This is a genomic window from Pseudomonas syringae group sp. J254-4, from assembly GCF_032586855.1.
GTDB lineage: Bacteria > Pseudomonadota > Gammaproteobacteria > Pseudomonadales > Pseudomonadaceae > Aquipseudomonas > Aquipseudomonas amygdali.
Window position 1 is genome coordinate 1 of record NZ_JAWHOO010000016.1, and the last position, 57,671, is coordinate 57,671.

Here is a 57,671-nt window from a genome sequence, read left to right on the forward strand (position 1 = left end):
CGCCGCACCATCACATTCAAGACCGGACGCAGAGCGTCCAGAACGGCATGCGACGCGGAGCGTCGCACGATGATCAAGACATGCCTAAGCGGAGCGTCGCACGATAGTTGAGATTATCGTTCCGCACGCTCCAGCGTGGAAATGCAGTGCGTGACGCTCCGCGTCACAGATCTGCGCCGCGCCATCACACTCAAGACCGGACGCAGAGCGTCCAGAACGGCATGCGACGCGGAGCGTCGCACGATGATCAAGACATGCCTAAGCAGAGCATCGCACGGTAGTTGGAATTATCGTTCCGCACGCTCCAGCGTGGGAATGCCGTGCGTGACGCTCCGCGTCACAGATCTGCGCCGCACCATCACATTCAAGACCGGACGCAGAGCGTCCAGAACGGCATGCGACGCGGAGCGCCGCACGATGATCAAGACATGCCTAAGCGGAGCGTTGCACGGTAGTTGGGATTATCGTTCCGCACGCTCCAGCGTGGAAATGCAGTGCGTGACGCTCCGCGTCACAGATCTACGCCGCACCATCACATTCAAGATCGGACGCAGAGCGTCCAGAACGGCATGCGACGCGGAGCGTCGCACGATAATCAAGACATGCCTAAGCAGAGCGTCGCACGGTAGTTGGGATTATCGTTCCGCACGCTCCAGCGTGGGAACGCCGTGCGTGACGCTCTGCGTCACAATCTACGCCGCGCCATCACATTCAGGATAGGACGCAGAGCGTCCAGAACGGCATGCGACGCGGAGCGTCGCACGATGATCAAGACATGCCTAAGCAGAGCGTCGCACGATAATCAGGGAATGCGGAGCGTAGGCCTGCCTCAGTCAACCGCCACGCCCAGTTCGGTCAGGCGTTTTAGCAGCGCATCTTCGTCCAGTACGGTCAGCCCCAGCTCGTTGGCCTTGGTCAGTTTCGAGCCTGCACCTGGGCCTGCAACCACGGTGTGGGTCTTGGCCGAGACCGAGCCGGAGACTTTGGCACCAAGGCTTTCGAGTTTTTCCTTGGCGACGTCACGACTCATGCGCTCCAGCGAGCCCGTCAGTACCCAGGTCTGCCCGGCCAGCGGCAGGCCTTCGACGGTTTTTTTCTCGCTGCGCCAGTGCATGCCGAAGTCCTTGAGCTGGGCTTCTATGGCGCGGGCACGCTCGGCGTTTGCGCTGTCGTCGAAGAAATCGCGGACCGACTTGGCCTGTTTCTCCGGCAGCGTCTGACGCATGTCCAGCCAATCGGCGCTGATGACGGCCTCCAGCGTGCCGAACCTGTCAGCCAGTTTCTGTGCAGCGCCCGGCCCTACCGACGGAATGTGCAGTTTGTCGATCAGCCCTTCGAGCGTAGTGCTGGCCGCAAACTCGGCACCCAGCTCGCCCTGGTCCTGCAATTGCAGTCCGCATTCGCCCAACAGCGCATCAATGACGTTACGGTTGTGCTCATCCTCGAAGAAACTGTGAATTTCGTAGGCAACTTCCAGACCGACATCCGGCAGGTAAGTCAACACCTCCGGCAAGGCCTGTTTGACGCGCTCCAGAGACGCCAGCGAGCGCGCCAGCACCTTGGCCGTCTCCTCGCCCACATCGGGAATGCCCAAGGCATAGATAAAGCGCGCAAGAGTCGGCTGCCGGCTGTCGGCAATCGCCTTGAGCAGCTTGTTGCTGGAAATTTCGGCAAAGCCTTCCAGGTCGATGATCTGCTCGTATTTCAGCTTGTACAGGTCGGCAGGCGAGCCGATGAGTTTTTCATCGACCAGTTGCTCGATGGTCTTGTCGCCAAGCCCTTCGATGTCCATCGCACGACGTGACACATAGTGGATGATCGCCTGTTTGAGTTGCGCACCGCAGGCCAGACGCCCGACGCAGCGATACACCGCACCTTCGGTGACGGTTTCCTTGCCCTTGCTGCGTTTGATCAACTGCGTGCGCTCGACATGCGAGCCGCACACCGGGCAGGTCTGTGGAACCTGCACCGCCCTGGCATTCTCGGGGCGGCGCTCGGCAACCACCTGCACCACCTGAGGAATCACGTCACCGGCGCGGCGGATGATCACCGTGTCGCCAATCATCAGGCCGAGCCGCGCCACTTCATCCATGTTGTGCAGCGTGGCGTTGGCGACCATGACGCCAGCCACCTTGACCGGCTTGAGGCGCGCGACCGGCGTCACTGCGCCGGTACGCCCCACCTGGAATTCGACATCCAGCAGCTCGGTCAGCTCTTCCATAGCCGGGAATTTGTGGGCAATTGCCCAGCGCGGCTCGCGGGCGCGAAAACCCAGTTCGCGCTGCGCAGCCAGGTTGTTGACCTTGAACACCACGCCGTCGATCTCGTAAGTCAGTGCCAGACGCCGCTCACCAATATCGTGGTAATAGGCCAGACACTCCTCGACGCCATTCGCCAGCTTCAGCTCGCGACTGACCGGCATGCCCCACTTTTTCAACGTTTCAAGCACGCCGATGTGAGTGTCGGCGATTTCCGCCGAAGTCTGCCCCAGGCCATAGCAGCAGAATTCCAGCGGACGATTGGCAGTGATTTTCGAGTCCAGCTGGCGCAGGCTGCCCGCCGCCGCATTGCGCGGGTTGGCGAAGGTCTTGCCGCCGATTTCCAGCTGGCTGGCGTTGAGCCGCTCGAAACCTGCCTTGGACATGAACACTTCGCCGCGCACTTCCAGCACATCCGGCCAGCCCTTGCCTTTCAGCTTGAGCGGGATGTTGCGCACGGTGCGCACATTGACGCTGATGTCCTCGCCGGTGGTCCCGTCCCCACGCGTCGCACCGCGTACCAGCGCACCGTCGCGATACAGCAGGCTGACTGCCAGACCGTCCAGCTTGGGCTCGCAGCTGTACTGCACCTTGCTGCCCGCACCAAACAGGTCCCCGGCAGGCAAATCCAGCCCTTCGGTTACGCGCCGGTCAAACTCGAGCATGTCGTTTTCTTCGAAAGCGTTGCCCAGGCTGAGCATCGGCATTTCGTGCCGCACCTGGGTGAACGCCGACAAAGCGGCGCTGCCAACCCGTTGCGTCGGCGAATCCGGCGTGACCAGATGCGGGTTTTCTGCCTCAAGGGCCTTGAGTTCGTGAAACAGGCGGTCGTACTCGACATCCGGGATGCTGGGCTCATCCAGAACGTGATAGCGGTAGTTGTGCTCATCCAGCTCTGCACGCAGTTCCAGGATTCGGGTTTCGACGGCCTTCATACGGTGTTCTCTCAAAAAGCAAAAGAGCAGCCGAGGCTGCTCAATCTGTTGGCTCTGTTCTGTTCAAGCCCAATCCCCGAAAAAGCGCGCCGGAGCATGCTCTTGATCGGGAAGTGGACAAGGATTCGCTTAACCGCGACGCTGGGTCAACGCACGGCGCTCGAATTCAACGATGCGCTGACGGTAATGCTCGATGGTTTGCGCGGTCATGACACTGCGCTGGTCATCTTTCAGCTCGCCATCCAGTTCATGGGCCAGCTTGCGGGCTGCGGCAACCATGACGTCGAAGGCCTGCTTGGGATGACGCGGGCCTGGCAAACCAAGGAAGAAGCTCACGGCACGGGTGCTGAAATGGTCGATATCGTCCAGATCGAACACGCCGGGCTTGACCGCATTGGCCATCGAGAACAGCACTTCGCCGTTACCTGCCATGCTTTCGTGACGATGGAAAATATCCATCTCGCCAAAACGCAGGCCGCTTTCCAGGATGTTCTGCAACAACGCAGGGCCCTTGAAGCCGCCTTCACTGCGCGAAATCACGCTGATGACCAGCACTTCCTCAACCGGAGGCAGGTCCTTGTCCTCAGTGATGCGCTGGGCAGGCTTGTCGTCCGGGAAGTCATCGTCACGCCCGGTGAACAGGCTCGGGCCGTCCAGATCCAGATTCAGGTCACCCTGCTGCGGTTCGTCCTTGCGCTTCTTGTCGCTGTTGCCACGCTTGTCACTGTTGCTGCGCTTGCCCTCACGCGGGCTGGCGCTCATCGACGGCAAGTCATGCTCATCGAGCTGCGGCTCCTTGTGGGTGTCCAGCACACGGGGCGGCCCGAGCACTTCGGCCGACGTGGTTTCCTCCTCATCCGGAAGATTGGAGAAGCTTCGATCCAGCCTGAATTTCAATTTACCTTTGCTGCCGCGCATACGGCGCCAGCCATCAAAAAGAATACCGGCAATGACTATTATGCCGATGACGATCAGCCACTCGCGCAGACCGATTTCCATGTAATCCAGTGCCTCTAATGAAGAAATCTGAAAATAAGGGCCTAAACCCCTTTAATACGTGGTGCCAAGTCTATGTTCTGACTGGCAATTTGCCCACGCGAAAATAAAAAGTGGTCACTAAACTAGCACGACCAAAGGTAACTTTACACCGTCTGTTACGTCTCTTCGCCGCCCAAAGTGCCATCTATCACACAAACGTCAAATTTTCAGGCCCTTGCGCAACGATTTCCCGACTGAATCAAGCCAGAACTCAGGCATCCACAAGCGCCATCGCCTGCTCTACATCCACCGCTACCAGCCGCGAACAGCCTGGTTCATGCATCGTCACCCCCATCAATTGGTCAGCCATTTCCATGGCGATCTTGTTGTGGGTGATGTAGATGAACTGAACAGTTTGTGACATTTCTTTCACCAACCGCGCATAGCGACCCACGTTGGCGTCATCCAGCGGCGCATCCACCTCATCAAGCATGCAAAACGGCGCAGGATTGAGTTTGAAAATGGCAAAAACCAGCGCCAGGGCAGTCAAGGCTTTTTCCCCACCCGACAGCAGATGAATAGTGCTGTTCTTCTTGCCGGGAGGGCGCGCCATGATTGTCACCCCTGTATCGAGTAAATCTTCGCCCGTCAGTTCCAAATAAGCGGAGCCACCACCGAAAACTTTTGGGAAAAGTGCCTGAATTCCGCTATTTATCTGATCGAAGGTATCTTTGAAGCGGTTTCGGGTTTCTTTATCGATCTTGCGGATGACGTTTTCCAGCGTGTCGAGTGCTTCCACCAGATCAGCATCCTGCGCATCCAGATAACGCTTGCGTTCGGATTGCTGCTGGTACTCGTCGATGGCGGCGAGGTTGATCGCTCCCAGACGCTGAATACGCCCGGCGATGCTCTCCAGTTGCTGCTCGGCGGCCTGCTCGCTGGCCTCGGGGGTCAACGTGGCGAGCACGCCGTGCAGGTCGTAGCCGTCCTCGTGCAATTGGTCCTGCAACGCCGTGCGGCGCACCGTCAGCGACTGCCATTCCAGGCGTTGCTGCTCAAGCTGGCCGCGCAACAGCTGCGATTGCTGCTCAGCCTGGGTCCGGCGCTTTTCGGCTTCACGCAATTCGCGGTCAGCGTCTTCGAGGGCGTTCTTGGCGATGCGCATTTCATCATCGACCACCATGCGCCGCTCCAGCAGCTCTTCAAGCTTGAGGCGCAGTTCTTCAAGCGGTGCCTCGCCCTCCTCCAGATTCAGACTCAGTTGCTCGCGTTTTTCGGTCAGCCTTTCGGACTGCATGCGCAGGCGCTCCAGCGCCTGACGCGTCGAATCGTACTGCGCCTTGAGCGAGCCCAGACGCACCGCCAGTTGATGACTGTGATCCTTATGCTGCCGCGCATCCTGACGAATCCTATCCAGACGCTCGCGCAGCGCATCACGCTGCGCCTGAAGCACTTCGCGCTGTTCGGTATCCTGCGCCATGCTGTCCAGTGCATCCTGCAATTGCAGGCGCGATTCGCCGAGGTGCTCGTGCTCGACAGCGCGTTGCTCGCCCAGCTCGGCCAGTTCTTCGTCCAGACGAGTACGACGCAGGGTCAACTGCTCGACCTTCACCCTGACCGCCGACAGTTGCGCTTTAAGTTCGCTTTGCTGACGGGTTTCGTCCTGCACGCGGCGGCGCAGTTGCTCGCGGGCTTCTTCCTCCTGCGACTGTTGCTCGCGCAGCACCAGCAATTGCTCTTCAAGCGTAGCCAGCGTCGCTTCGCGCTCATCACGCTCCAGGCCCAGCCGTTGTAATTCCTGCCCCCGCGCCAGCACGCCACTCTGCGCCTCGCTGGCACGTCGCACACGTAAAAAGTGCCGCCCGACCCAATAGCCGTCACGGCTGATCAGGCTTTGTCCGGCGCTGAGTTGCGCACGTCGCGCCAGCGCTTCGTCCAGATCCTCGACCGGAATCACCTGGCCCAGCCAGGCGGACAGATCAACCGTACTGTCCACTTTCTCCAGCAGGCTGCCAGGCACCCGCACCGTATCAGCACCGGTGCTGAGCAAGCGCAGATCACCCTGCTTGAAGTTCGCCAGATCAAGCGCATCGAAGTCATCCACCAGCACCGCCTGCAAATCCGCGCCGAGCACGGTCTCCACCGCCAGCTCCCAGCCCGCCTCGACACTCAGCCCCTCGGCCAGACGCGGGCGCTCGGCCAGTTGCTGATCGCGCAGCCATTCGGCGGTGCCGGTGTCCGGGTCAAGTGCGGCCTGCTGCAGCGCTTCCAGGGAAGCCAAACGCCCGTTGAGACGTTGCAGCTCGCCCTGCGCCTGCTGTTGCGCCTGGCTGGCCTGCTGCAGAGCTTCACGCAATTGCTCAAGACGCTCGACCGCCTGCTCCTCGCCTGCGTGCAGCTCTTCAAGGGTCATGTCACGGGTGGCGAGGTCTTCGCTCAGTTCCAGAATGGCCGCATCTTCAGGATCGGCGGCCAGCAACTGACGCTCTTCGGCCAGACGCCGCTGGCGTTCGGCCAGGCGTTCGATGCTTTGTTCAAGTTGCTGAATGCGCGACTGCTGGACCTGCGCCTGGCGCTGTGGCTCGGCGGATTGCTGATTGAAGACGTCCCACTTCTCCTGCCAGCCCTGCATGGCCGCTTCGGCGTCCTCCAGGGCAATGGCCGACTCTTCGGCGGCCGCGCTGGTCATTTCCTGCTCGGGCTCAAGCATCTCCAGCTCTTCGCCCAGGGTGGCAAGCAAGGTGGTGTCGTGGCCAAGATGGGATTCGGTTTCCTGGCGGGCGCGTTCGGCTTCGCGCAGGTCGTCCTGCAATTGGCGCAGCCGCTGCTGACCGTGCTGGATGCTCTGCTCGACGCGGGCGATGTCGCCACCGACCGAATAAAAACGGCCCTGCACCAGGTTGAAGCGTTCGGACAGATCATGATGGCCGTCGCGCAGCCTTTCGATGCTGGCATCGGCGCTGCGCTGATCAGCCACCAGTGCTTCAAAACCGATCTCCTGATTGCCGATCACTGCCTCGCGCTGCCCCACCAGATCATTCAACGCCTGCCAGCGCAGAGCCGACAATTGCGCCTTCAACTGGCGTTCTTCGGCCTTGTATTCCTGATACTTCTCGGCGGCCTGAGCCTGCCGGTGCAGACGCTCCAACTGACGCTCGAGTTCTTCCCGAAGGTCAGTCAGGCGCGCCAGGTTCTCGTGGGTGCGGCGAATACGGTTTTCGGTTTCCCGACGTCGCTCCTTGTATTTGGAGATCCCGGCGGCTTCTTCAATAAAGTTGCGCAGGTCTTCAGGCTTGGCTTCGATCAGCTTGGAGATCATGCCCTGCTCGATGATCGAATAGCTGCGTGGCCCCAGGCCGGTGCCAAGGAAGATGTCGGTAATGTCGCGACGACGGCATTTGGTGCCGTTGAGGTAGTAGCTGTTCTGGCTGTCGCGCGTCACTTTGCGGCGAATGGAGATTTCCGCATACGCCGCGTACTCGCCAACCAGCGTGCCGTCGGAGTTATCGAATACCAGCTCGATACTCGCCTGGCTGACCGGTTTACGGCTGGTTGAGCCGTTGAAGATGACGTCGGTCATCGACTCGCCGCGCAGGTTCTTGGCCGAGCTTTCGCCCATGACCCAGCGCACGGCGTCGATGATGTTGGATTTGCCACAGCCATTGGGGCCGACAACGGCCGCCATGTTACTGGGGAAGTTCACCGTGGTGGGATCGACGAACGACTTGAACCCTGCCAGCTTGATGCACTTCAGGCGCATGGCGTCAGTCCGCTGCCAGGGCGGCCAGCACCAGCTGGCAGCTGCGCTGACAGTAGGCGATCAGCACTACACGAATTTTCGGCAGATCCCGCGCGATCACCGCGCCAAGCAACTCGTCGAACAACGCCAGGTAGTCGCCCATATCGGCCTTGCGTTGCTCGAGCGCGAGGAAATAGCTGCGGCTCATTGAAGGCTGCAGGTTCTCGACCGTTTCTTCGAGGTACGGGTTGCTGGCGAACGGATAGGCCGCGCGCATGACATTGAAGCTCTCTTCGACAAATGCCTTGACGTCCTGCTGCTCGAAACTGACCTGCAGGCGCTGTTGTATCTGCACGAACGGCGCAAGATCATCCTCGGTGCGCCAGCGCTCGACCACCGCATTGGCCAGCAGAATGTACAACTCGCTCATCAGGCCACACAGGCTGGTCACGTTGTGCGCGTTGAGCACCGTAACCTGTGCCCCACGACGCGGCAGGATCACCACCAGATGGCGGCGCTCCAGAATCAATAATGCTTCGCGCACAGAACCACGGCTGACGTTCAACGCCTGCGTGACTTTCTGTTCCTGAATACGCTCTCCAGGCTTGAGCTCACCGCGAATGATCCGCTCGGCAAGATGATGAGCAATTTGCTCAGCGAGGCTGTCCGGGGCCTTGAACGTCATGACTATCCTTCAAAAAAACCAGTTCTGCATGCAAGCCGCGAAGTGTAGCGCAACCGGTACGGATGGCGCAGGGCCATAGAAGCGGAAACTGGCACGAAATACGCAAAACCTTGAATACAACCCAATGGGCGATTCAAGAACCAGAGAGTCTTTGATCGGCAGAATGCTGAAAAACTCAATTTCCTGACTCTTAAGTCAGAAACAAATTGACCCAATAAGCAGAGCTGATAGATTCATCGACATGTCTGATGACAATAAATGTGAGGGCTTTGCGCCGTGATTCAGTTCCTTTTGAACCAAGAGCTAAAAACCGAGCGCAGCCTGAATCCGAACATGACCGTGCTGACCTACCTGCGTGAGCAGGCACACAAGCCCGGTACCAAGGAAGGTTGCGCCAGTGGCGACTGCGGTGCCTGCACCGTCGTGGTTGGCGAGTTGCACAGTGACGCCGACGGCAAGCAAACGCTGCGTTATCGCAGCCTCAATTCGTGCCTGACGTTCATGGCGTCGCTGCACGGCAAACAATTGATCAGCGTCGAGGACCTCAAGCACCAGGGTCAGTTGCACAGCGTGCAACAAGCGATGGTCGAGTGTCACGGCTCGCAATGCGGCTTTTGTACCCCGGGCTTTGTGATGTCGCTGTTTGCCCTGCAAAAGAACAGCAGCGACGCCAACGCGCACCAGGCCCACGAAGCGCTGGCAGGCAATTTGTGCCGCTGCACCGGTTATCGCCCTATTCTGGCCGCCGCCGAGCAGTCTTGCAGCCAGCGCCAGCCGGACCAGTTCGATCAGCGCCAGGCTCAGACTGTCGAGCGCCTGCGAGCAATCACGCCAGGCCAGACCGAAGCACTGAGCGACGGCGAAAAAAGCTGCTTCATTCCGCTGACCGTGGCGGACCTGGCTGACCTTTATGGAAGCCATCCGCAGGCGCGCCTGCTGGCCGGCGGCACCGATCTGGCCCTGGAAGTCACGCAGTTTCACAAACAATTGCCGGTGATGATTTACGTCGGACACATCGACGAGATGAAGGGCGTGAAGCGTTTCGAAGACCGCCTGGAGATCGGCGCAGCCACTCCGCTGACCGATTGTTATGCAGCACTCAAGGCCGAATACCCGGACTTTGGCGAGTTACTACAACGCTTCGCCTCGTTGCAGATCCGCAATCAGGGCACGCTGGGCGGCAATATCGGCAATGCCTCGCCCATCGGCGACTCACCGCCCCTGCTGATCGCCCTTGGTGCGCAGATCGTGCTGCGCAAAGGCAACGGTCAGCGCACTCTGGCGCTGGAGGATTACTTCATCGACTACAAGGTCACGGCTCGCCAGGAGAGTGAGTTCATCGAAAAGATCATCGTGCCGACCGCGAATCCACTGCAGACCTTTCGTGCCTATAAAGTCTCCAAACGCCTGGATGACGACATCTCGGCAGTCTGTGCGGCGTTCCGCCTGACGATAGAAGACGGCGTGATCCGCGAGGCACGTGTCGCCTATGGCGGCATGGCGGCGATTCCCAAGCGCGCAGCGGCCTGCGAGCGGGCCCTGGTCGGCCAGCCGTGGAGTAATGAAACCGTTGAGCAGGCCTGCGCCGCACTCAGCGAAGATTTCACGCCGCTGTCGGACTTCCGTGCCAGCAAGGAATATCGCCTGTTGAGCGCGCAGAACCTGCTGCGCAAGTATTTCATCGAAGTGCAGACGCCTGCCGTCGCAACGCGGGTGACTGACTATGTCTGAGCATTCCCCATCCATTACCCAGGCCGAAATGCTCGCCGTGTTCCAGCAGGGCTTGAGCACTGGCGTCGGTCGCAGCGTCAAGCATGACAGCGCCGATAAGCATGTGTCCGGCGAAGCGGTGTATATCGATGATCGCCTGGAGTTTCCCAATCAGTTGCATGTGTACGCACGTCTTTCCGACCGTGCCCACGCGCGAATCATCAGCATCGACACCTCGCCCTGCTACGCCTTCGACGGCGTACGCATCGCGATTACCCATCAGGATATTCCGGGGCTCAAGGACATCGGGCCGCTGCTGCCCGGCGACCCATTGCTGGCCATCGACACGGTGGAGTTTGTCGGGCAACCGGTGCTTGCCGTTGCTGCTCGTGGTCTGGACATTGCCCGGCAGGCGGCAATGGCGGCGATTATCGAATACGAGGACCTGGAGCCGGTGCTGGATGTTGTTCAGGCGCTGCGTCAGAAACACTTTGTGCTCGACAGCCACACGCACAAACGTGGCGATTCGGCGGCGGCGCTGGCAAGCGCAACCCACCGCCTGCAGGGCAACCTGCACATTGGCGGCCAGGAACATTTTTACCTGGAAACCCAGATCTCTTCGGTGATGCCGACCGAAGACGGCGGCATGATTGTCTATTGCTCGACCCAGAACCCCACGGAAATCCAGAAGCTGGTTGCCGAGGTACTGGGCGTGCCGATGAACCGCATCGTGGTCGACATGCGGCGCATGGGCGGTGGCTTTGGCGGCAAGGAAACCCAGGCGGCCAGCCCGGCCTGCCTGTGCGCCGTGATTGCCCGGCTGACCGGCCAGCCCACCAAAATGCGCCTGCAACGTTTTGAAGACATGCAGATGACCGGCAAGCGCCACCCGTTCTACATCGAGTACGACGTGGGTTTCGATGATGACGGTCGCTTGCAGGGCATACTACTGGATCTGGCAGGCAACTGCGGCTACTCGCCAGACCTGTCTGCGTCGATCGTCGACCGCGCCATGTTTCACGCCGACAACGCCTACTATCTGGGCGAAGCCACGGTCAATGGTCACCGCTGCAAGACGCACACCGCGTCCAATACGGCCTACCGTGGCTTTGGCGGCCCGCAAGGCATGGTCGCCATCGAAGAAGTCATGGACTGCATCGCGCGCTTCCTCGGCAAGGACCCGCTGGCGGTGCGCAAGGCCAACTATTACGGCAAGACCGAGCGTAACGTCACGCACTATTACCAGACGGTCGAGCACAACCTGCTGGAAGAGATGACCGCCGACCTCGAGCAGAGCAGCCAGTACGCCGAGCGCCGCGAAGCTATTCGCACGTTTAATGCCGGAAGCCCGATCCTGAAAAAAGGCCTGGCGCTGACGCCGGTCAAATTCGGCATATCATTTACCGCCAGCTTCCTCAATCAGGCCGGTGCGCTGATTCATATCTACACCGACGGCAGCATCCACCTGAACCATGGCGGCACCGAAATGGGCCAGGGCTTGAACACCAAGGTTGCGCAGGTCGTGGCCGAGGTGTTCCAGGTGGACATCGACCGTATTCAGATCACCGCCACCAACACCGACAAGGTGCCGAACACCTCGCCCACTGCCGCCTCAAGCGGCACCGACCTGAACGGCAAGGCGGCGCAGAATGCCGCTGAAATTCTCAAGCAGCGGCTGGTGGAGTTCGCCGCCCGGCACTATCAGGTGGCAGAAACAGAAGTCGAGTTTCGCAACGGCCATGTGCGGATCGGCGATATTTTCCTGCCCTTCGCCGAGCTGGCGCAATTGGCCTGGATGGGCCAGGTTTCGTTGTCCAGCACCGGCTATTACAAGACGCCGAAGATTTTCTATGACCGCAGCCAGGCGCGGGGCCGACCGTTCTATTACTACGCGTTTGGTGCGGCCTGCGTCGAGGTCATCGTCGACACGCTGACAGGCGAGTACAAAATGTTGCGCACCGACATTCTGCACGACGTCGGCGCCTCGCTGAACCCGGCCATCGATATCGGCCAGGTCGAAGGCGGCTACATTCAAGGCGCAGGCTGGCTGACCACCGAGGAACTGGTGTGGAACGACAAGGGCAAGCTGATGACCAGCGGCCCGGCGTCCTACAAGATCCCTGCGGTGGCGGACATGCCGCTTGATCTGCGCATCAAGCTGGTAGAGAACCGCAAGAACCCGGAAGACACGGTGTTCCATTCCAAGGCCGTCGGCGAGCCACCGTTCATGCTCGGCATCGCGGCCTGGTGCGCGATCAAGGACGCCGTGGCGAGCCTGGGTGACTACCGTTATCAACCAAATATCGACGCCCCGGCGACACCGGAAAAAGTGCTGTGGGGCTGTGAGCAGATGCGCCAGAAAAGCGCTGCGCGTCGCGCATCCGGCGAAGGTGCCGAGCCGATTGTTTCCGCCCCTTCGCGGGTAAGTGAAGCTTCGCCAGGCTCGCCTTCACCTAGTCAGGATGCCCCCGTGGGAGCGAGCCTGCTCGCGAAGGCACCGGGCCTGGATCACTCGGTCCTGGAGCAGAAATGAACAACTGGATCAGCGCCCTGGCCGAGCTGCAGGCCCGTGGAGAACCCGGCATCCTGGTGACGATCATCGAGGAGCTGGGCTCGACGCCACGCAATGCCGGCTCGAAGATGGTGGTCTGTGCCGAGCATATTCACGACACCATCGGCGGCGGGCACCTGGAATACAAGGCCATGCAAATCGCCCGCGAGATGCTCGCCAGCGGCACCCGGCAAACTCGCCTGGAACGCTTCAACCTCGGCGCAAGCCTCGGTCAGTGCTGTGGCGGCGTCAATGTGCTGCTGTTCGAACCGATGGGCGAGCCGGTCGCACAGATCGCCGTGTTTGGTGCCGGGCATGTTGGCCGTGCACTGGTGCCACTGCTCGCCAGCCTGCCCTGCCGGGTGCGCTGGATCGACGCGCGTGAGAACGAATTCCCCGAGCCGATGCCCGATGGCGTGTTGAAGATCGTCAGTGAAGAGCCGGTCGACGAGGTCGCGCAGTTGCCTGTCGGCACTTACTGCATTGTCATGACCCACAACCATCAACTGGACCTTGAGCTGACTGCTGCGATCCTAAAACGCGGCGACTTTACTTACTTCGGGCTGATCGGCTCGAAAACCAAGCGCGTCAAATTCGAACATCGCTTGCGTGAACGCGGTTTCGACGCCAGCCTGCTGCAACGCATGCGTTGCCCGATGGGCCTGGCGGAAGTCAAAGGCAAGTTGCCCATCGAGATCGCGGTGTCCATCGCCGCCGAAATAATCGCCACCTACAACGCAAGCTTTGGCCAGCACAGTGCCAATGCCGAACCAATCGCCAGACTGCTGCCCGCATCACGCCGCAGTCAGTCGCAATGAGTCACAACGAGAGTGCCATGAGTTCAGTTTCCCGCCGTAAAGCCTACCGCGCCGCCATCCTTCACAGCATTGCCGACCCCGCGGAGGTGGCAGTAGAAGCGTCTTATGAGTATTTTGCCGATGGCCTGTTGCTGGTCGAAAACGGCAAAATCATTTCAGTGGGCAATGCTGACGATTTGCTCGATAGCCTCGACGGCGATGTCGAGCTGATCGAATACCCGGACGCACTGATCACACCGGGCTTCATCGACACCCATATCCACTTGCCACAAACCGGCATGATCGGTGCCTACGGCGAGCAACTGCTCGACTGGCTCAACACCTACACCTTCCCCTGCGAAAGCCAGTTCGCCGACCCCGAGCATTCGGCGCAGGTGGCCGACATCTTCATCAAGGAACTGCTGCGCAACGGCACGACCACAGCGCTGGTGTTCGGCAGCGTGCATAAAGAGTCGGTCGAGGCGTTTTTCAGTGCGGCCCAGGCACTTGACCTGCGCATGATCGCCGGCAAGGTGATGATGGATCGCAATGCGCCGGATTATCTGGTTGATACGCCGGAATCCGGGTACGCCGACAGCAAGGCGCTGATCGAGCGCTGGCACGGCAAAGGGCGTTTGAGCTACGCAGTGACCCCGCGATTCGCGCCGACCAGCAGCCCGGAGCAATTGAGCCTGGCTGGCCAGTTGCTCACCGAGTATCCCGGCCTGTACCTGCAGACCCACATCAGTGAAAACCTTCAGGAGATCGAGTGGGTCAAGGCGCTGTTCCCCGAGCGCAAGCATTACCTGGACGTCTACGATCACTTCAACCTGCTCGGCGAGCGCTCGGTGTTCGCCCATGGCGTGCACTTGTGCGACGAACAGTGCGCACGACTGGCGCAAACCGGTTCGGCGATTGCCTTCTGCCCGACCTCCAACCTGTTTCTGGGCAGCGGCCTGTTCAACTTGCCGATGGCCGAGAAGCACAAGGTGAATGTCGGGGTTGGCACCGATGTGGGCGGCGGCACCAGTTTTTCGATTCTGCAGACCCTGAACGAGGCCTACAAGGTCATGCAGATGCAGGGCGCACGGCTCAATCCGTTCAAGTCGCTGTACCTGGCGACATTGGGCGGCGCACGCGCATTGCGACTGGAGGACAAGGTCGGCAGCTTGAAGCCCGGTAACGAAGCCGACTTCCTGGTGCTGGATTACAACGCCACCCCGCTGCTGTCATACCGGTTGAAACAGGCTAAAGACATCGAAGAGATTCTGTTTGTGCTGATGACCATCGGTGATGACCGGACAGTGAAACAGACCTGGTCGGGTGGGCGTTTGGTGCATGAGCGGGGCTAAATCGTCCCTCACGCTCACGCAGGCTCTGCGTCGTCAAGAGGACGCAGAGCGTCCGGAACGGCATGCGACGCGGAGCGTCGCACGATGGTCAAAGCTTCGTTATCGTTCCCTACGCTCCGCGTGGGAATGCAGGTCTCGACGCTCTGCGTCGTCAAGAGGACGCAGAGCGTCCGGAACGGCATGACGACGCGGAGCGTCGCACGATGGTCAAAGGTTCGTTATCGTTCCCTACGCTCCGCGTGGGAATGCAGGTCTCGACGCTCTGCGTCGTCAAGAGGACGCGGAGCGTCCGGAACGGCATGACGACGCGGAGCGTCGCACGATTATCCGAAGGCCTCAACGCCCCGGTTTTTTTCTGCCCATGACGTGCGAGAACACTGCATGCAAATCGTCCGAGGCACTGTCCTGGTCGAGGTTGAGCTTGCCGTCGATGTGGTCCATATGGTGCATCATCAACTCGACGGCGAGCGGCGCATCGCGCGCTTCGATGGCGTCGATCAGCTGGGTGTGTTCGTCGTAGGAACAATGTGTGCGGTTGCCGGTTTCGTACTGGGCAATGATCAATGAAGTCTGCGATACCAGGCTGCGCTGGAAGCTGATCAGCGGCGCGTTTCTGGCGGCTACGGCCAGTTGCAGATGGAATTCACCGGAGAGACGGATGCCTGCACCTCGATCACCGCGGGCAAAGCTGTCGCGCTCGTCGCTGACCATCTGGCGCAGCTCGACCAGTTGCTCGGCAGTGGCGTGCGCGACTGCCAGTTCAGTGATTGCCTTCTCGACCATGCGCCGGGCAAAAAATACCTGTCGCGCCTCTTCGACGCTGGGGCTGGCGACCACAGCGCCACGATTAGGCCGCAACAGCACCACACCTTCGTGCCCCAACCGCGATAGAGCGCGACGAATGATGGTGCGGCTGACACCAAAGATCTCGCCCAGCGCCTCTTCACTCAATTTGGTGCCCGGCGCCAGCCGCTGCTCCAGAATGGCATCGAAAATATGCTCGTAAACGATATCGTCCTGAGTAACGCTGCGGCTGGCGCTGGTCGTGCCGCGTGGCTGTTTCTTGAGAGGCAGGGACTGGTCGTTCATGGGCACTCGTGCGCAGATGGATTACGGCTTTGGGACTGGCGCATTGTACACAGGGCAAAACCGGAAACGCGCGCAAAAAAAGGCCCGCAGTGTGGGGCGGGCAAGAGGTACTCAGCTGCCCCGATACGTCGAGTAGCTATACGGCGAGATTAACAGCGGCACATGAAAGTGTTCCTGACCTGCATCAATGCCAAAGCGCAGCACCACTTCATCGAGAAAAGCCGGTGCGTTCAACGCAACACCTCGTGCACGGTAATAATCGCCAGCCTGAAAATGCAGTTGATAAACCCCGGACTGATAAGTGTCTCCCTGCAACAGGGGCGCATCGCAACGTCCATCGCTGTTGGTGACAGCGCTGACAACGTGCAGCAGCTGCTGGCCTTCGACCCGATACAATTCAATGCGGATGGCACTGCCTGGGCAACCGTGGGCAGCGTCCAGCACGTGTGTGGTCAATTTCCCCAAAACTTCACTCCTCACATCAGGCGACGGTGAAACAGTGCACCAATGAAGTGCTCTGCATGGTGCGATTGCAACCGATTAAGACACTTTCGCGAAAACCTGTACACAATAAAATCTTCAGCGGATTGCAGCTGACGCCTGTGCTGCTCGCCAAGCGTCGAATTACCTGAAAAGAAAGGAAGCAAAGGAAAAATATCAGATTTTTTCCGATTAGCTGACCACTCAGGCAGGTTTCTTGCTTGCGTTATCTGAACAGGCACGAATCGGTAACGAAACCTACAGGGTTACAGGCCGAAAATAAAATTGTATACAATCTGCGCATTGCAGTGCGTTGCCTGCCATTCGCAACGCACTTGGCCAAACGCACATAACGCACAGAAGGAAGCTTGCAGTGAGCGCTGACTACCCACGCGACCTCATTGGTTACGGTAACAACCCGCCTCATCCACGCTGGCCGGGCAACGCGCGCATTGCCTTGTCATTCGTGCTGAATTACGAGGAAGGTGGCGAGCGCAATATTCTGCACGGAGACAAGGAATCAGAAGCCTTTCTGTCCGAGATGGTTGCTGCGCAGCCATTGCAGGGCCAGCGCAACATGAGCATGGAATCGCTGTATGAATACGGCAGCCGCGCAGGCGTCTGGCGCATTCTCAAGCTGTTCAAGCAGTTCGATATCCCCCTGACCATCTTCGCCGTGGCCATGGCCGCGCAGCGTCACCCCGAGGTGATCCGCGCCATGGTCGCCGACGGTCACGAAATCTGCAGTCACGGTTATCGCTGGATCGACTATCAGAACATGGATGAAGCCGACGAGCGTGAACACATGCGCCAGGCGATTCAGATCCTCACCGAGATCAGTGGCGAACGGCCGCTGGGCTGGTACACCGGGCGCACCGGGCCCAATACGCGGCGACTGGTGATGGAGGAAGGCGGTTTTCTCTATGATTGCGACACCTACGACGACGACCTGCCGTACTGGGAGCCGAACAACCCTACCGGCAAGCCGCATCTGGTCATCCCTTACACGCTGGACACCAACGACATGCGCTTCACCCAGGTGCAGGGCTTCAACAACGGCGAGCAATTCTTTCAGTACTTGAAGGACGCGTTCGACGTGCTGTATGCCGAAGGCGAAGACGCACCGAAGATGCTTTCCATCGGTCTGCATTGCCGCCTGATCGGTCGCCCTGCCCGGCTGGCCGCGCTCAAGCGTTTCATTGAGTACGTCAAAGGCCATGAGCAGGTGTGGTTTACCCGGCGTGTCGATATCGCCCGCCACTGGCACACTGAACATTCGTTTACCGGCAAGGCGGCGCAATGAGCGAGTTTCAGAAACTGACACCCTCGACCCTCGACAGGGACGCATTCATCGCAGCCTTTGCCGACATCTACGAACACTCACCGTGGGTCGCGCAGCAGGCCTTCGATCAGGGCGCAGGCCCCGAACTGGATCAGGTCGAGGCCCTGCACGCCCGCATGAGCAAAATATTGCTCGGTGCCACCCACGCGCAACAACTGGCGCTGATCAATGCCCACCCGGACCTGGCCGGAAAAGCTGCCGTTCAGGGCGAGCTGACTCAGGCCAGTACCGATGAGCAGGCAGGCGCCGGTATCCACCACTGCACGCCTGAAGAGTTTCAGCGCTTCACCGAGTTGAACGAGGCTTACAAGGCCCGCTTCGGCTTTCCGTTCATCATGGCGGTCAAGGGCAGCGACAGGCACAAAATTCTGGCAGCGTTCGAACAACGCATCCACCACTCGCCCGAGGCCGAGTTCGCTTGCGCCCTGGCCGAGATCAACAAAATCGCACTGTTTCGTCTACAGGCGCTTTGAGCGTCGCCGTTATCAACCTGTTCAGAAGGCAGACAACAAGCATGAAAGTTTACGCCGCACCGTTCGAGAAGTTCGTGAACCTGGCCGACGCGCGCCTGGGCACAAAAATTCTTTCGGTCACCGATGACTGGTTCGCAGACGCCAACCGGCTGTTCCAGCCGACCCCGGCGGTCTGGAAGGAAGGCGTGTTCGACGACAACGGCAAGTGGATGGACGGCTGGGAGTCGCGCCGCAAGCGTTTCGAAGGGTATGACAGCGCGGTGATCCGCCTCGGTGTGGCAGGCACCATCAAGGGTGTCGACATCGACACCTCGTTTTTCACCGGCAACTTTCCGCCTTCCGCTTCGCTGGAAGCGTGCTTTCTGGCCTCGGGCGAACCCGATGAAAACACCGCCTGGACCGAAGTGCTGCCGTCTGTGGAACTGCAAGGCAACAGCCATCATTACCACGAGATCAGCAAAGATCAGGCGTTCAGCCACCTGCGCTTCAATATCTACCCGGACGGCGGCGTAGCGCGCCTGCGGGTCTACGGCGTGCCGCATCGCGACTGGTCGAAAGTCAGCGAAGACGAGCAGATCGATCTGGTCGCGGCACTCAACGGTGGCCGGTCGATTGCCTGCTCGGACGAGCATTACGGCAGCATGAGCAATATCCTCAACCCCGGCCGTGGCGTGAACATGGGCGACGGCTGGGAAACCGCGCGCCGTCGCACACCGGGCAACGACTGGGTCATCGTGGCGCTGGGACACAAGGGCGAAGTCGAGAAAGTCATCGTCGACACCCTGCACTTCAAGGGCAATTACCCGGACAGCTGCTCGATCCAGGGTGCTTTCGTCAAGGGTGGCACCGACAGCCAGATCGAAACCCAGAGTTTGTTCTGGCGCGAGCTGCTGCCAAGCCAGAAGCTGACCATGCACGCCGAACACGAGTTCGCCGAGCAGATCAACGCCATCGGGCCGATCACCCACATCCGCCTGAACGTCTTCCCGGACGGGGGCGTGAGCCGCCTGCGAGTACTGGGCAAGGTGGCCAGGTAACAACGCGTCGGAAGTCAGCAGAAGGCAACAGGTTATCGTTCCCACGCTCTGCGTGGGAATGCAGTTCCGGACGCTCTGCGTGGGAATGCAGTTCCGGACGCTCTGCGTCCAGTCTTGAGTATGTGTGGCGCGGCGTAGAGTTGTGACGCAGAGCGTCACGAAATGCATGCCAACGCAGAGCATTGGCACGATAGTCATCAATACGAATGTGCAAACGACCCACCCTCAAAACCATTGAAGAAGAATCCGCATGCGCAAACTGATAATCGAGCCGCTGACCAAGGAAGCTTTTGCGCCATTCGGTGATGTGATCGAAACCGATGGCAGCGATCATTTCATGATCAATAACGGCTCGACCATGCGCTTTCATCGTCTGGCTGAAGTACAGACCGCGCAACCGGATGACAAGGCGATCATCAGCATATTCCGCGCCGAAGCGCTGCCGATGCCGTTGACCATTGGCATGCTGGAGCGTCACCCGCAGGGCAGCCAGGCCTTCATCCCGCTGCTCGGCAACCCCTTTCTGATCGTGGTCGCGCCGGTTGGCGATGCGCCTGAGTCAGAGCTGACCCGCGCCTTCGTGTCCAACGGCAGGCAGGGTGTCAATTACCATCGCGGCGTCTGGCACCACCCGGTGCTGACGATCGAAAAGCGGGATGACTTCCTGGTGGTTGATCGCAGTGGCGAAGGCAACAACTGCGACGAGCATTACTTTGCCGAGAGCCAGTTGCTGGTTCTCGATCCCAACCCACTGGAAGGGTAAAACCGTGCTGGCACATATGATGGAATGGCTGAATCTGGGCGTACGCTGGATTCACATGATTGTGGGCGTGGCCTGGATCGGCGCATCGTTCTACTTTGTCTGGCTGGAGAACAACCTCAACCGCAGCAACCCGCGTGAAGGGCTGTCCGGCGATTTATGGGCGATCCACGGCGGTGGCATTTATCACCTGGAGAAGTACAAGCTCGCGCCGCCGACCATGCCGGAGAATCTGCACTGGTTCAAATGGGAAGCGTATTCAACCTGGCTGTCGGGCGTGGCCCTGTTGTGCGTGGTGTTCTACGCCAACCCTACGCTGTACCTGTTGGCGCCGGGCAGCAGCCTTAGTGGTGCCGAAGGCGTGCACATTGGCCTGGGTTCGTTGTTTGTCGGCTGGTTCATCTACAGTTTTTTGTGCGACTCGCCACTGGGCAAGCGCCCTGCCCTGTTGGGCGTGGTCCTGTTCGTGCTGCTGGTCGCGGCGGCATACGGGTTCAGCAAAGTGTTCAGCGGTCGTGGTGCCTACCTGCACGTGGGCGCAATCATGGGCACCATCATGGTCGGCAACGTGTTCCGCATCATCATGCCGGCCCAGCGCGCCCTGGTGGCCGCCATTGCCGAGAACCGCACGCCGGACCCAAGCCTGCCCGCCAAGGGCCTGTTGCGCTCGCGGCACAATAACTACTTCACCCTGCCTGTGCTGTTCATCATGATCAGCAACCACTTTCCGAGCACATACGGCAGTGAGTACAACTGGCTGATCCTGGCGGGCATCGCACTGCTGGCGGTCCTGGTGCGCCACTATTTCAATACAAGACATGACAGCCATCGATTCGCCTGGACTCTGCCGGTCGCTGCGCTGGGCATGCTCTGCCTGGCGTACGTCACCGGCCCTGCGCAACCTCCCGCGAAAATCGTTTACCAACCGCTGCCCGGCACCGCAGTCGGCGGTCATCGGGCCGACGAGAAACCTACGGAGCCGGTCACCGCGCCGGTCGAGGCCAAGCCTGCCAGCACCGGCGCGGACTTCGCCAAAGTGCATGAAGTGATTCAGCATCGTTGCACGGTATGCCATTCCGCAACGCCTACCAGTCAGTTGTTCAGCGTTGCGCCTGCGGGAGTGATGTTCGATACGCCAGAACAGATTCAGCAGCAGGCCCCGCGCATCAAGGCGCAGGCCGTCACCTCGCCGATCATGCCGCTGGGCAACATCACCCAGATGACTCAGCAGGAACGCGAACTGGTCGGTGCCTGGGTCGATCAAGGCGCACACACTAACTGAGTCCCTCGCTAACCAAGCGCCCCTGAAAAGGGGCGCACTCGCCCCACTTTCGCTCCAGACGCCCTGCGCTGGAGCACTTGAGTCAGATGACGCAAGTCAGTATTCTCCGCCGCCGCTGCAAAACCGGACAACCGCTCCCTGTACGCTGACGTTGACCGAACAGCCAACTAGCTGACTGTACGGTCAGGACTCTGTCGACCCGGAAAATGACTTGAAACCGACACGTTGATGCCGGTTTGGGGATTACTTCAACTTTTTTTCACTGTTTGGCGCAGCTCTTGCTAACAACACAAAGCTGACCAGACAGACAAATTACTGCAACCACAGACAAGGCGTCACTTAGAGAACGCCAGTCTGAAAAAATCACGATCTATTTCAAGGGACTCACCGCATGAACCGTACGTTTTCCAGCGTGTTACTGGCCAGCAGTCTGCTGGCCGCTGCGCCAGCCATGGCCGGGGATATCTTCCAGTGGCAGAGCAATAGCCTGACCTATCTCAATGGACGAGACTTTGCCGTCAACCCGGCAAACCAGCAGACGTTCACCTTTGAACATGCTGACAGCTGGAAGTACGGCGACAACTTCTTCTTCGTCGACAAGATCTTCTACAACGGCAAGGGAGACGCAACCGCTGGCGATAACACCTATTACGGTGAGTTCTCGCCACGCTTGTCGCTGGGCAAGATATTTGGCCAGAAGTTCGAGTTCGGCCCGATCAGCGATGTGCTGATTGCGGCAACTTACGAATTTGGTGAAGGCGATAACGAGTCTTACCTGATCGGCCCGGCGTTCGATTTGAAGATCCCGGGTTTCGACTACTTCCAGCTGAACTTCTACCAGCGCCAGACTGAAGGCAACCGTCCGGGCGATGGCGTATGGCAGATTACCCCGGTGTGGTCCTACACCATCCCCATGGGCAAATCGGATGTGCTGATCGACGGTTTCATGGACTGGGTAGTGGACAACGACAAGACGTCGCGTGGTACTTACCACTCCAACCTGCACTTCAACCCGCAGATCAAATATGACCTGGGCAAGGCACTGAATTACCCTGAGCGTCAGCTGTACGTCGGTATCGAATACGATTACTGGACCAACAAATACGGCATCAAGGACAGCCGCTCGTTCGACACCGACCAGAACACCGCGAGTTTGCTGGTGAAGGTGTTCTTCTAAGCACGATCCGGTTGTGAAGCTCGTTCCCGCGCTCAGCGCGGGAACGCATTTCTGAAGCCTCTGCGCCCAACCTTGAGAGGGTGTTGCTGCGCAGATCTGTGACGCGGAGCGTCACGGGATGCATGCCAACGCGGAGCATTGGCACGATATTCAACTCCTGCGCGGCGCCCGCCTCCACTCACTCCCTAGCCGCTTTCCAGACCTTGCCAATCAGCGTCACGACCAACACCAGCACCGCGCCAGCGATAACCCCGGCGACCGCATCGATCAGGGTCGGGACAATCATCGACAGCCCGCCCACAGCACCGGCTGCAGCTTCGGTCACGCCTTCGACCCAATGGTGAGCAAACGGCAGACCGTGAACCAGAATCCCGCCGCCGACCATGAACATGGCCGCAGTGCCGACAATCGACAGTACCTTCATCAATACCGGCGCAAGCCAGAGCAAAGCACCACCGATTTTCTGTGCCGCAGAGCTTGCAGTCTTTTTCAGGTACAGGCCCAGGTCGTCAAGTTTGACGATACCTGCCACCAGTCCATAGACACCGACGGTAATCAGTACCGCGACAATAACCAGTACACCGACCTGATCCATGAAGGGTCGGGCCGACACTACGCCCAGCGCCAGCACGATGATTTCTGCCGAAAGAATGAAGTCGGTGCGAATCGCGCCTTTGATACGGTCCTTTTCGAACGCCACCATGTCCACTGAAGCATCCGTCGCCGCCTGCTTGCGCTGATCATGCTCTTCGCCGGTTTCGGGATGCAGCCATTTATGGGCGATTTTCTCGAAACCCTCGAAGCACAGGAACGCGCCGCCGATCATCAACAAGGGAAGAATCGCCCAGGGCGCGAAGGCGCTGATCAACAGTGCCGCCGGAACCAGGATTGCCTTGTTGAGCAACGAGCCCTTGGCCACGGCCCAGACAACGGGCAGTTCGCGATCAGCTGAAACACCGGTGACCTGCTGGGCATTGAGCGCCAGATCATCCCCCAGCACACCCGCGGTTTTCTTGGTGGCCAGTGCCACGTCATCCAGCAGGGTCGCAATATCGTCGAGCAGGGTAAGCAAGCTTCCAGCAGCCAAAATAAAAATCCTTGAGCAAGTAAAAAAGGAAATAGCACTGATTGAATCATGCGCCAGGGTCAATCGTGTGGCAGTCAACAACTCTGACCTTCATCAGACGTGAACGTTTGACGCTGCGTAGTACAAGCAGGCCACGTCGAGCAACCGGTTAAATGGGTAATTGCGTGGTCGACACCACCTGACGCAGTCCCATGAACGAGCGGATCTGTCTGACACCGGGCAAGTACAGCAGCTGTTCGGCATGCAGGCGGTTGAAACTCTGACTGTCTTTGGTGCGCAGCAGCATGAAGTAATCGAACTCGCCGGTGACCACATGAAACTCCATGCAGCCGGACACCTTCTGCGCGGCTTCTTCAAATTGGGCAAATGAATCCGGGGTCGAGCGGTCGAGCACCACACCGATCAGCACCACCATGCCGGCGTCCAGAACGTCGCCATTGAGCAACGCCACCACGCCCTTGATAACGCCCGCCTCCTTCAACCGCTCGACGCGCCGCAAGCACGCAGGCGGGCTCAGCTTGACCTTCTCGGCGAGCGCCACGTTGGAAATCGAGGCGTCACGTTGAAGGGTCTTGAGAATGGCGCGGTCAATCCTGTCCAGCAGCGGCGCTACATCGCCAGCGGACTTTTTAGTTCGTTCATTTATTGCTTTCATGATGGCTTTCACAAAATAAAAGTTTGCGTTAGTGCTATGACACTAACGCTGATTTTGCAAATAGACAATTCTTTGCAACCACGATTATTCAGCTATTTCCTATGATAGGAACCACTTCAGGCACACCGTTCAAACGTCGAACTCATTCCTTGCAGGCCTGAATCAACTTATCAACGGAGCCCCGATATGAACCTGAGCAAGTTCAAGCGCTACCCTCTGACCTTCGGCCCCTCGCCCATCACCCCTCTAAAACGCTTGAGCGAGCATCTGGGTGGCAAGGTCGAGTTGTATGCCAAGCGCGAGGATTGCAACAGCGGTCTGGCCTTTGGCGGTAACAAGACCCGCAAACTGGAATACCTGGTGCCGGAAGCCATCGACGGCGGCTACGACACACTGGTGTCGATCGGTGGCATCCAGTCCAACCAGACCCGCCAGGTGGCGGCAGTCGCGGCGCATCTGGGTATGAAATGCGTACTGGTTCAGGAAAACTGGGTCAACTACTCGGACGCCCTGTACGACCGGGTCGGCAATATCGAGATGTCACGCATCATGGGGGCCGATGTGCGCCTGGACTCGGCAGGCTTCGATATCGGCATTCGGCCGAGCTGGGAAAAGGCCATGGCCGACGTCGAGGAAAGCGGCGGCAAACCGTTCCCGATTCCAGCGGGCTGCTCGGAGCACCCTTATGGCGGCCTGGGGTTCGTGCGTTTTGCCGATGAAGTGCGCCAGCAGGAAGAAGAACTTGGCTTCAAGTTCGACTACATCGTGGTCTGCTCGGTAACCGGCAGTACTCACGCAGGCATGCTGGTGGGATTCGCTGCCGATGGCCGGGCACAGCGTGTGATCGGTATCGACGCGTCAGCCAAACCGGACAAAACCCGCGCACAAGTCCTGCGCATCGCTCAGAACACCGCAAAACTGGTGGAACTGGGCCGCGAAATCAGCGCCGAAGACGTGGTGCTCGACACCCGCTACGCCTACCCCGAATACGGCCTGCCGAACGAGGGCACCCTTGAAGCCATCCGCCTTTGCGCGCGTCTTGAAGGCGTATTGACCGACCCGGTCTACGAAGGCAAATCCATGCACGGCATGATCGACATGGTGCGCAATGGCGAATTCCCCGAGGGATCAAAAGTGCTCTACGCCCACCTCGGTGGCGTGCCGGCGCTGAATGCCTACAGCTTTTTGTTCAAGGATGGTTGAGCCGAAAGCGTTCCTGCAGTCGATAACACACTTCGGCTGCAGTGTTCCCGGCTAAACCCGAAAATACTTCTGTAGCGCCTGCGCCAGCAGGCTCACCGCCTCGTCGTTCTGTGACGACGGCGAGCGCAGGAAGACGATTTCGTGCTCGGGAATTTCAGGCAGGTCATCGAGAATCTGCATGGCTTCCGTGACTCCGCTCCGATCAATAAGGCTGATCGCCAGGCCCGCTTCCACACAGGCTTTGATCGCCTGATTGGACGGGCTTTCGAGAACTACACGGATTTTGCGGCCGTTGTCTTTGAGCGACGCCATCATGGCTTCACGATAAGGACATTGCGCTGCGTGAATGGCCAGCGGCAACGGGTCCGCAGGTCCCAGTGCGACGCTGGCCGGCCCGACCCAGACCGGCTTGGTAGATACCAGAAACTGCGTATCAGCACTTGGCTGCCCTTTGGGTTGCGCGATCACTGCTGTCTGTAACTTGCCGCGCGCAACCTGCTCGCGCAGGGTGTAGCTGGGTGCGGTTTTCAATTCCAGCACCACATTGGGCCAGGCCGCAGCGAACACCGGCAGGATGTCGCGGATGACATGAACGGCGTACTCATCCGGAACACCCAGCGTGATGCGCCCAGCCAGATGAGTCCCTTGCAGGTCAGCCAGCACGCGGTCATGGGTGGACAGCAATTCCGTCGTCGAGACCAGCAAACGCTTGCCCAGCGCAGTGAGAGACACCGCCTGGTTGTCCCGATTGAGCAAACGCCCGCCCGCTACCGCCTCAAGCCGCTGGATATGCACACTGACTGCCGCGGGGCTTTTGTGAAGTTGCTCGGCAGCCGCAGAAAACTTCCCTATTCGCGCCACGGCATGAAAAGTACGTATCAGTTCGATATCGAGAATTGCGCTCATGATTCATAAAACCTGAACAACTACTGCACTTAATTTTGATTTATTAGATTACGCTGACTTCGTAACCTGTGTCCATGAATCAGCACCTATCGATTTCTCCGAGCGTAACGCGACCTGCCTGGCATCAGGCCATTCCCCTTATCTTGCTGGAAGCAGCCCTTGTCCTGACCTGGAGCTCGGGTTTCATCGGCGCACGGTTTTCGCTTGATTACGCACCACCATTGTTGGTGGTGTTCTGGCGTTGTGTGGTGGTCACGTTGATCCTGCTGCCTTTCGTCGCCAGGCAACTGAGATCGATACCTCCTGCCACGCTGTTGAAAAATGCGGGCATCGGTCTGCTGGCCATGGCGGGCTATGTCGCAGGCGTTACGCAGGGCATCGCGCTGGGCGTACCTGCGGGACTCGCGGCGCTGTTTGCCGACTTGTTGCCGATGGGCATGGCACTGCTGGCTGCCGCAGTGCTCGGGCAGCGGCTTGTCTGGCAAATCTGGGCAGGGCTGGTGGTCGGTCTGGTCGGCGTGGTGCTGGTCACGTACAGCGCGCTGGCGGTGGGAGATGCGCCATTGTGGGCCTACGGCCTGCCACTGCTGGGTATGTTATCGCTGGCCATTGCGACGCTGTGGCAGAAGCGTTCGACCCACATGCAGCCCATGGACCTGCTTCCCAACCTGTGGCTGCAATGTTTTATATCGAGCTTCGCGTTCGCCATCATCCAGGGAACACAGGGCAGCCTGGCCCCCATTCCCAGTACCGGGTTTGCGTTGAGCGTGATCTGGACGGTGGGGCTGGCAACTTTGGGCGGGTACGGACTTTACTGGGTGTGTCTGCGCCGCGCATCAGCCACCCGCGTTGCCAGCGTGCTGTACCTCAGCCCGCCGGTGACAATGCTCTGGGCCTGGGTAATGTTCAACGAGCCGCTGTCCTGGCAGATGGCGTCAGGCATGGCGGTGTCGGGTGTTGGTGTGTGGATGGTCGTGCGGGCGGAAGCGCGGCAGGTCGCCTCGTGACCGAGTCACAAGACGCCTGATGCAGGGAAGTTAAATCTTGAAACGCGCCACCATGCTCTGCAAGTCGCTGCCCAGGCGGGCCAGTTCTACAGTCGATGCGGCGCTTTGCTCGGTTGCCGAAGCCGATTGATCAGCAATGTCGCGCACGCTGAGCACGCTACGGTTGATTTCGTCGGTCACAGCGCTCTGCTGCTCGGCCGCGGCAGAAATCTGCTGGCTCATCTGCTCGATCGTACCGATGGACTGATTGATCTCAACCAGTGCCTGTTCGGCCTGACGAGCCAGCACTACCGTGCCTTCGGTGCGTTGCAGGCTGGCATCCATCAGACCCGATGCGGCACCTGTACCTTTTTGCAACGCCTGAATCAGCGCTTCGATTTCCGTGGTGGAGTTCTGGGTACGCTGAGCCAGCGAACGTACTTCGTCAGCCACCACCGCAAAACCGCGGCCCTGCTCACCCGCACGTGCAGCCTCGATGGCCGCGTTGAGCGCCAGCAGGTTGGTTTGTTCGGCAACGGCCTTGATCACGTCAATCACGCTACCGATCTTGCCACTGTCTTCGGTGAGGCGCTGCATGGCTTCGCCCAGCTGTTTCACTTCACCGGCCAATTGGCCGATTTCGCGAGTGGCGTGCTGCACCACACTGCTACCGTGAGCGGCACGCTCGCTGGCCTGTTTGGCCGCCAGCGAAGCGTCTTCGGTGTTGCGTGCTACTTCCTGCACGGTCGACGCCATTTCGTTCATGGCGGTGGCAACCTGGTCGACTTCGTTTTTTTGCAACGTGACGCCGGCACTGGTCTGTTCGCTGACAGCAGACAACTGTTCGGCTGCCGTGGCGATCTGCGTCACACCGTTGCCGATGCCGCCGATCAGGCCGCGTAGAGAAACCGTCATGTGCTGCATGGTGTTCTGCAACAGGCCCAGTTCGTCCTGGCGGGTGGTGCTGCTGTCATGGGTCAGATCGCCGTCGGCAATCCGGCGCGCCGCAATTACGGTGCTGTTCAACGGCACGGTAATCTGACGCGTGATCAGGAACGCAGCAAAGATGCCGACCAGCAGCACTACCAGCGCAACACTCAGCAATTGCACAACAGCGGTTTGTTGTTCCTTCTTGGCACTGATGACCTGCAACGCCGCCAGATCATCTGCACGGGCAGCGGTCGCTATGGATTGCTGTTGCAGATCGGTACGGACTTGCTCGGTCTGCTGCAGCATGTCCGAAATCGACGTCATCAGCACCTTGTACTGTTTCAACGCGACCAGCGCGGCATCCACTGCAGTATTTGCCTCGATAGGCAACTGGCTGCGAGCGGCGTCCACTTGCGCGATCAGGGCGTCGGCGGCCTTATAGGTGGCCTGACGGTTGTCGGCATTCGGAACACTCAGGTAGCGGCGAAACACCAGACGGAAATTGGTCATGCCGTTACGCAGGTCGCCAGCGATCTTGACCTGCCTGATGCCGGTTTCATTCGGCGAACGCAAGGTGTCGTCAATGGTCTTGTTCAGCAGATTCTCAAAGGTCGCGCTGACATCATCGGAAACCTTGATGATCGGTTTCAACGCCTCGTCGACTTTCTGATTGATGCCGACCAATTGGTTGAACGTCTGCTTCAGACCGCCCACCTGCTCCTTGATCTCGCGCAGCTTGGCCAGGTTGCTCGATATCACGAACACCTGCAGGCCCTGATCGACACTGCGGTCCAAGGTATCCAGCGCGCTGGCGTAGTTCTGCACACCTGCGGCGGTAGGGCCGGTCGCATAGGCTTGCGCAGCAATCCGGGCATTCAGAACGTCAGCCTTGATCTCGGCGACCTTGCTGCTTTTGCCCATGCGCTCGATCAGCAGGTTGGTGCTGGAGTAACCGATGGCGGTAACGGTCAGCACGCCCAGCAAAATAGCGGCAAAGCCCAGCCCTAATTTCTTGCTGACTTTCAAGTTGTCCAACCATTTTGCGCTCATTGCGTGTGTGCCTTTGATTTTTCGGAATACCCGTGAGTCGGCGCTGAAAGATTTAACTTGATAGTTAACGTTATCGGAATCACGCACGCGCCAATCGAAGGCACCCTGAAGCCCAAGAATTACGTGGCCGGCGCGCGATGATGAATATTTATTTAAATCGCCTGAGCAGAATTTTTCCGATGATTGGCACCGCGCGAAACCGGAAGATCACGCAATGAAACTGCCTTGATCTTCGCCTGTACGGAGCCATCGGAGATTGGCAACAGCGTCAGACGTTGCGGTCGGTGAAATGAACATCCAGCCGGATGTTTTCCGGCTCGTTGATCGCCGCCAGATACTCGTCCACGGTGATCTCTCCAACGCACGCCCGTGCGCCTGGCTGCGGACGGTAGCCGCCGGCCATTTTGGCGCTCAGGGCGACGGCAGCACTGCCGGGGATCTCCGGACCCTTGTCGTTCAGTGCAGTCAATTGCGCACGCATGTGCAACGGCTGGCCGGTGAGGTCGACGCCATCGACATCGATGTACATCGCGCTCTTTCGATCACCCCACTGTTCAAAGCGCGCGCCCCAACGGTACAGGCGCTCGGCCCATGACGCAGGATCGCGCAGCAGCCCACAGCGAATCGCCAGCGCCAGCAGCCAGGTCGCGATGCCGCCGGCCTTGAGCGCGGAGCCGGCCTTGAAGCTCAGATGCTGCGCGGCATAACGTGTCGCGAATACATCCAGGTCCGGGACGTCGACATTGGCCACCAGCCGTGTGCCCATGCCGGACATCCGGCGCAGGGTCAGGTCCATCCAGCCATGGACTTCGTGAACCTTGCCGTTGCGCAGTTGCCTGATCGGCCGCCCGGCATTGGCCAGTACGCCACGCACGGTCGACAGACCGGGCATTTTCGCTGCCGAGGAGATGCCATGCTCTATCGAATCGATGCGCAGAAAACGCTGGCGATGCTGATCGATGATGGCCGCCGAAAGCGTCGGCACCGAGCTGCAACCGCTCAGCACGCTGACACCTGCCTCACGCGCCTGGGCATCAAGGCTGGCGATACCGGCGACAAACGCCCGGCAATCCGCCAGGTCGCAATAATTCACACCCGCCTTGATGCAATGCCGGGCCACGGCATACGACTGCCCCTGAAAAGGCCCCGCCGTGTGGATAAGCAGATCAATGCCCAATTCACCCAGCTCACTGCCCGCGCCGTCCTGCATGATGTCCACGCACCAGCTCTCGCAGAATCTGCCAGCCAGTGTTTGCAATGCGGCAACCTTTTCCGCCAGCTTACGCGGGTCGCGACCGGAAATGACCAGTTCGATGTCCGGCATCATCGCCAGATGATTGCAGATAAGGCTGCCGAAGTTACCGTAGCCACCAATGACCAATACGCGAAGTGCCATTTACTCGTCCCTGAAATGCTGAAGGGTATGACCATGCCTTGCTGCTCAGCGATTGCCGCGAGCGATGGCGATGAAATGCGCGTGCATTATTGATCATTGGCCGAATGCCGAGTACAAAACCCTGTGCCTTTTTCATCGTGCAAGGAGCAACGGATGCTGAAACTACACACCGAACGGCTTTATCTGCGGACCCTGTTCGCCAGTGACTGGCCGTTGTTTCTGAGGCTGCACTCCGAGCCTCAGACCATGCAGTACGTCTTCGGGGAAATCGAAGAAGCACAAGTTCGCAAAGGCTTTGATCATCGCCTTCCGGTATGGACGCCAGAGTCCGATCACTGGCTGTGCCTGGTGGTCGTCGACAAGCAGAGCGGCGTGGAGCTGGGGGTCAACGGCTTTCGCATCATGTCGCCAGGGCATGCCGAAGTGGGCTGTCTGTTGCTGCCGGAACATCAAGGCAAAGGCTTCGGCACCGAATCCCGCCGGGCAATCATCGACTACGCTGCCGCCATCGGCCTTGATTCACTGGAATCGACCGTGACCGATGGCAACATTGCCTCCTGCAAGGTGCTGGAGAAATGCGGTTTCTCTTTCGAACGCCGCGTCCCGCATGCCTATCAGATCGGCGATCAGTGGTTCGATGACCTGAAATATCACCTGCGACTGAGGTGACAAGCCCGCAGCCAAGCGTTAGCCAGGCTGCGGCAAGCGGCTCAGGCTTTGGGCCGCCCTCCCAGAATCGTCACCCGCTCGCCATAGCGCGAGTGCGGGAAGTAATCCCACACCGCGTGGTGCTGGGTGCAGCGGTTATCCCAGAACACCAGCGTGTTCGGCTCCCAGCGCACACGACAACTAAGCGAAGGTTCGCGGGCGATCAGATCGAACAGCATGTTCAGCACCGCGCGGCTCTCGCCGGGCGAGAGTTGCACGATATGCGAGGTGAACCCGGAATTGACAAACAGGCTGCGGCGTCCGGTTTCAGAGTGGCGAACCACCACCGGGTGCTCGCTTTTGGGAAGGTTGGCAGGCGGCTGGTAGCCCTTCCACGGAATCTCGCCATCGTGAATGGCCGTCAGTTCGCCAAGAAACGCCTGCATCGCAGGCGAGAGCATTTCTATGGCCAGGTGCATATTGGCAAACAGCGTGTCGCCACCGGTTCCAATGGCGGGCGTCTCTTTGACATACAGCATCGAGCCCATCGACGGCTCCAGGTCAGCGGTGCCATCGGTGTGCCACAGCTCGCCAGCAGCGAAGCGTGACTGGGCGTTAGCGCGCACCACGACCAGCTCCGGGTCATCGCCATCAATGCTCTCTACCGGCAACGCACGTAACGGTCCAAACAGCCGGCCAAAGGCTTTGTGCTGTTCGACCGTCAGGTGCTGATCACGAAACACCAGCACGTGGTTTTCCAGAAAAGCGCGGCGAATTTCCTTCAGTTGCTCCTCACCCGGAGGCTGCGACAGATCGACCCCGCTGACCTCTGCACCGATTATGGGTGTCAGGCGGTTGACCGTGATGCTGTGATACGGCGCGCGAGGCGCCCCCGCGATGCCTTCGATGGCCTTGAGTGCCATTTGATCCATGATCCCTCACCCTTGAATGGTTGGCATGGCCGATCACCATGTCCGTGGTTCGTCTACGGGAACGTCAGCCCCGCCTGAAAAACGTGCCGCTAACGCGTTCAGCCCTCCCCCACTGGCAGATCTGCGTTGATCATCTCGGCAATCATTTGCACCCAGGGCGCTGCGACAATGCCGTAATGATCAGTGTCCAGAGGCTGCCAGCTCAGCAGGTGCGGCAACATGTCCTGCCAGGCACGCTGCAGGTCTGCCATTTGCCAGGCGCTGCCCATGCCATATGGATTTGGACGCGTGGCAATGAACAATCGCGCTCTGGTATCAGGCAGTTGCGCGGGCCGATGATCAGCCATGCTCGCCATGTTGTTCTGGCAGCAGACAATCAGGCTTTGCAGGTAACGTGACGCCTCTTCGCTGGCCGTGCTGGCGGCAGTGTTGAGGGCCCGCCGTGCAGAAAACTCGCGCTGGAAGACCTGCTGAATATGTTCTTCGTCGATCCGCGCCAGCTCGGTGCCAGCGTCCGGCGCAGGCGGATCGATCAGGTACAGCACCGGCTGCTCGCAACCGTCCGCCAGCAGGTTGCACATCGCCTGCGCCACCCACGCGCCGAACGACCAGCCGGCCAGCCGCCATGCTGTGCCGTCGGGGTGATGGGCCTGCAACGCGTCGAGATACAGCTGCGCCCGTTCGGCCAGGCTGATATTCGGCAGCTCGGGCAGGCGCAAGGCCGGGTCGGCAATTACCCACACACCCAGATCAGGGTGCAGCGCCGAGGCCAGCTCGCGATACGCCTGAACATCGCCGCCCACCGGATGGATCAGGTACAGGCACTCGCGGTCAGCCCCCGCATGCCATTGGTCAATCCTCACCGCATCGGCCCATTGGTCTTCGACTGTAGCCGCACCGCCCTGCGCTGACTGCACCAGCGCCAGCACCTCGCGCAGGCTGACCTTGTGGCTGAACTGTGACAACTGGAATACCACACCCGTCGCGGCCTGCAATTCGTCGATCAGGTCCAGCAAGGTCAGGGAATCAGCGCCCAGCTCGTACAGCGAGTCATCCGGATCCAGATCGCTTACGCCAAGCCATTTGCACAGGCAGCCATGCAGACGCTCCGGCAGACCGGCTTCTGCCGCAACGGCTGGCGCAGTGTCGACCAGCGTCAAGCCAGCACCGCTATGGCGAGCCGGGTAAAACTGGCGTGCTGTGTTCAGATCGGTCGTCGAAATCAACAATTGCGGCAGTTGTGCAGTCATGGCGGCGTCGAATACCCGGCAGCCCTCTTGCGCCGACATGCCGACCGCCAGGTGCCGCTGATGCGCTTCATCGCCGACGCCGCTGGCAGCGGCCATACCGGTTTCCCTCCAGATGTCCCAGTTGATACCCAGGCGCACGCAGCCATTTTCGGCATTCGGGCGGTAATGGGCGAAGCCGTCGAGCACCGCGCTGGCGGCGGCATAATCCAGATGTCCAGCGCCGCCAAACAGCGCCGACATCGATGAGCAGTACAGCACAAACCCAGGCGTCATCTGTTCGATCAACGCTTCGACCGCCAGCATGCCGCGGGTCTTGCTCGCCATCGCTTCAGACAACAGGTGAGCATCGCGCTGACGGATCAGGCTGCCCGCTCCGGTCCCGGCAGCATGGATCACCCCATCAAAGCGTCCATAACGCTCGCGCAGTTGCTCAAGCACCTTGGGCCAGCGTGCCAAATCGGCGATATCCGCCTGAACGCTATCGATACGCGCGGCATAATCGCGCAGCTCCTGCGAACACTCCCCACGGCGTGACAGCAGTACCACCCGCCGCTGGCTTGATTGCAGCAAGTGCTCACACAACGTACGGCCGATGCCACCTGCGCCGCCGAGTATCAGAAACGTGCCATTTACCGGCAGCAGATTCGAAACGACCGTTGGCAACGCGAGCGAGCCGGGCTGCAACTGTGGCTGCCACAGATAACCGTCACGAATGGCCATGCGTCGTGGCAGCGACGTCGGCTCGGCGAGCAGCGTCGCCAGTTGCTGGGCCTGGGTGCCCCATTGCGCAGTGGGCAGATCCAGCCAGTGACAACGTATCGGGTACTCCTGCGGGGCCACTTCGGTGATGCCGGCCAGCGCCGCCAGTTCCGGACGCATGACCTGGCCGTTCACCGGGCACGCTTGCCAGGACAGCAGCCAGAGCCGCAGGGCGGTCTTCTGTGCGTTCTGACCCCAGGCCTGCAACAACGCGCTGAGCGTGTCCAGACACGCCCATTGCGCGGCGGCCAGGCTTTGCTCGTTGACCACCCCGCCAACCGACAGTGGCAAGGCATGCAGCCAGTCGAGTTCAGTCGCCGCCTGCCCACTCTGATCAAGTTCGGCGATCAGTCGGCTAAACGCCAGCGGGTCCAGTGGATCGAGCTCATAACGGTTCGGGCCAAGCTGCTGATAGCCATTACCGGCCTGCACCTCGATGACGTGCCGATAAACGCCCTGCAAGCTGCCAAGCAATGCGGCATCAATGCGCTCGTGACTGCACACCACCAGCCTGTCGCGACGCTCGCCAATCGGTTGTGTGCCCAGACGACGCACCCGCTGCCACTGGCGCTGATAAAACCAGTCCGCCATCAGCTCGCGCTCAGCGGTTTGCGGCGGCTGCTCGACATCGGCAGATGGCTTGAAGCGGAAGGTCTGTAAGTCGAACGCCGAGGGCGGCAAGTTCCACGGTGGCGGTGCCGAACGCGTCGCCACCTCGATACTGGCTCCCGCATACCAGGCTTCCAGCAACGCCTGCGGCGAGTGTTCACTGGCCTTCAAACGCAGGTCCGAGACCGTCACCCGTTTGATCGAAGAAGGTTGCAAGCGCAGCGTTTGACCCGGCTGGCAGATCACCGCAAAGCGCCAGGGCAACGCGCGCCGCCCGTTTTGCAGGTAACGCAGCAGCGCGGTCTGTTGTTCGGGAAAGGTATTGAGCCAAGCGTCGATTGCCGCGACGTCCCGCTCCAGCGCTGTACGGCTGTGCGCCGACAGCAGCAGGCACGGCGGGCATTCCTCGGCGCTGTCTGCCTGCGATGGCGGCGCGCCGATAATCACATGCGCGTTGGTGCCGCCGATACCAAAACTGCTTACCCCGGCCAGCCGTCGACGGCCATCGGGCCATGGCCGTGAGGCGGTAGGTATGTAGAACGGTGAGTGCTGCAGGTCGATTTGCGGGTTGATCCGGGCAAAGCCCAGATTGGGCGGGATCACCCCATGAAACACCGCAAGCGTCGCACGAATCAGCCCGACCACACCCGCTGCCGCGCCCAGATGGCCGACCTGGCTTTTCACTGACGCCAGAGCGCAACTGGCAGCGGGCGTTGCGCCGAACGCCTTGCTCAGTGCGGCCACTTCAACCGGGTCGCCCAGCAACGTGCCTGTGCCGTGGGCCTCGATGTAGCCCATGTCAGCCCCTGTGACACCCGCCTTGCGCAGGGCCTCGCTGATCACCGCGCTCTGCCCCGCCACCGAAGGCGCGGTGTAGCTCATCTTGGCCCGGCCATCGTTGTTCAGCGCAGAGGCCTCGACCAGCGCATAGATTCGGTCGCCATCGGCCTGGGCGCGGGCCAGCGGTTTGAGCACCACCACCCCATAGCCGCTGGCCCCGATGGTCCCGCTGGCATCGTCACTGAAAGGACGGCACAGCCCGTCACGAGAGAAAATGTGTTGCGGGCGATAACGGTAGCCATTCGTCAGAGTCGGGTCGACGAGCACCCCGGCGGCCAGCATTACATCACTGTCGCCCTGGCGCAGCATCGCCGCCGCAAGGTGCACGGCAATCAGCGAACTGCCGCACGCTGCCTGAACACTCAGCGCCGGGCCGCCGAGGTCCAAGTGGTACGCCGCCTTGGTGGCCAGAAAGTCCTTGTCGTGGTGCAACGCCATCTGAAAGCCGTCCGGCAGATCACCCTCGGCGGTTTCGCGCAGCATTTGCTGGAAATACGTGGTTTCGCCGCAACTGGCGATCAGGCCAATGCGTGGGCCATCGGCTGTGGGCGTGATTGCAGCATGTTGCAGCGCCTGCACACAGCCCATCAACAGGTGCCGTTGTTGCGGGTCCATCAGCCGTGCTTCCTGAAGGCTGATGCCGAAGTATTCCGGGTCAAAATCCAGCATCCCCGCCAATTGACTACGCGCGCCGACCAATCCATCGGCGGCGTCGAACAGCTCGATGCTCGACTCGTTTCCCTGGACCATTGCCCAGAACTCGGCGAGGTTGCCGGCCCCCGCCACATTCACCGACATGCCGATGATTGCCATCGGCTGCTCGCCAGCATCGGAGCCTTGCGCACGCGCCACTGAAACCAATGGCGAGGCCGAAAGATGCTGCGCCAGACGGCGCACAGTGACATGTTCGAACAGCGCTGCCATCGCCACTGGTTGTGGCAGTTGTTCGTTGAAACGGGCATGCAGGCGCATCAGGCCGAGGCTGGTGGCACCGGCCTCGAAGAAGGTCTGATCAAGCTCGATATCACGGCCGATGACCGCCACGAACAATTCACTCAGTTGCTGTTCAAGCGCGCTCAGCGGCACTTGCGCAAGTGCACTGCGACGCCGTTGCAGTGCCTCGCCCAGCGAACTCAACGCCTTTCGGTCGATCTTGCCGCTGGGCGTACGCGGCCAGGCATCGACACAGCGGTATTCGTCGATACGCACATGCGCAGGCAAGTGCAGCGTGACCTGGCGATCCAACTGCTGCACGTCAGGCGGCGTGCCTTCGACCTGCAACCAGGCCACCAGACGTGGCGGTTCGCCGTGCATGGCCACCACCGCATTGCTCACCTGAGCGTCCTGCATCAGTGCGGCTTCGATCTGCCCCAGCTCAAGACGCTGGCCACTCACCTTGACCTGTTGGTCGTCACGGCCAAGGTAGTGCAGGCAGGCATCGGCATCAGCCCGGGCGAGGTCGCCGGTGCGATAGAACAGCATGTTGCCCTCGGGCTGCGGCAACTCGACAAACCGCGCGGCATTCAGCGCCGGGTCGGCCAGGTAGCAGCGCGAAATCATCGGCCCCGCCACCAGCAGATAACCCCGGCTGCCACCTGGTACTGGCTGGTCGTGTTCGTCCACCAGCAGCAGCCGCGCGTTGTTCACCGCCAGCCCGATGGGCGCTCGCAGAGGCCAGTCCTGCACCGCCGCTGGCAAACGCCAGGCGCTGACCACGTGGGTTTCGGTCGGCCCGTAATGATTGAACAGACGCGCCTGCGGCATGCCCCCAAACCAGCTGCGCAGTGCATCGGTGCAGAGCAGTTGCTCGCCGGCCGTGATCACCTCACGCAACGCCTGCGGGTAAACGCCCTGGCTGACTGCCGTCTGCGCCAAGTGCTGCAAGGCCACGCACGGCAGGAACAACCGCTCGATGAGCGCTTGCTGCAGATAACTCAACAATGCCTGGGCATCCTGCCGCCAGCGTGGGTTGATCAGGTGGTAGCAGCCACCGCCGCAAAGCGTGCTGAAAATCTCCTGAAACGACACATCGAACGACAGCATGGAGAATTGCAGGGTCACTGACTTCGCTGGCAACTGCCCCTCATTGCGCTGCCAGTGCAACAGGTTGCAGAGGGTTCGGTCCGGTACCTGAACGCCTTTCGGCGTACCCGTCGAGCCGGACGTGAACAGCGTGTACAACGGGCGCTCGCCCGCATGACGGCGACGCTCGAATGACCGTGGCGCAGCGCTCAGGTCGACCCGATGACGGGCCACCCGACCAGCGTTCAGTTCATCCAGTGCCGCCTCGGTGGCTGTGCTGTACAGCAGGTAACACGGCTGTGCCTGCTGCATGACCTGACGCTGCACCGCCAGCGGATAGCCAGGGTCCAGCGGCACGGCCGTGAGGTTGAGTCTGGCCAGCGCCAGCAAGGCCACGATGTGCTCGACCGACGCTTCGAGGTACAGCACCACTTGCAGCGGTGCGTCATACCCTTCCGGTAATGGGCATTGCTCGACCAGGGTCGCCGCCAGGGTGTCGGCCAGCGCATCCAGTTCGGCATAGCTGATACGCTGCTGATCCGCGACCAGTGCCGGGGCATCCGGTGTGCAATTGACTTGATGTTCGAACCAGTCGGCCAGGGTGCCGAACGGCGCCGCATCGCTGCCACCCTGACTGGCGGGCGGCAGGCTGAAGCGGTACGGCGTGAGCAGATCGTCAAGGATGGCCGCGGGTTTTTCCAGGAGCAGATCAAGGCCCTGTTGAAACACCTGGTTGACGGCGGTCATTTGCGCGGCGTCGAAATAGCTGCACTGGTATTCCCACCAGCATTCCAGCTGTGAACCGGCATCGACCACCGACAAGGTCAGCGGGCATTTGGCCTGCACGGTCTCGGTGAGTTCAAACGTTGCTCGCAAGCTGGTGCGAGCGAGCCTGGCGTAGTCGGTGTTTTCCAGCACGAACATGAAATCGAACAACGCACTGTTCGACGACAGCCGCAGGTCTTCGACCAGATCAGCCAGGGCGACGTCCTGCAAGGCCAGCACCTCGCGCACTGTGGCAGTCTGGCGGTGCATCTGCTGGTCGAGCGTCATGCTGTTGTCGAACGCCGTCGGGATCAGCACGGTGTTGGCAAACATGCCGATTGCGTCTTCGAACTCGGTCAATGGACGGTTGGAGACCGGGCTAGCGATTCGCGGCCGTTCGCAGCCGGTCAGCGTGTACACGCTCCAGGCATAAACGCTGAACAACACTTCATAACGGGTGACGCGTTGCTGGCTGCAAAACCGATCCAGTGCGGCACTGCGCATGGCCCCCAGCGGCTGGCGGTACAGCCGTGCCTGCGGGCCTGGTTCGCGAACCGGCACCAGCGGTGGCGAACACGCTTGCTGCTGGCGATGCAACCCGGCCAGAGCACGGCGCTGGTCGCGATAATGCGGGTCGACACGCCATTGCCGTTGCCAGAGCGCAAATTCCAGCGTGCCCAGCCCAGGCAAAGGCTCGGCACTCGCCCGCCCGTGCAGCGCATCGTCGTACAGTTGCACCAGATCATCGAACAACAGGTTCATCGACCAGCCATCAATGACAATGTGGTGCAGGTTCATCAGCAAGCGACAGCTGCCATCGGCAAACGGCAATAGCCAGGCCTGGCACAGGGCTGATGTCGCCAGTTCGAAGGGTGTATCGAACACCAGCGTCGCGAAGCTGCGCCAGGTCTGTTCGCTGAACGCCCCCACAGCAAAGGTGCGGCACAGCACGTCTCGCTCGCAAACCTCCTGATACAGCCCGTCGGCCGTGGACACGAAGGCCGTGCGTAATCCGCTGTGTCGGGCCAGCAGACGCTGCACGGCTTCGGCCAACGCAGGCAATTGAATGCCTGCCGCAAGGTGCAGAACGAGCGGCACGTTATAGGCCGTGGCTTGCGGCGTGCGTTGCTGCATCAGCCACAGGCGGCTTTGCTCGGCAGTGGCTGGCGCACGCCCGGCCCTGTTGACGGGTGGCGCGGGTGGATAGGCAGACGCAGCGCCCTGTTCATCGCTCAGGCGTTCGGCCAGTGCTGCGAACGATTCGCTCAGCACCGCGCCCAGCATAATTTCGCGCCGCCAGTGCGTGCGGATTGCAGAACGCAGGCGCATGGCCTTGAGAGAGTCGCCACCACTGCTCAGCCAGTCATCCTGGCCGTTGAGGTCGGGTTGCGCCAACAGCCTGCGAGCCTGGGTCAACAGCCAGTCCAGTGCGGGCGAGTGTTGATCTTCAAGCAGTGAGCAGGCTTGCGGTCGCCAGGGTTTCAAAGGCCGGGCCAGCAGCTCACGCTGATCGATCTTGCCATTGGCAGTCAGCGGCAGACGCTCAAGCAGAAACAGCTGATGCGGGCGCATCCATGCCGCCAGGTGTTCGCGCAGGTGCTGGTCCAACTCGCGATAGTCCAGCCCTTCGCGTGGCACGATGAACGCCAGCAACTGATGGTCTTCGGCCGCTTGCCTGCGGGTACAGACATGCGCCTGCGCTACCCGCGGATGGTCCAGAATGCGTTGTTCGACCTCGCCCGGCTCGATACGAAAACCGCGCACCTTCACCTGTCGGTCGATGCGGCCCAGGTACTCGATCAGCCCCTCGGCATTGACCCGTACCTGATCGCCGGTGCGGTAATAAAGTGTGTCTGCAGTGTCGAGCGCGGGCAGGCGCACGAAACTGTGTTCGGTCTCTGCGGGACGGTGGCGGTAACCCCGTGCCACCCCGCTGCCACTCAGGTAAAGCTCGCCCGCCTCGCCGACAGCAACCGGTCGCTGTTCCGGGTTCAGCACACGCACGCCTGTATCCGGTAAAGGCCGGCCAATTGGTACCGTATCACCGGTAAAGTCTCGGGCAATGGAATGGCACAGCGCAAAGGTGGTGCATTCAGTGGGTCCGTAGGCGTTGAAAATCCGGCAGCGGCTGTCGGGATTGGCCTGATACCAGGCGCGCACCGCAGCGGCGCTGACTTGCTCGCCGCCGATCAGTAGCTGGCGCAGGCTGGCAAAACAGCCGGGGTCATCCGCACTCAGCGTGTTGAACAGCGAAACGGTCATGAACAGGTTATCGACCTGTTGTGTTTCCAGCACTGTGGCCAGCCGCCGTGCGTCCTGCAGGTCTGCGTCGGCAATGATGACGCAGCAACCGCCATTGAGCAGCGGTGCCCACAGTTCGAAGTTACAGGCGTCAAACGCCGGATTGGACAGGCAGCCAAAACGGTCGCCTGCACGAATCTCGATGTAGCTGTCGGCCCGGGCCAGACGCAACAGGCCGCGCTCGCCCACTTCCACTGCCTTGGGTGTGCCGGTGGTGCCCGAGGTGTAGAACAGAAAGCTCAGCCCGGCGAAGTCATCAGGCACAGGCTGCGGCGGCTGATCAGGGTAATCCAGCAGCGCCTCGACGCTGATGTGCCAGCCACGCAGCGCCGACACAGCATCAGAATCCTGATCCAGTGTAACCAGCCCGACACACCCCCCATCGTCCAGCATCAATTCCCGACGCCGTAGCGGGCTGGCACGATCCAGTGGCACCACGACGGCCCCCACCTTCAGGGCCGCCATGATTGTCGCCACCCACTGCCAGCCACGCGGCATGCACAGGGCAAGTGGATCACCGCGCCCTGCGCCTTGTGCCAGCAACCCCCTGGCGATGCGCTCGCTGGCGCTGGCCAGTTGCGCGTAGCTCAGCCTTACGTGCTGATCGATCACCGCCAGTGCCTCGGGATTGCGTCGCACCTGCTCGGCAAAGCGCGACAGCAGAGTCGCGGGGTGCCGGACCATTCCCTCCTTGTGGCTGCTCATCATTGCGCCTCCTGCGTGTCGAAACGTTGCAATTCCTGCCTGAGCGTCTGCGAGACCCGATGCACCTCGGCACTTTCCAGCATGTCCCAGTGCCCGCCGTGCACCAGCCTGGCTCGATAACCGTTGCCCGCGCGGCGACGCCAGAAGCTGCGCAACTCGTGCAACTGCGCGCGGCTGAAGCCCTCACGGGCCTGAATCAGCACGACGCGCCCGGCGTGCGGCTCGCATTCGTAAGCGGCCATGGCCAGGCGGTTGTGGTTGTAAAGGTGGAAATAACGCTCGACCTGCGCGTCTTCGATACCGGGGTACATGCCGTTGAAGCGCACCAGCTTGTCGCGAAATTCAGCCATGTCGACGGTACCGATCTGTTGCCGAAAGCCTGGGTCATCCGAGCCCTGGGTATCGAGCAGCACCACCGTGACCTGACGATTGCCAGCAGCCGTCAGGCGCCGGGCCATTTCGTAAGCCACCAGACCGCCAAACGACAGCCCGGTGAGTATCAGCGGTTGTGACGTCAATGGCGCGATGCGCCGCAGATAGGCGTCGGCCATCGCTTCGACGCTCGGCTCGGTGCTCTCTCCAGGGTTCAACCCCGGCGATTGCACACCGTACACACCGATAGCGTCCGGCAGTTCCTTGGCCAGCGACAGGTAGCAGAACGCAGTGCCGCCCGCCGGGTGAATGCACACCACGTTGCGTTGCCCGGCGCCGCGGCGGAATTCGATCAGGTTGCCCTGTGCCGAAGTCAGACTGGCCCCGGTCCGCAGCCAACCGCCCAGCGCCTCGATGGTCGGATGGCCGAGGATCACACGCACAGGCACCTCGACGCTGAACGCCCGGCCAATTTCGTAGGCCATCTTGATCGCCGCAATCGATGTCCCGCCGACGTTGAAGAAGTTGTCGCGGATGCCGATCTGCGGCACCAGCAGCAGGTCTTTCCAGATCTGATACAGCGTCAGCTCGATATGGTCTCTGGGGCTGCCGAGGTTGACCTGCCGTTCGGCCAGATCCTGATCGGCCAGTGTCGCGAGAGCCACACGGTCGACCTTGCCATTGACCGTCAGCGGCAAGGCGTCCAGCCACAGATAAGCGCTGGGCATGACGGCGCTGGACAGGGTCGTCGCCAAGTGATCCCGCAGCGCGGACTCGTCCACTGCGCCGTCGGCGACACAGCACGCCACCAGCCGCTGGTTCTGCGCGCTATCGCCAACGATCAGCGCCACACTGCTGCGGATGCCGGGAAACAGGTCGAGCCGCGCTTCAATTTCACTCAACTCCAGACGGATGCCGCGCAGCTTGACCTGAAAGTCGTTGCGACCGAGAAACTCCAGCTGACCGTCCGGGCGATAGCGCGCCAGATCACCGCTGCGATACAGCCGGTCGCCAGCAACAAACGGGTTGTCGATAAACCGCTCGGCAGTGAGTTCGGCCAATCCCATATAGCCCCGCGCAACACCGACGCCGCCAATGTGCAACTGACCGGTAACACCGGCTGGAACTGGCGCATTGCGCTCGTCGAGCACATAAAAACGGGTGTTGGCGATAGGTCGGCCGATGGGCAGTTGGCGCGGCGGAACCTCGGCGCCAGGCTGCAGCGTCCAGACACTGCTGATCACTGTGGTTTCGGTCGGGCCATAGACATTGTGCAAGCGCGCATGGGGCAAACGCTCCTGAAACAGCCTGGCCACTGCGGGCGACAGCTCCCCGCCGCCACTAAACACATCCTTCAGGGAGTGACAGGCGCTGACCTCTTCGACCTCCAGAAACAGTTGCAGCATGGCCGGGACAAATACCATCGCAGTGACACGCTGTTCACGCACCACCTGCGCCAGATAACCGGGTTCGAAATGCCCGCCGGGACGGGCGATGACCAGTCGGCCGCCAGTGAGCAGCGGCCAGAAGATCTCCCAGGCGGAAGCGTCGAAACCGAATGGAATCTTGTGCAGCATGCTTCCGGATTCGCCACAGAACTGCTGACACCAGAGCAGCAGGTTGCTCAGCCCGCGATGCGTGACCATCGCCCCTTTGGGCAGGCCGGTAGTGCCTGAGGTGTAAAGCACATACGCCAGATGGTCGGCGTTGACCCCGATACGCTGCGGGTCTGGATTGTCTGGCGAGCATTGGGCCCAGAGCACGGCATCAGCCTGCACATCGAGCATCGGCACTTCGCGCTCAGCACCTTGCAGGGCCTCGCGGAGAATCTTGCGCGTTGCCCCGAGTGCAAGCAGCACAACCGGGCAGGTGTCGTCGAGGATATGGCGCAAGCGCCCTGACGGATAATCCGGGTCCAGCGGCACGTAGGCGCCACCGGCCTTGAGCACCGCCAATAAAGCCACCGGCAGTTCCAGCGAGCGCTCGATGCAGACAGCTACACGCACGTCCGGGCCGACGCCGAGGGTGAGCAAGTGCTGCGCCAGCCGGTTGGCCTGGCTGTTGAGCTGGCTATAACTCAGTGACTGACCTTCGAAAATGACTGCGCACTCATCTTCGCGACGCGCTACCTGAGCCTCGATCAGGCGATGCACGCAATCGACAGGCTGCGCCAGCGCTGCCGGGCTGTTCCAGTCGTGCAGAATCTGTTCACGTTCGGCGTCAGTGATCAGCGTCAATGCGCCGACCGGCTGTTTCGGGTCCAGCGCAACCTGCTCCAGCAGGTGTCGATAATGCCCGCTCAGGCGCTCGATGCTGGCCTGATCAAACAGGTCGGTGTTGTACTCAACCAACAGGTTCAGCGCACCGTCGCGCTCGACCCATTCGAAGGCCAGGTCGAACTTGGCCGTGGCACTGCCGGTGCCATACGGCGTCATGCTCAGCCCCGGCATCTGCACAGCGGTACCCGGGGTGTTCTGCAGCACCATCATCACCTGAAACAACGGCGAATAACCGGTATCGCGCTGCGGGTTGACGGCCTCGACCACCCGGTCGAAAGGCACATCCTGATGAGCGTGGACTTCCAGCAGCGTGGCGCGTACCTCGCGCAACAGTTCGGCAAAGGTCTGCTGCGGATCGAGACGCTGGCGAATCACCTGGGTGTTGACGAAATGGCCGATCAGCGGCTCGATTTCGGGACGGCTGCGGTTGGCAAACGGCGTACCGATGCACAGGTCCCGCTGACCGCTGTGGCGCCACAGCAGGACCGACAGCGCGCCGATCAACACGTTGAACAGCGTGCCCTGGGTTTGTCTGGCCAGTGCATTAAGGCCGCGCAAGGTGCTGCCATCGACTGTCGAACTGAAGGTCGCCCCTGCGTAGCGCTGCACGGTCGGGCGCGGCCGGTCGGCAGGCATGTCGAGCAGCGGCGGCGCGTCGGCCAGCGTGCGCTTCCAGAAGGCCAGTTGCCCCGCCAGCGCCTCGCCGCTCAGACGCTGTTGTTGCCAGCAGGCGTAGTCGGCGTACTGCACCGCGAGCGGTGCCAGACTGGACGCCTGACCGCGCAAAAAATCGCCATACAAGGTGCTCACTTCGTGAAGGATCACCCCCATCGACCAGCCATCGGCGATGATGTGGTGCACGCTGTACAGCCACAGATACTCATCATCGGCCAGCCGCAGCAGCGAAGCCCGCAACAGCGGGCCGCTGGCCAGGTCGAACGGCGCTTTGGCCTCCTGCTCCACCGCCATGCCGACCTGCACTTCACGCATCGCTGGTGACAGGTTGCGCAGGTCGACCTTAGGCATCTCCAGCGCCATCACCGGGTGCACAATCTGCCGTGGCTCGCCGTCCACACTGGCAAACGTGGTGCGCAGCATTTCGTGGCGCATGATCAGCTCGTTCAGCGCCTTTTCCAGCACCGGCACATCCAGCGTGCCCTTCAGCACCACCGCAGTGGGCACGTTATAGAACGCATTGCCCGGTTCCATCTGGTCGAGAAACCACAGCTGGCGTTGCGAAAAGGACAGCGGCAACGCCGTTTGCCCGACAGTACGACGGGGGATCGCCGCCGGGTCGGTGCCGCTCAGCAAGGCGATCAGCTCTGCCTTGTGTTGCTTGAGTGCCTGCAACATCTCGTCATTGAGAAACCCGCGTGGAGCCTTGCAGCGCAGTTTGTCGCCGTCCACTTCAAGCACCACGGCGTGACGACCGAACAACTCCAGCAATTGATAGGCATTCATATCTCTATCTCCTCCATGTCGCTGGCGTCGTCCGTTTGATCCGCGGCAGAAGCAAACGCCTCGATCTGTGTGCGGCGATGTTCATCGGCAGTGCGCAGGCCGCCCACCATCGAGTAGATCAACTGATGATTCGGTCCCAGGTCGAACAACGCCGACAATTGCCGCTCCTCGAGCGAGCCCATGCCGCACAGGCCAAGGCCCTGCTCGACCGCGGTCATGGTCAGCAATTGCGCCATGCCTCCGGCTTCGATATGGCAGAAGTCGCGACTGCGCTCGCCATACAGCGGCCGGATTGCGGCCATGTCGGCGATAAAGAACAGCGAGAACGCAGCGTTTTCGAACACCGGACGATTGACGAAGTAGTCGTAGGTGTCCGGGTCCAGCACATCACTGTCGAGCCTCAGCAGGCGATGCTGAACCGGGTCGTAGTAATAGGCACCCGCTGCGACACCGGTTACCCGCTGCGGCTTGACGTACAGGTAGCTCTGGATCGGATACAGGCCGCCTGCGGACGGAAACTGGTACTTGACCTCTCCATCCAGTTGCCCCTGGGCCAGGCTGGCCAGCAACCCTGCAAAGGCTGCGGTCGGGATCGGCTGGGTAGCGAACTGGCGTACCGAGCGGTAATCGCTGAAGCGCCGCGCCAACGCAGGGTCATCCGGGCGCGCAAGGTCCAGCGCCGCAACCTGCGCGGTGAAGGTCCGACGCCCACGCTGATCGGCCTTGAAGCGCGCCCGCTGCTGCGGATCTTCAATCACCTGCTCGGGCGCAGCTGCCCGTTGCCGGACGCTGTCGACCACGCTGCCATCGGCCAGAGTCTGGCGGTACATGCCGAGCAGGTTGAGCAAGGTCGGCTGTGTCAGCAATTGCGCAACGTTGGGACGGAACTGCAGCTCGCCAGACAGCGCATTGCTGATCCTGACAATGTCGATCGAGGTTGCGCCCAGGTTCAGCAGATTGGCGTCGGCAGCAATCGAAGGACGCTTGAGCACGCCCTGCACAATCGTCACCAGTTGTTGCTCCTGTGGCCCTTCGACTTCAAGCGCGGGACCTGACGCCTGAGCCTGCGTCGGTTCCGGCAGGCGTTTCTTGTCGACCTTGCCGTTGGCCGACAGCGGCCATTCCTGCACGAAGGTAAACGAGCTCGGCACCATGTAGGCGGGCAACTTGTCTGCCAGGTACTGGGCAAAATCACTGGCCTGCAACGAGGCATCGGCCTTGAGTACGTAGCCCGCAAGACGCTTCTCGCCCAGCGCTTCGCCCAGCACCCGCACCACAGCGCTTTGCACGCCGGGATGGCGATTGAGCGCAGCTTCGATCTCGCCCAGCTCGATGCGGTGCCCCTGGACTTTGACCTGGGTGTCTTCCCGGCCGAGAAACTCGATATTGCCATCGGGCAACCAACGGCCCAGATCGCCAGTGCGATACAGACGCTCGCCGGTCAGCGGGTGGGCGAAGAAGCTCCCGGCACTCAGGGTTTCATCGCGCCAATAGCCCTTGGCCAGACCGATACCGCCGATATACAACTGACCGGCCACCCACGTCGGGCGAACCTGCAACGCATCATCCAGCACATAGAAGCGCTGGTGATCCATTGCCTTGCCGTAGGGAATGCTGCGCCAGTGGGGATCGACCTGTTGCAACGGATACAGGATCGACCAGATGGACGCCTCGGTTGCCCCGCCCAGGCTGATCAGTTGCAAGGTCGGCTGCAACGCCCAGGCGCGTTCGGGCAGCGTCAGGGGAATCCAGTCGCCCGACAGCATCGCCACCCGCAGGCTCGACGGCAATGCACTGCGCTCGCCTTCGGCATACTCCAGCAACATGCCGAACAAGGCTGGCACCGAGTTCCACAGGCTGATCCGATGCCGCTCGATCAGCGCCAGCCAGTGCGCCGGGTCGAGCGCCTGTTGCGGCTCGAGCAATACCACTGCAGCGCCCGCAGCCAGCGTGCCGAAGAAGTCATAGACCGACAGGTCGAAACTCAGCGAAGAAATCGCCAGCACCCGGTCCGTGGCACCGACGGCAAAACGCCGGTTGATGTCGAGCAACGTGTTGACCGCACCGCGATGATCGATGACCACGCCCTTGGGCATGCCGGTCGAGCCCGAGGTGTAGATCACATAGGCCAGGTCGTCTGGCGTGAGGTCTACAGCGTGCAATTCAGGCTGATCGGGAATGGCATCGCCGGAAATGACCGGGTCGCTCACGCTGATCACCTGGACCTGCGCCGGCCACTCGACACGTTGCAGCAGTGCCGGCTGAGTCAGCGTCAGGCTGGCTTCGGCGCGTTGCAGGATGTGCTCCAGACGCTCGGTTGGCAACGCCGGGTCGAGCGGCAGGTAGGCACCGCCTGCGTACTGGATCGCCAGCGTCGCGACGACCTGCTCCCAGCCACGTTCCATGACCACCGCGACCAGCCTGTTGGGTACCACGCCCATACGCTGAAGCCGCGCCGCCAGCTGCCGTGCTTCGGCTCGCAGCTGTCGATAACTCAACTGGCGCTGCGTGCCGATCACTGCCAGTGCGTCCGGGGCAGCAAGCGCCTGGCGGTCGAACAATTCGTGCATCAGCGCCGAGTCGACAGGAGCGGCATCCGGCACAGGCAAGCGTGCCAGCGGTATCAGCTGCGCGGTGTTGGCGCTCCAGGCATCCGGCGCCACCAGACGGTCCAGCAGCGCGTTGTAGGCGACGAACATCTGCTCGATCATGCCCGCCGGAAATAATTCGTCGATGCTGTCCCAGTTGAACAGCAGGCGCCCTTCCAGCTCCAGCAACGTGTGGTCCAGCCACACCTGCGGGGTCTGGGTGATGCTGTGCATGTGCTCGGCGTTCAGGGCGTCGGCCAGATTGAATTCGGCCAGTTCCGGCGCCGCCTCCGACAGCGTGCTGTTGAAGACAACCGGCATGGCGGTCTGCTGCACACCGCGGGCCTGGGACAGCTCGCGCAGTACCCGGACCCCGCTGACCACTGAATGGTCGATGTCTTGCCACAGCCTGGCCTGCACGGCACGCGCCTTGTCAGTGAAGCTCGCTGCCGCTTCAAGGCTGACTTCGAGCAAGATCAGTGAGGTGAAGTCGCCGATAATGTCATCGACATCCGCGTGCAAGGGCATGCGGTTGAACAGCGGCAGACTCAAGGTGAAGCGCGGTTGCCGACTCCACAGCGCCAGCACTTCACTGAACGCGGTCAGCAGCATCACCGACGGCGTCACGGCAAATTGTCGGGCCAGTTCCTTGAGTCGCGACCACTGCTGCACCGACAGTTCGCGGTCGCGGCGGGTAAAGTGCGGCTGGCTGATGCTTTCCGGCTGACACACCAGCGGCAGGTCCGGTGCGGGTGCCAGCGTAGCGACCTTCTCGCGCCAGTAGCCCAGCGCCTGTTCGTAGCGGCGGTCACTGCGCAGGCGCTGTTCGGCCAGCACGTAGTCGCGAAAGGTCAAACCCGGCTCAGGCAGTTGCAACTGCGGGTCGGCATAAAATGCCATCAGTTCGCGAGCCAGAATCTGCGTGCTCGCTGCGTCGACGATCAGGGCATCAAGGCTGATGTGCAGATGGCTGATGCCGTCATTGAGCAACGACAGACTGAACTCGAACAGCGGCCAGCAACTGGCGTCCAGCACCTGATGGGACTGACGTTCGCGAGTGTCTTGCAGGGCCTGCTGCGCAGCGGCGACGGGCAAGCCGCGCAGATCACTGCGTGGCATCCGATACGTCGGCACACTCTCCAGAACCTGCTGTGTGCCGTCGCTGCGAAAAACCACGCGCAGCATGTCATGCCGCTGGATCATGCGGTTCAGCGCCTGCTCGAAACGTGGCACGTCGAGGTCGGGAATGCGCAGTTCTTCGTAGCCGTGGGCACTGACACCGCCGAGGCTGACCGAAGACTCGCGGCCAAACCAGTACGCTTGCTGGATATCGGTCAATGGAAATGGCGCGTAACGTGCGCCGCGATCAGCTTCGATGGGGGTAAACGGCGTTTCAACCAAATGACCTTCGCCACGCCCGAGCCGTACCTGCTCTGCCAGATCAACCAGCACCGGCGTCTTGAACAGACTGCTCAAAGACAACTGCGCGGCCATGCGCTGGTTGATCATGTAGACCATCCGCGTGGCCAGCAGCGAATGCCCGCCCAGGTCGAAAAAATTGTCGTGGAGGCCGACCTGCGCGCATTTGAGCACCTCGGCCCAGATTTGCGCCATCTGCCGCTCGGTCTCATCACGCGGGGCCACGTAAGTGCTTGCGCTGTGGCGCTCTGGCGCAGGCAGGGCTGAACGGTCGAGCTTGCCGTTGCGGGTCAGTGGCAGTTGCGCCAGGGAAACCCAGGCGGTCGGGACCATGTGTTCCGGCAGGTGGCGCTGCAGCCCGGCGCGCAGGGTTTCAGCGCTTGCCGAGCCCACCACGTAAGCCACCAGACGCTGGTCGCCCGGCACGTCTTCGCGCAGCAGCACGACCGCTTCCTGCACGCCCGGCTGCTGTTGCAGAAGGCTGTCGATCTCGCCAAGTTCAACGCGAAAGCCGCGCAGCTTGACCTGCTGGTCGATCCGCCCCAGATACTGCACGTTGCCGTCGGCGTGAAACCGCGCCAGGTCACCGCTGCGGTACATGCGCGCGCCGGGCTGCGGATCGAACGGGTCCGGAAGGAAGCGTTAGGCGCTCAGCGCCGAACGATTCAGGTAGCCACGGGCCAGACAGGTGCCCGCGATGTACAACTCCCCGGCCACGCCAACCGGCACCGGGTTCAAGTCGCCGTCCAGCACATACAGACGCGCATTGGCGATGGGCCGGCCAATCGGTGGTGCGTCCGGCCACTGTCCGGCTTCGGCACAGTTCAGGCTGAACTGGCTGACCACATGGGTTTCGGTCGGGCCGTACTGATTGTGCAACTGCGCGCCACCAAGGCCGCAAACAAAGGCACGCAGTTCGTCATTGATCAGCAACGCCTCGCCGGCCGTGACGATTTCGCAGCCATCCGCCGGACGCGCGGCATCGGCCTCGCTGAGACCGGCCAGTTGCTGGAGCACGGCAAAGGGTAGAAACGCCCGTTGTACGCCTTCGGCCACCAGCGTCGGACGCAGTGAAGCGAGGTCCTTGCGAGCAGTTTCGCTCATCAGCACCAGGCTGCCGCCCTGACACAAGGTGCTGCAGATTTCCTGAAAGGACACGTCGAAGTTCAACGAGGCGAATTGCAACACCCGTTGCGACACGGGCGCCTGTTCCAGTTGCCAGGCGATCAGATTGTCCAGCGCCGCACGACTGTGCGCCACGCCCTTGGGCCGCCCGGTCGAGCCGGAGGTGTAGAGCACGTAAGCCAGATTGCCGGGGCTGACGGGCACGTGCGGATTGGAAGCGGAGCAATGCGCCCACTGCTGCGCATCCACGTCCAGGCAGCAGATCGACAGCGTGTCGCGCAGCGACGGCAGGTCTGCGCGCAGGGAGGCCTGAGTCAGCAGCAGCGTTGGTGCGGCATCATCGAACATGAACGCCAGCCGCTCGGCCGGGTACGCGGGATCGAACGGCACGTAAGCGGCACCGGCCTTGAGAATGGCCAGCAAACCGATAACCATCTGCGCCGAGCGCTCCAGACACAGGCCCACGCGCTGCTCGGGCTTTACGCCTTGCTGGATCAGGTAATGTGCCAGCCGGTTGGCAGACTGATTCAGCTCGGCATAGGTCAACGTTTGCTCATCGGCAAGCAACGCCACGGCATCGGGCATACGCTGCGCGATAGTCTCAAAGCGCGTCACACAATCGGGCTGCCGCGAGGTGTCACGTTCAGTGCGGTTCCAGTCGTGCACAATCTGGCGATGCTGCTCGGCGTTCAGCAGGGCGACCGTCGCAAGGGGCTGCTCACTGTCCTCGACCATCTGCGTCAGGATGCGGCGCAGGTACTCGCCCATCTGCACCACGGTCTCGGGCTCATACAGGCCCGAAGCATATTCCAGACCGCCGACTATCTGCCCGTCACGCTCGCTGAGCGCCAGTTGCAGGTCGAATTTGGCCACTGGCTGACTGCTTTGCAGCACGCTCACGTCAAGCCCGGACAACGTCAGGTCCGAATCCTGATGCTGCTCCCAGGCGAACAGCACCTGAAAGACCGGGCTGTAAGCCAGGCTGCGCGGCGGGTTGAGCACTTCCACCACCTGATCGAACGGCAAGTCCTGATGTTCCTGGGCTGCAAGCGCGACGTGGCGCGCCTGTTGCAGCCAGCTCGCCACTGTCGGGCTGGCGGCGCGGGTCATGCGCAAGGCCAGGGTGTTGACGAAGAAACCGATCAAGCCCTCCAGCTCCTGCTGGCTGCGGTTCGCCGAAGGCACACCGATAACCACATCATCCTGACCCGACAGGCGCATCAACAACAGCGACCAGGCGGCCAGCAGGTTCATGAACAGCGTGGTGCCTTGTTGCGTTGCCAACGCGCGCAGCCGTGCGGTCAGCGCGCGGTCAAACATCAGCGGCACGAAGCCGCCACGGTAATTCTGGACCGCTGGACGTTTGTGATCGGTAGGCAACTCCAACAGTACCGGCGCACCGCTCAACGTTTCACGCCAGTAACGTCGCTGCGCTTCCAGCACTTCGCCAGACAGCCACTGGCGTTGCCAGACTGCGTAATCCACATACTGGATCGGCAGGGACGGCAATGGGTCGGCATGTTTGTGGAGTGCTGCTTCGTACAACAACCCCAGCTCACGTGTCAGCACGCCCATCGACCAACCATCCGAAATGATGTGGTGCTGGGTCAGCAGGAGCACGTGATCGTCTTCGGCCAGCTTCACCAGGCTGACGCGCATCAGCGGCCCGACCGCCAGGTCGAACGGCCTGCTGCCCTCCTCGTCCATCAGCTCAAGCAGGCGCGCCTGTGCATCGTGCTCGCCATGCAGGTCGATGATCGGCAAGGCAGCAATCGTTCCGGTCGCAGCAACCCGCTGCCGCCCCTCACCCTCGACGGCGATGAACGTGGTACGCAATGCCTCATGGCGGGCCACCAGCCGGTCGAAACTGCTTTGCAGCGCAGCCACCTGCAACGGCCCGCGCAGGCGCAGATTCAACGGCATGTGATAGGCCGCGTTGCCGCCCTCCATCTGTGCCAGAAACCACAGACGCTGTTGGGCAGACGACAACGCGTGTGCGCCGCAACGCTCTATGGCTGTGATGGGCGGACGAGCGCTGCCCGAAGCGCTGCTCAGTTGCTCAGCAAACTGCTGCAGCACAGGGGCGGCAAACAGCGCAGCCGGCGACACGTCCAGACGCAATGTCTGCCGAACCTTGGCCAGCACGCGCATCACCAGCAGCGAGTGGCCGCCAAGCGCAAAAAAGTGATCCTGACGACCGACCCGCTCCACGCCCAGCACCTCGGCCCAGATCGCCGCGAGGATCGTTTCCAGCGGGCCCTGAGCCGCCTCGAACGCGTGTTGATCGAACGCATCGGCACCCGGTTCCGGCAATGCGCTGCGGTCCAGCTTGCCGTTGGCGGTCAGCGGCAGCGCGTCCATGCGCACGAACGCTGTGGGGATCATGTAGTCCGGCAGGCTGAGTTGCAGGTGCTGGCGAAGGCTTTTCGGCGTCAGCCCTGCATCAGCCTGTTCGTGAAAATAGGCGACCAGCCTGGGCACACCGCCGCTGTCCTCACGCAGCACCACCAGGTTGTCACGCACGCCGGTAACTTCGGCCAGACGCGCCTCGATTTCACCCAGCTCCAGACGCAGACCACGCAGCTTGGCCTGCGAGTCATTGCGCCCGAGAAATTCCAGGTTGCCGTCTGCGCGATAACGCGCCAGGTCGCCGGTGCGGTACAAGCGCTCACCGGCCACGAACGGGCTGTCGACAAAGCGCTCAAGAGTCAGTTGCGGCAAGTTCAGATAGCCGCGCGCGACACCTGCGCCGCCGATATACAGCTCCCCCGTAACACCTGGAGCAACCTGTTCGGCAAACGCATCGAGCAGGTAAATCCGCGTATTGGCCAACGCCCGCCCGATGGGCAGCACCGCATCAACCTCGCTGTTGCTATCGAACTCAAAGCATGTGCTATCGATGCTTGCTTCAGTGACCCCGTAAGCCTGAACAATCTGCACATGCTCGCCACACAGACTGCGCAGTTGCCGCGCGCTATGGGCATTCCAGATGTCCGATCCGCAGACCACCGTGCTCATGAACGACAGGTCGTGCCCGGTCTCCTGCGCCCAGACCAGCAACGGGTTGAGCACCGCAGGCACGAAGTCCGCAAAATCGATGCGCGCCTCGCTCAACAAGCGATACAGCGCGGGCGGGTCCATCAGCGTGTCGCGCGGGCACAGAACAAGCGTGCCGCCAAAGCCCAGTGCGCGAATCAGATCGGCGCTGAACACATCGAAGGAAAACCCGGCCATTTGCAGGTGATTGAGGGGTTTGTGCAGTGCGTATAGCCGCTCCCATGCAGCGCTCACCGCCATCAGCCCGCGATGCTCGACCATCACGCCCTTGGGTGTGCCGGTCGAGCCCGAGGTGTAGATCACATAAGCCAGATGGCGCGACGTGAGTCCGACCTCACGCGGTTCCGGGTTGTGTTCCGGTTGCGCTACCCACAGCCGGGTGTCGGCCAGATCAAGCAGCGGCGCTGACGCCGCACACTCCTCAAGCGCCGCCAACAACGCCGGACGCGCCGCTGCATGGCTCAGTAGCACACGCGGTGCACTGTCCGCCAGCATGTGTGCCAGACGCGCTTTTGGGTAAGCGGGGTCCAGCGGTACATAAGCGCCGCCCGCCTTGAGTATCGCAAGCACGCCGACCAGCATGTCCAGCGAGCGCTCCAGGCACACACCGACGCGCACATCCGGTCCGACCCCGAGGCTGCGCAGGTAATGGGCCAGACGGTTGGCCCGGGTATTGAGCGTCGCGTAGTCAAGCGTGTCCTGTTCGAATCGCGCGGCTATGGCGTCGGGATTGCGCTGCACCTGAGCCTCGAACAGGCTGTGCACACACTGGTTTTCGGCAAAGGGTTGCTCTGTATCAGGATGAGCGAAGCCCGTCCCGCGCGAGGAAGATTTGTCGACCATCAGGAACCACCGTCCGTGAGCAGATTATTTTTATGAACGGACAGAGGCACAGAGCGTCCCGCCCGTCAGGCACGGCATAGGAAATGCCGGATGAACCTCGAGACTCAGGGAGAAGGTGCGGCGCGTGCTCTTGCGCTCACGTCATGACCAGACATGGAAGCGCTTGCGGGGATTGCAGAGAAATGACGGGCGAACGCGGCAAGGCGCGACTCGCATACAGAAAGGGGGGTGGCTGGCTCGTTGACGAGACTGATCGCTCTGCCCTTGAAACTGACGTTTGCATACCGCGTGACCAATTGAAACCTCATCTTCCGTTTGAGGGTCAACGACGGGGAACGGCCTGCGCCGGGTGTCAGCGCCAGGGTGGACCCGATCGGCTGCGACTGCGGGGTTGTAGACCCATGGCAATCATTGACGCTGGGTTTTTGGCCCTGAGCGCCCCGGATAATAACCATGATTTTTGGCAGCGAGGCAAACAAAAAGTTACAAACCCCCAAAGTGTCCGTCAAACGGCACTGCTGCGCGAATCCGACATCTGTTTAAAACCCAGCGTGCGGTTAAGACTTTTCCCGCCTCCGGGTGCAATACTCGACGCCTGAATCAGACGAATCCTGCTTTCATGACCATTACTTACCGACGACTGACACCGACCGATGCAGTGGCTTATCGCGCCTTGATGCTTGAGGCATATGATCGCCACCCGGACGCCTTTACCTCTGATGTAAAAGAACGTGAAACGCTGCCTGGCGAATGGTGGGAAAACAGACTGGATGACAGCAATGCTTCGACCGAAGCGGTGTTTGCCGCCGTTGAAGACAGTCAACTGCTGGGCGTAGCCGGACTGTCAGTTGAAACCCGAAATAAGGCCCGGCACAAGTCAACCCTGTTCGGGATGTACGTGCCTCAGGCTCACAGAAAAAGAGGCATTGGCTACCAGTTGATGTGCAGCGTGCTCGAGCATGCCAGATCCCGTCCTGAGCTTCTGGTCGTACAGCTCACCGTCACGCAGGGTAATGCCGCAGCACAGGGGCTTTATGAGCGCATGGGCTTTGTGACCTTTGGCGTTGAACCACTTGCAGTTGCCGTAGGCAGCGGGTTCGTCTCCAAGGTGCATATGTGGAAGGATTTACGGGAGTGAGTTATCCCCTAGCCATTATCTGCGCTCAGCATCCGAGCGCCTCGGCTGCGTCGGTAAGGGAATCGACAATAATGTCCCAGTCCTGTTCGGCAGTAAGGTCAGACGTCTGGCCTGGCCCGTGCTCGGACGGGCGTCGGACGAACACGGTCTTGAAGCCATTCGCACGGGCTGCCGCGAGGTCGGAATTATGCGCAGCCACCATCGCGACTGCTTGCGGGGCCAGACCCACGGCGTCTGCCGATTTCAGGTAGGTCTGCGGCGTTGGTTTGTAAGAGCCCGCGATTTGCGCGCCGACAATCACGTCCCACGGCAAGCCAGCGAACTTTGCCAGGTTGAGCATGCCGGCAATATGCCCGTTGGAAAGCGTGCCAATCGAGAACCTGCGTTTGAGCCGCGTGAGGCCGGCGACGGAATCGGGCCATGGGTCCAGCCGTTCCCAGGCCTTGTTAAGCTCCGTGAGTTCGGTATCCGGAATGCTGCCGAAATCCACCTCGTGCCGCGCCAGCACGGTTTCGAGGCTCTCGCGATTGAGTACGTCGAGTGTCACGAAAGGACGCTCACCCGAGCGAACGCGCTGCATGGAAGGCTGGTAGAGCCCGCGCCATTGATCGGCAAAATCGAGGGGGTCGACGTTCACGCCATGACGCAGCAGAAAGGGCGCCGCGGCGCGTGCCACACCACCTCGCCAATCCACAACAGTGCCGAATACGTCGAACCCGAGAAAACCCACCTGTGCAAATCTGGCCATATTATCGCTCCGGTAATGTGTATCGTCGCTTATAGTTCTACACAAGCAGTCGCTCGGAGGACAGTCGTTTCCGGGCAGACATTGCCCTCGTTGAAGAGGTAATGAGTGATATCGAAACCGGTCGGCGACTGGCCAATCAACGATGGATGGAGAATTCATGAACTACGTGAAGCTTGGAAACACAGGGCTGGATATTTCCAGACTGTGCCTTGGGTGCATGACCTTCGGCGAACCTGATGCCGGAACGCATCCCTGGACACTGGGCGAAGAAGCAAGCAGACCGATCATCAAGCACGCCGTCGAGCAAGGCATCAACTTTTTTGACACCGCCAACAGCTACTCGGCAGGCACCTCGGAAACCATCGTCGGAAAGTTGCTGAAAGAGTTCACGCGCCGCGACGAAACCGTGATCGCCACCAAGGTGTTCTTCCCGGCAAACATGTGGGAAGGCTCGACAAGGCCCAACGAGAAAGGGCTCTCGCGCAAAGCCATCATGTCCAGTATCGATGCGAGCCTGACGCGGCTCGGCACTGATTATGTCGACCTGTACCAGATTCACCGCTGGGACTATGACACGCCCATCGAGGAAACCATGGAAGCCCTGCACGATGTGGTCAAGGCAGGCAAAGCCCGATACATCGGCGCCTCGTCCATGTATGCGTGGCAGTTCGCCAAGGCCCAGCAGGTCGCGGTCGCGCACGGGTGGAGCAAGTTTGTGTCCATGCAGAATTATCTGAATCTGGTGTATCGCGAAGAAGAACGCGAGATGATCCCGCTGTGTATCGATCAGGGTGTCGGCCTGATGCCCTGGAGCCCGATGGCGCGTGGCAGGCTGACCCGGCCCCATGGGCAGCAGACCGAGCGGACCAGGACCGACATTTCCGGTCAGTCGTTTTACCAGGCGACGGAAAAAGAAGACGGCCGGGTGATCGACGTTGTGGAACAGGTCGCA

The 57,671-nt window shown here is 60.9% G+C and carries 30 protein-coding genes and 2 pseudogenes (1 of these 32 running past the window's edge); 15 read left to right on the forward strand and 17 right to left on the reverse strand.

Annotated features, from left to right (window positions below):
• Positions 1 to 829: 829 nt before the first annotated feature.
• The 4 genes from ligA to RYB09_RS18535 form a co-directional block, all read right to left on the reverse strand.
• Positions 830 to 3,193, reverse strand: a complete 2,364-nt coding sequence (gene ligA, locus RYB09_RS18520) for an NAD-dependent DNA ligase LigA (protein ID WP_316889682.1) — start codon at positions 3,191 to 3,193, stop codon at positions 830 to 832.
• Positions 3,194 to 3,322: 129 nt separating this feature from the next.
• Complete coding sequence (zipA, locus tag RYB09_RS18525) at positions 3,323 to 4,192, reverse strand: cell division protein ZipA (RefSeq protein ID WP_004665852.1); 870 nt, start codon at positions 4,190 to 4,192, stop codon at positions 3,323 to 3,325.
• Positions 4,193 to 4,442: 250 nt separating this feature from the next.
• Positions 4,443 to 7,931 (reverse strand): chromosome segregation protein SMC, encoded by a 3,489-nt coding sequence (gene smc / locus RYB09_RS18530; protein ID WP_058401977.1) that lies wholly within the window; start codon positions 7,929 to 7,931, stop codon positions 4,443 to 4,445.
• Positions 7,932 to 7,935: 4 nt separating this feature from the next.
• Positions 7,936 to 8,595: a GntR family transcriptional regulator gene (locus tag RYB09_RS18535; protein WP_058401976.1), complete on the reverse strand. Its 660-nt coding sequence runs from the start codon at positions 8,593 to 8,595 to the stop codon at positions 7,936 to 7,938.
• A gap of 276 nt (positions 8,596 to 8,871) precedes the next feature.
• Here RYB09_RS18535 and xdhA point away from each other — a divergent pair, with 276 nt between their 5' ends.
• Genes xdhA through guaD form a run of 4 tightly spaced genes read left to right on the forward strand, consistent with a single transcriptional unit; the run spans position 8,872 to position 15,005 of the window.
• Positions 8,872 to 10,326, forward strand: a complete 1,455-nt coding sequence (gene xdhA, locus RYB09_RS18540; RefSeq protein WP_058401975.1) for a xanthine dehydrogenase small subunit — start codon at positions 8,872 to 8,874, stop codon at positions 10,324 to 10,326.
• Positions 10,319 to 12,838, forward strand: coding sequence for a xanthine dehydrogenase molybdopterin binding subunit (gene xdhB / locus RYB09_RS18545; RefSeq protein WP_316889685.1), 2,520 nt, complete (start codon positions 10,319 to 10,321; stop codon positions 12,836 to 12,838). Before xdhA ends, xdhB begins: the two co-directional genes overlap by 8 nt.
• On the forward strand, positions 12,835 to 13,674 hold the full coding sequence (gene xdhC, locus RYB09_RS18550) for a xanthine dehydrogenase accessory protein XdhC (RefSeq protein ID WP_058401973.1): 840 nt from the start codon (positions 12,835 to 12,837) through the stop codon (positions 13,672 to 13,674). The genes xdhB and xdhC overlap by 4 nt, the downstream gene beginning before the upstream one ends.
• 17 nt (positions 13,675 to 13,691) lie before the next feature.
• Positions 13,692 to 15,005: a guanine deaminase gene (gene guaD / locus RYB09_RS18555; RefSeq protein ID WP_058401972.1), complete on the forward strand. Its 1,314-nt coding sequence runs from the start codon at positions 13,692 to 13,694 to the stop codon at positions 15,003 to 15,005.
• A 336-nt stretch (positions 15,006 to 15,341) separates the two neighbouring features.
• Here the strand turns inward: guaD and RYB09_RS18560 are convergent, their stop codons facing one another.
• Positions 15,342 to 16,094 (reverse strand): GntR family transcriptional regulator, encoded by a 753-nt coding sequence (locus RYB09_RS18560; RefSeq protein ID WP_058401971.1) that lies wholly within the window; start codon positions 16,092 to 16,094, stop codon positions 15,342 to 15,344.
• 111 nt (positions 16,095 to 16,205) lie between these two features.
• Positions 16,206 to 16,559 (reverse strand): hydroxyisourate hydrolase, encoded by a 354-nt coding sequence (gene uraH / locus RYB09_RS18565; RefSeq protein ID WP_058401970.1) that lies wholly within the window; start codon positions 16,557 to 16,559, stop codon positions 16,206 to 16,208.
• A 388-nt stretch (positions 16,560 to 16,947) separates the two neighbouring features.
• Here uraH and puuE point away from each other — a divergent pair, with 388 nt between their 5' ends.
• The 6 genes from puuE (at position 16,948) to RYB09_RS18595 (ending at position 22,645) form a co-directional block, all read left to right on the forward strand.
• Entirely contained in the window at positions 16,948 to 17,877 is a 930-nt protein-coding gene (puuE, locus tag RYB09_RS18570) for an allantoinase PuuE (RefSeq protein ID WP_316889688.1), read from the forward strand.
• Positions 17,874 to 18,389, forward strand: coding sequence for a 2-oxo-4-hydroxy-4-carboxy-5-ureidoimidazoline decarboxylase (gene uraD / locus RYB09_RS18575; protein ID WP_316889690.1), 516 nt, complete (start codon positions 17,874 to 17,876; stop codon positions 18,387 to 18,389). The genes puuE and uraD overlap by 4 nt, the downstream gene beginning before the upstream one ends.
• 41 nt (positions 18,390 to 18,430) lie before the next feature.
• Positions 18,431 to 19,426 (forward strand): allantoicase, encoded by a 996-nt coding sequence (gene alc, locus RYB09_RS18580; RefSeq protein WP_316889691.1) that lies wholly within the window; start codon positions 18,431 to 18,433, stop codon positions 19,424 to 19,426.
• A gap of 250 nt (positions 19,427 to 19,676) precedes the next feature.
• The gene (locus tag RYB09_RS18585; protein WP_004643995.1) at positions 19,677 to 20,189 is read left to right on the forward strand and encodes an ureidoglycolate lyase; all 513 of its coding nucleotides are present in this window, start codon (positions 19,677 to 19,679) and stop codon (positions 20,187 to 20,189) included.
• 4 nt (positions 20,190 to 20,193) lie between these two features.
• Complete coding sequence (locus tag RYB09_RS18590; RefSeq protein ID WP_058409220.1) at positions 20,194 to 21,468, forward strand: urate hydroxylase PuuD; 1,275 nt, start codon at positions 20,194 to 20,196, stop codon at positions 21,466 to 21,468.
• A 391-nt stretch (positions 21,469 to 21,859) separates the two neighbouring features.
• Entirely contained in the window at positions 21,860 to 22,645 is a 786-nt protein-coding gene (locus RYB09_RS18595) for an outer membrane protein OmpK (RefSeq protein ID WP_002552796.1), read from the forward strand.
• Between the two features lie 178 nt (positions 22,646 to 22,823).
• Here the strand turns inward: RYB09_RS18595 and RYB09_RS18600 are convergent, their stop codons facing one another.
• Together RYB09_RS18600 and RYB09_RS18605 are read right to left on the reverse strand one after the other, a co-directional pair.
• Positions 22,824 to 23,732, reverse strand: coding sequence for a DUF808 domain-containing protein (locus RYB09_RS18600; RefSeq protein ID WP_122258233.1), 909 nt, complete (start codon positions 23,730 to 23,732; stop codon positions 22,824 to 22,826).
• Positions 23,733 to 23,880: 148 nt separating this feature from the next.
• Positions 23,881 to 24,387, reverse strand: a complete 507-nt coding sequence (locus RYB09_RS18605; protein ID WP_002552794.1) for an Lrp/AsnC family transcriptional regulator — start codon at positions 24,385 to 24,387, stop codon at positions 23,881 to 23,883.
• A 186-nt stretch (positions 24,388 to 24,573) separates the two neighbouring features.
• Between RYB09_RS18605 and RYB09_RS18610 the strand changes: the two genes are divergently transcribed.
• Positions 24,574 to 25,590 carry a 1-aminocyclopropane-1-carboxylate deaminase gene (locus RYB09_RS18610; protein ID WP_316889697.1) on the forward strand — a complete coding sequence of 339 codons (1,017 nt, stop codon included), beginning with the start codon at positions 24,574 to 24,576 and terminating at the stop codon, positions 25,588 to 25,590.
• A gap of 51 nt (positions 25,591 to 25,641) precedes the next feature.
• Here the strand turns inward: RYB09_RS18610 and RYB09_RS18615 are convergent, their stop codons facing one another.
• Positions 25,642 to 26,496 (reverse strand): LysR family transcriptional regulator, encoded by an 855-nt coding sequence (locus RYB09_RS18615; RefSeq protein WP_316889699.1) that lies wholly within the window; start codon positions 26,494 to 26,496, stop codon positions 25,642 to 25,644.
• A 74-nt stretch (positions 26,497 to 26,570) separates the two neighbouring features.
• On the opposite strand from RYB09_RS18615, the gene RYB09_RS18620 reads away from it, so the two are divergent.
• Positions 26,571 to 27,503, forward strand: coding sequence for a DMT family transporter (locus RYB09_RS18620; protein ID WP_044320597.1), 933 nt, complete (start codon positions 26,571 to 26,573; stop codon positions 27,501 to 27,503).
• Between the two features lie 30 nt (positions 27,504 to 27,533).
• Here the strand turns inward: RYB09_RS18620 and RYB09_RS27290 are convergent, their stop codons facing one another.
• From RYB09_RS27290 to RYB09_RS18630, 3 genes and pseudogenes are all read right to left on the reverse strand, one after another.
• Positions 27,534 to 28,406 (reverse strand): methyl-accepting chemotaxis protein, encoded by an 873-nt coding sequence (locus tag RYB09_RS27290; RefSeq protein WP_371911635.1) that lies wholly within the window; start codon positions 28,404 to 28,406, stop codon positions 27,534 to 27,536.
• A 33-nt stretch (positions 28,407 to 28,439) separates the two neighbouring features.
• Positions 28,440 to 29,462: pseudogene (locus RYB09_RS27295) on the reverse strand (methyl-accepting chemotaxis protein); the annotation flags it as partial.
• Positions 29,463 to 29,730: 268 nt separating this feature from the next.
• Complete coding sequence (locus tag RYB09_RS18630) at positions 29,731 to 30,858, reverse strand: saccharopine dehydrogenase family protein (RefSeq protein ID WP_058409224.1); 1,128 nt, start codon at positions 30,856 to 30,858, stop codon at positions 29,731 to 29,733.
• Between the two features lie 153 nt (positions 30,859 to 31,011).
• Between RYB09_RS18630 and RYB09_RS18635 the strand changes: the two genes are divergently transcribed.
• Complete coding sequence (locus RYB09_RS18635) at positions 31,012 to 31,527, forward strand: GNAT family N-acetyltransferase (protein ID WP_058409225.1); 516 nt, start codon at positions 31,012 to 31,014, stop codon at positions 31,525 to 31,527.
• 41 nt (positions 31,528 to 31,568) lie between these two features.
• Here the strand turns inward: RYB09_RS18635 and RYB09_RS18640 are convergent, their stop codons facing one another.
• The 4 genes and pseudogenes from RYB09_RS18640 to RYB09_RS18655 form a co-directional block, all read right to left on the reverse strand.
• A complete protein-coding gene (locus tag RYB09_RS18640) occupies positions 31,569 to 32,438 on the reverse strand; it encodes a TauD/TfdA dioxygenase family protein (RefSeq protein WP_058409226.1) in 870 nt (289 codons plus the stop codon).
• A gap of 98 nt (positions 32,439 to 32,536) precedes the next feature.
• The gene (locus RYB09_RS18645) at positions 32,537 to 41,689 is read right to left on the reverse strand and encodes a non-ribosomal peptide synthetase (protein WP_316889754.1); all 9,153 of its coding nucleotides are present in this window, start codon (positions 41,687 to 41,689) and stop codon (positions 32,537 to 32,539) included.
• The gene (locus tag RYB09_RS18650; RefSeq protein ID WP_316889702.1) at positions 41,689 to 45,801 is read right to left on the reverse strand and encodes an amino acid adenylation domain-containing protein; all 4,113 of its coding nucleotides are present in this window, start codon (positions 45,799 to 45,801) and stop codon (positions 41,689 to 41,691) included. Before RYB09_RS18650 ends, RYB09_RS18645 begins: the two co-directional genes overlap by 1 nt.
• Positions 45,798 to 54,833, reverse strand: a pseudogene (locus tag RYB09_RS18655) (amino acid adenylation domain-containing protein). Before RYB09_RS18655 ends, RYB09_RS18650 begins: the two are co-directional and overlap by 4 nt.
• Positions 54,834 to 55,452: 619 nt before the next feature.
• On the opposite strand from RYB09_RS18655, the gene RYB09_RS18660 reads away from it, so the two are divergent.
• Complete coding sequence (locus RYB09_RS18660; protein WP_316889704.1) at positions 55,453 to 55,971, forward strand: GNAT family N-acetyltransferase; 519 nt, start codon at positions 55,453 to 55,455, stop codon at positions 55,969 to 55,971.
• Between the two features lie 25 nt (positions 55,972 to 55,996).
• Here RYB09_RS18660 and RYB09_RS18665 read toward each other — a convergent pair whose 3' ends face one another.
• The gene (locus RYB09_RS18665; protein ID WP_058409230.1) at positions 55,997 to 56,719 is read right to left on the reverse strand and encodes a haloacid dehalogenase type II; all 723 of its coding nucleotides are present in this window, start codon (positions 56,717 to 56,719) and stop codon (positions 55,997 to 55,999) included.
• A gap of 157 nt (positions 56,720 to 56,876) precedes the next feature.
• Here RYB09_RS18665 and RYB09_RS18670 point away from each other — a divergent pair, with 157 nt between their 5' ends.
• Positions 56,877 to 57,671, forward strand: the 5' portion of a protein-coding gene (locus RYB09_RS18670; RefSeq protein ID WP_044320592.1) for an aldo/keto reductase. Its footprint extends 201 nt past the window's final position; only the first 795 of its 996 coding nucleotides appear in the window; the start codon lies at positions 56,877 to 56,879; its stop codon lies off the right edge, out of view.

Bases quoted from the DNA above. Each gene is read 5' to 3' on its own strand.
- RYB09_RS18630 (WP_058409224.1), bottom strand. From the start codon at position 30,858: ATGGCACTTCGCGTATTGGTCATTGGTGGCTACGGTAACTTCGGCAGC.
- RYB09_RS18650 (WP_316889702.1), bottom strand. From the start codon at position 45,801: ATGAATGCCTATCAATTGCTGGAGTTGTTCGGTCGTCACGCCGTGGTG.
- smc (WP_058401977.1), bottom strand. From the start codon at position 7,931: ATGCGCCTGAAGTGCATCAAGCTGGCAGGGTTCAAGTCGTTCGTCGAT.
- RYB09_RS18615 (WP_316889699.1), bottom strand. From the start codon at position 26,496: ATGAGCGCAATTCTCGATATCGAACTGATACGTACTTTTCATGCCGTG.
- RYB09_RS18610 (WP_316889697.1), top strand. From the start codon at position 24,574: ATGAACCTGAGCAAGTTCAAGCGCTACCCTCTGACCTTCGGCCCCTCG.
- xdhC (WP_058401973.1), top strand. From the start codon at position 12,835: ATGAACAACTGGATCAGCGCCCTGGCCGAGCTGCAGGCCCGTGGAGAA.
- RYB09_RS18660 (WP_316889704.1), top strand. From the start codon at position 55,453: ATGACCATTACTTACCGACGACTGACACCGACCGATGCAGTGGCTTAT.
- RYB09_RS27290 (WP_371911635.1), bottom strand. From the start codon at position 28,406: ATGCAGCACATGACGGTTTCTCTACGCGGCCTGATCGGCGGCATCGGC.
- guaD (WP_058401972.1), top strand. From the start codon at position 13,692: ATGAGTTCAGTTTCCCGCCGTAAAGCCTACCGCGCCGCCATCCTTCAC.
- RYB09_RS18595 (WP_002552796.1), top strand. From the start codon at position 21,860: ATGAACCGTACGTTTTCCAGCGTGTTACTGGCCAGCAGTCTGCTGGCC.
- RYB09_RS18535 (WP_058401976.1), bottom strand. From the start codon at position 8,595: ATGACGTTCAAGGCCCCGGACAGCCTCGCTGAGCAAATTGCTCATCAT.
- RYB09_RS18645 (WP_316889754.1), bottom strand. From the start codon at position 41,689: ATGAGCAGCCACAAGGAGGGAATGGTCCGGCACCCCGCGACTCTGCTG.
- zipA (WP_004665852.1), bottom strand. From the start codon at position 4,192: ATGGAAATCGGTCTGCGCGAGTGGCTGATCGTCATCGGCATAATAGTC.
- ligA (WP_316889682.1), bottom strand. From the start codon at position 3,193: ATGAAGGCCGTCGAAACCCGAATCCTGGAACTGCGTGCAGAGCTGGAT.
- alc (WP_316889691.1), top strand. From the start codon at position 18,431: ATGAAAGTTTACGCCGCACCGTTCGAGAAGTTCGTGAACCTGGCCGAC.
- RYB09_RS18605 (WP_002552794.1), bottom strand. From the start codon at position 24,387: ATGAAAGCAATAAATGAACGAACTAAAAAGTCCGCTGGCGATGTAGCG.
- uraD (WP_316889690.1), top strand. From the start codon at position 17,874: ATGAGCGAGTTTCAGAAACTGACACCCTCGACCCTCGACAGGGACGCA.
- RYB09_RS18640 (WP_058409226.1), bottom strand. From the start codon at position 32,438: ATGGATCAAATGGCACTCAAGGCCATCGAAGGCATCGCGGGGGCGCCT.
- xdhB (WP_316889685.1), top strand. From the start codon at position 10,319: ATGTCTGAGCATTCCCCATCCATTACCCAGGCCGAAATGCTCGCCGTG.
- RYB09_RS18620 (WP_044320597.1), top strand. From the start codon at position 26,571: ATGAATCAGCACCTATCGATTTCTCCGAGCGTAACGCGACCTGCCTGG.
- RYB09_RS18635 (WP_058409225.1), top strand. From the start codon at position 31,012: ATGCTGAAACTACACACCGAACGGCTTTATCTGCGGACCCTGTTCGCC.
- RYB09_RS18585 (WP_004643995.1), top strand. From the start codon at position 19,677: ATGCGCAAACTGATAATCGAGCCGCTGACCAAGGAAGCTTTTGCGCCA.
- RYB09_RS18665 (WP_058409230.1), bottom strand. From the start codon at position 56,719: ATGGCCAGATTTGCACAGGTGGGTTTTCTCGGGTTCGACGTATTCGGC.
- RYB09_RS18560 (WP_058401971.1), bottom strand. From the start codon at position 16,094: ATGAACGACCAGTCCCTGCCTCTCAAGAAACAGCCACGCGGCACGACC.